Genomic DNA, 57671 nt, shown 5'->3' on the forward strand with positions numbered 1-57671 from the left:
TAAGTGGCCTGCTGCGCCACCATTCGCTCATTGATCGCAGCCAGAACCACATCGATTCCATCCAGGCTGGTACCCGACATCACCCCAATAAAGCGGCCTGATTTCATAGCAATGACCTTATCTCCCGCTGCGGGAGTACAATGACAAAAAAAAAACAACAACCCCCAATGAGGTTACTAAACCAGAATAATAAAATTAACACCATGAAAAGATGTAGTTTTTAGAGTGTATCCCGCGCTGTCTTCCCCTATATAATGCAAGGCTGGTTTTGCCAGGCAGCTCACAGAAAATGGATGATTTTTTTCTTTTTCATTTCCTGCTTTTAGAAATTTAAACCACCGTTTAATATTGATTAAGGGAATACACGTTAGGCTAGCGATCAACTAACCGACAATGTGCTTCAATACAGTGTGGTGCGATAACTACAATGTGATGCAATAACTGTTGGGGTCAGCCATACTTTTATCTATACCCGAAATTAATTGGTTTCGCGTATAGGTAGACAGGACATAGTGAACCGAATATCGGTTATGCACTTTAAACTAGGAGTTTTTATGATTAAGCCTTTCCTCGTCATTGCTATCGCTGCGGTTACTCTGACCGGTTGTGCGAACAACAGCACGCTGTCTGGTGATGTATTCAGCGCGTCACAGGCCAAGCAAGTGCAAACCGTAACCTACGGTACATTGGTTTCTGTTCGCCCGGTAACCATTCAAGGCGGTGACGGCGACAACGTAATTGGCGCTATCGGTGGTGCTGTGCTGGGTGGTTTCCTGGGTAACACCGTTGGCGGTGGTACCGGTCGTAGTCTGGCAACCGCAGCGGGTGCCGTAGCCGGTGGCGTTGCTGGTCAGGGCGTACAGGGCGCGATGAACCGTACCGATGGCGTGCAACTGGAAGTACGTAAAGACGACGGCACCACTATTCTGGTGGTTCAGAAACAAGGCCCGACTCGCTTCAGCGTTGGCCAGCGTGTGATGCTGGCAAGCAGCGGCAGCACCGTGACCGTCAGCCCACGTTAAGTTTGGCGCGGACATAAAAAAACCGGGGATCACATTGATCCCCGGTTGTTTTCTTTTGCTGTGAATAGATTATTTGAACTTTATTATTTTTACTTACTGTGTAATTGATTAATATTTTGTTCAAGTTTCATTAGCACACCTGTTAACAAAATAACCTCCGCATCCGTGATATTCGACATGACTTCGCCTCGGGTTGTTTCAATGACGTGTTCGAGTTTTTTGATGGTCGAACACGACTCTTCCGTTAATTTAATCCGCTTAGCGCGGCGGTCGTTAGCACAAGTCTGCCGTGTGATTAATCCCTTATCCTCCAGTTGGTCCAAAGTCCGAACCAACGATGGCTGCTCGATACCAATCGCTTTTGCCAGTTGAATCTGCGATTGCTCCGGTGGTAAACGACTAATGTTATGGAGCGTAACCCAGTGTGTTTGGGTCAGTTCCAACGGTTTTAATCGATGATCGATTAAAGCGCGCCAAACGCGAACTAATCGTGCTAAATCAGATCCTAATGTCGATTCCAATTGCCCCTCCTTTTAATTAGCGTGCTAGCATAACTCCCAGAGTCCAGTCTATTTTGGGTAATTAACATTAAAAATACAAATGTATATATACCGCCGATGCAGTGTTAATAGCAATAAATACGAGAAATCCTTTAGAAAAGGTGAAGATTTCTTTAATTCTAACCCCAAAGGATTAACCCAATGCAAGTAACTCCTGTACCAATGGCATCACCCTTAACGGACTGGGTACTGGGTGCCTCGATCTATTTCCCGCCTCTCTTCAAGGCGGTTATGCTAGGTTTGATATTTTGGCTATTGATCCATCATTTACTACGGAATTGGATCTACTCTGGCGAGATCTGGCATCCAATGTTAATGGATTTGTCTATTTTTGTCATTGCCGTCAGCATTTCTTTGTGGATTTTAGTCAGTTGGTAAATTGAGATGAAATATCAATCGATAAAATATTTTTCCAGCGTGATCGTTTTTGCTATCGCTATGTTCGCCGGTGGGTGGATGTGGAATTATTATATGCAATCCCCTTGGACGCGAGACGGAAAAGTCCGCGCAGAATTAGTCAACATCACTCCAGAAGTGTCCGGCAGGCTTATTCAAATTGCGATACACGACAACCAATTAGTAAAATCCGGTAGTCTGTTATTCGAGCTAGACCCGATGCCGTTCCAACTGGCGTTGGATAACGCGCAGGCCGCATTGGATAAAGCGCAGTCCGATATGGATAAGGCCAATCATGAATTGGCTCGACGTCAAAATTTACCTAAAAACCTCATATCAGGCGAAGACCTGGATATTGCCAATTTAACCGCTCAAGCAATGAAAGCGGCATATCAGGGCGCGCTGGCTAATCTGGAACAGGCTAAATGGAACCTGAGTAAAACCCATATTCATGCACCGACTGAGGGATATATAACCAATTTACAAACGCGCATCGGAAATTATGCTACCGCGGGGACTCCATTAGTGGCTTTGGTTGATATTCATTCCTTTTACGTAATGGGTTATTTCGAAGAAACCAAATTACGACATATCAAAGAAGGCAACCGGGCAAATATTGTTTTATATAATGGAAATATACCCCTTCAGGGTGTAGTAGAAAGTATCGGGCGCGCCATTTACGATCAAAGTGTCGATACAAATAGCGACTTGCTCGTCGATGTTAAGCCGAATGTCCCCTGGGTTCGTCTGGCACAGCGCGTGCCGGTACGTATCAAACTGATCGATGTTCCGCCGGACGTAACCTTAGTGGCCGGCACCACCTGCACCATTTCTCTGGCTGACTGACAAAAATGCACAGGCTACCGCTGCAGTGGAAACGCACGCCCTGGGGGAAGGCCAGCGGGGCGCAGTGGCGCTATGCCTTGCGTAATTCGCTGGCGATGTGCTTGTCACTGTGGGTTGCTTTTACTCTCAATCTGGATGAGCCTTATTGGGCGATGACTTCCGCGGCGGTTGTGAGTTTCCCCACCGTCGGCGGTGTAATCAGCAAAAGTATTGGTCGGGTGATTGGTAGTCTGATGGGTGCCGCTGCCTCGGTTATTATTGCAGGTCACTGCCTGAATGATCCTTGGCTGTTTACCTTCGCTATTGCCGCCTGGATCGGCTGGTGTACTTTCGTATCCAACCATTATCAAAATAACGTTTCCTACGCCTTTGCTCTGGCCGGTTATACCGCAGCAATCATCGCTTTTTCAACGGTCAACACTACGGATACTCAACAAATTTTCGATATCGCTCAGGCGCGAGTCTGCGAAGTGATTACCGGTATTTTGTGCGGTGGCCTGATGATGATGCTGTTGCCCAGCACCTCAGACGGCGAAGCGCTGCTGACCTCGCTGCGGCGTATGCATTCCCGCCTGCTGGAACACGCCATGCTGCTGTGGCAGACCGAAGACGATCCGCAGATTCGTACCTCACACGAGGGCGTGATCGGGCAGATTCTGACGCTCAATCTGTTGCGCATTCAGGCTTTCTGGAGCCACTACCGCTTCCGGCGACAAAACAATACGCTCAATTTTATGCTGCATAATCAATTACGAACCACCAGCGTCATCGCCAGTCTGCGACGTATGTTGCTCAACTGGCCCAATCCGCCTGGCAATCTGAAAAAGGTTTTGCAAACGCTGATTACCGAGCTTCAGCAGCCAGATTGCGATAAATATCGAGCCGCCAAAATTTTGCAACAAATTATCCCGCGAGATAAAGATGATTACCGCCACCGCGCATTCTGGCTGCGTTTACGTCATTTCTGTTGGTTGTATCTGGAATCTGGCCATTGGTTACGCCAATTGGAACAACACAGTGAACGAACTACATTGCCCCTCCCCAAGGTTGCCACGCTGGCGCGCCACACCGATACCTACGAAGCGGCTTACAACGGGTTACGCACCTTTGTCTGTATCGTTATTGGCTGCGCATTCTGGATAAACACCCAATGGAGTGCAGGCAGTTCGGCGCTGGCTTTGGCCGCCGTCAGTTGCGTACTGTATTCCGCCAGCCCGTCCCCGACGGACAGCATCATAACGTTGCTGAAAGCCATCGTGTTGTTATCCATCGGCTGCTTTATTTTAAAATTCGGCGTCATGATTCGAATCGACGACTTTTGGTTGTTTGCTGCCGTACTCTTACCGATCCTGGTTACCATGCAGATGTTTAAGCAGCAAAATCCGCCCTACGCGGCGCTGTGGGGGCAGCTTATCGTTTTTATGGGTTCTTTCCTCAGTGTGACCAATCCGCCCAGCTACGACTATCAGGGCTTCCTTAATGACAACCTCGGCAAGTTGGTGGGCGTGATGCTGGCGGGCGTGGCTTTCCAGATTTTGCGCCCCAGTTCGGATAAACGAAAAGGCCAACGAATTATTCGCGCCCTGCGGCGAGACTTTATCGACCAGCTCAGCCCTTATCCGCAACAAAGTCAGCCACGATTTGAATCGCTGATTTATCATCGCATCAGCCAGTTAAATCTCAGTCAGGATCAGGAAGCGCGCATCTGGCTGTTACGATGGGGCATGGTCTATCTGAATTGCAGTCATGTGGTATGGCAGTTACGGGACTGGCAAACCACTGCGCCGCCGCTGTCTGCGGTGCGGGATTTGTGTATTCATTGTCTGAAAGGCAGCGTAACGGAAAAAGGCGTTGAGCCTGAAGCGTTAGCGGCAACGCTGCAAGAGCTACTGCGCATCAGCGAAACTCTGGCTCATCATCCGGACTCGTCGGGGCGAGAACTGGCGGGGCTGGTTTGGCGTCTGTACTGCTCGCTGACGCAACTGCAGCTCGCCCTCACCCCGCCGGCTATTTCTTCCCCTGCCTAAGGATTAGTCAGGGGAGATCAATCATCAAGGAACGTCATAACCCAAAGCGGCGCGGCGAATGCGGAACCACTGCTGACGGCTGAGCGTTAGGGATATCGATTTCCACGCGGCGGCAACGCGCTCAATCTTGCCTGAACCAATAATCGGCAGCGGCACAGAGGGCAAACGCATCACCCAGGCATAGACCACTTGCTCGATATTCTCCGCACCGATTTCTTCCGCCACGGCCTGTAATTCATCACGTAATGGCTGGAACTCCCCATCGTTAAACAAACGCCCACCGCCTAAACATGACCAAGCCATCGGTTTAATACGCAATTGCTGACACATATCCAGCGTGCCGTCCAGAATGGTAGGCTGATGCAACGGCGATATTTCCACCTGATTGGTCACTAGCGAGAAAGGCAGGCGAGATTGCAGCAGACTGAACTGAGCCGGTGTGAAGTTAGATACGCCAAAATGCTTCACTTTGCCGCTTTTGTGCAACTGAGTGAAAGCCTCGGCAACGTCGTCAGCCTCCATCAGTGGATCAGGGCGGTGAATCAACAGCAGATCCAAATAATCCGTGTGTAAATGAGTCAATGATTGCTCGGCGCTGCGGATAATATGATCGCCATCGGTATTGTAGTGACCCAAGGCGTGCTCTGGCTTAGCCGTCGTCGCGATGCCGCATTTGCTGACGATTTCCATCTTATCTCGTAGTGATGGTTGTAAACGCATCGCTTGTCCAAAAGCCTGCTCGCACTGGTAGCCACCGTAGATATCCGCGTGATCCACCGTGGTAATCCCCATATCCAGATGCTGCTGAATAAAACCCTGTAGCTGGGCGGGCGTCATGTTCCATTCGATCAAACGCCAGTAACCGCAAATCATGCGGGAAAATTCAGGGCCTTGCGGCGATAATTGGCTACGTGTATGCATTTTGACCACCTATATATGTTGAATGACCTTCAGCATACACAAGCGACAGAAAGGATCATCATCCTGACGCAAGGAAATGGCGGTTGATCGGTATCAAAAGATGAAATTTAAAATAATGACGGTTGTTCCGGTAGCGGTTCTTCCGGTTTTTTGTTGGCACGTAGCTGACGCAACAAACGTTGACGACACAGGCGCAGAACGTCGTGTTTTTGCATGTCGGTCATTTGCATCCAGCCAAAGCGCTCTTCCCGGCTGCGGAAACAGCCACGGCAAAAACCACGGTCATCTGCTTGACAGATACCGCGACAAGGACTGGGAATATCAAAAAACTCAAGCTGCTGAGCCACACAACCTCCTCGGATTACCCTTTCATTGAAGACGGCTTAACGGCGGCTGGCAAGTACAGATTCGCGATGTCGCTGAAAATAATCCCGCAGATAACGTATCACCTGACGATTTTTTTCCGGCATCGCCCTTTCCAGCGTCAACGCATGTAACCGCAGCGGCGTTGATTGCCACTCCGGTAGCAGCGTGATTAATTCTCCGCGTTGCAGCTCATCACCAATTTCATACAAAGGCAGCACGGAAAGCCCCATCCCTTCGCGAGTAAAATCGCGGATAACCGGCATACTACCGCTAATAACCTGCCCGTGATTCAGACGCAAAACCATCGTTTCTCCCGATGTGTGATGCAAATCTAAATGAATAGCCGAGGGATTATTCACCGAGGACATCCAGCGGTGCGCCAGTAAGTCCTGCGGCGTCTCTGGCACACCGTGCTGACTGAGATAGCGCGGTGCAGCGCAAATCACCATCGGCCACTCCGCCAACGGATGGGCAATCATATTGGCGTCCGCCAGCTGTCGATTGACTCGCAGAGCGATATCAACCCGCTGTTCGATCAAATCCACCACTTCGTCATTGGCCAGAATCCGCAGGGTTAATTTGGGATGAGCGTTTAGCAAAGGGGACAACGCTTCCGCCAGCGGGCGACCACCGATACCTACGGTAGTGGCAATGCGAATTTCGCCCACCAGCGTATCTCGTAGCTCCGCCAACCGCTGCTCGGCCTCTTTCGCCTGCTGCAACATGGCTTCGCAGCCGGGATAAAAAACCTGCCCGGCTTCCGTTAACGTCAGCCTGCGGGTTGAGCGATGCAACAAGGGGACGCCGAGCGCTTTCTCTAAAGAGCGCATATGCTGACTAATAGCGGATGCGGTCATGCCCAACCGTCGCCCCGCTGCGGTTAGCGAACCTTCGGCCACTACGGTGGCAAAAATCGCCATTCGGTTGAGTTTATCCATGATTATGAAGTTTTACTTAAAGAAGAAAGCACAAATATGGCACTTATCAGCCAGTTTGTTAAGTATTAGAGTTAGCCCCGTCAACCCAACTTGAGGAATTAAACGATGAAACTGGCAATTATTGGTGCAACTGGTTTTGTAGGCCGTAAAGTCATCGACGAAGCTCTGGCTCGCGGTCATCAGGTTACGGCGATTGCCCGTCAGCCTAAAGATTTACCTAAAACTGATAACCTGACCATCGCATTAGGTGACATTGCTGATACTGACTGGTTAGCCCAACAATTGAGCGGTCAGGATGCGGTTATCAGCGCTTATAACCCTGGTTGGACCGAAGAAAATCAGTTTGAAAAATTCACGGCGGGAAGCCAAAAAATTCTGGATGCGCAGCAAAAAGCCGGCGTGAAACGCCTGTTGGTGGTCGGCGGCGCGGGCAGTCTGGAAGTCGCCCCTGGCGTGGAGTTGGTCGATACGCCAGACTTCCCGGATGCCTACAAGCAAGGCGCCTTGGGTGCCCGTGCGTTACGTAACAAGTTACGCGCTGAAAACACGCTGGATTGGACTTACCTGTCACCGGCGGCCTTGCTGGAACCAGGAAAACGCACCGGCCAGTTCCGTTTGGGTACCACTTCGTTGCTGATGAACGGCGCGGCGCCAGCCAGCATCTCCGTGGAAGATTTAGCGGTGGCTATTTTAGACGAAATCGAAAATCCGCAGTTTATTAAAGCGCAGTTTACCGCCGCATACTAAGGACGAACCCGTTTTGCATCAGCCTCGCGCATGGCAGTCAAACCTACCCTCATAGGTGTGCCGTGCGCGGGGTTTTTCTTCTTTCCGCTTGTGTCACGTCTTTCCGCTTTTGTCACGTTTTGTTTCCAAACGCTAAGGTTATCTTAAGTTTGCTACTGTATCGTGCCAATCATTAATGAATAATTGGTTCTGATTAGCAATGAATGGACGATTCAAGTTACAGTGTAACGCAATCACCTTTATCTTAAGCTGCGCGCTATTTTTCACGCTGTTTCTCAATGCTCTTTTTATACACAAAGCCTGGTCGCTGATCGCCTTCGGCAGCCTAGATAGTTATGTGTTCGCCGCCACGATTCCGCTGGTGATATTCTGCGCGTTGAATATTACTTTCAGCCTGCTGTGCGTGCCATATCTGCGGAAGCCAATCATTATCACACTGCTGCTGGGCAGCGCGGCTGCTAACTATTTTATGTTTAGCTATGGCGTGGTGATCGACGGCAATATGATGCAAAACGCCTTTGAAACCAATGCGCAAGAGGCAACCGCCCTGCTCACGCCACGCATGGGCTGGTGGTTGCTGGGGCTGGGCATATTGCCCGCCGTCGTCATTTGTTTCACCCGGATTGAGTCCACCAAGCCTTGGTGGTACATGCTGGGTCTGCGGGCGGCCAATATTCTGTTATCCATGATGATTATTCTGCTGATCGCCGCGTTATTCTATAAGGACTACGCTTCGCTGATTCGCAATAACAAAAGCATCGTTAAAATGCTCACGCCGTCCAACTACGTTAGCGGTGTGATTGAGTATGCCAAACACAAATATTTCACCAATAACCTGCCACTCATTCGTATCGGTGAAGACGCGCATAAAGGCCCGCAGATTTTGGCGCAACAGAAAAAAACGCTGATGATACTGGTGGTCGGCGAAACTGCGCGCGCAGAGAACTTCTCCCTCGGCGGTTACGAACGGGAAACCAATCCGCGTCTGAAGCAGGATCAGGTGATTTATTTTAAAAACACCGCGTCCTGCGGCACCGAAACCGCCGTGTCCGTCCCCTGCATGTTTTCTAATATGCCCCGTAAAGAATACGATGCGACCCTCGCCAGCCATCAGGAGGGTTTACTGGACATTGTGGCGCTCGCCGGGGTGAATGTGCTGTGGCGGGAAAACGACGGCGGCTGTAAAGGTGCCTGCGATCGCGTTCCTCATCAGGATGTGACGCAGTTAAATCTGACACAGTACTGCGAAGGTGATGTTTGTATGGATGACGCACTGCTGCATAATCTAGACAATTATATCAATGGGTTAAAAGGCGACAGTGTAATTGTTTTACATCAAATGGGGAGCCACGGCCCAGCCTATTATCGCCGTACCACGCCGGAATTTCGCAAATTCACGCCAACCTGCGATAGCAATCAGATTCAGGATTGCAGCCCGCAAGAGCTGGTAAATACCTATGATAATTCCTTGCTGTATACCGATGCGACGCTGGATAAAACCATCAAAATTTTGCAGCAACACAGTGATACATTTAATACGGCAATGGTTTATCTGTCCGATCACGGGGAATCTTTGGGTGAAAACGGCATGTATCTGCACGGAACGCCCTACCTGTTTGCCCCAAGCCAACAAACGCACGTGCCTATGTTGCTGTGGATGTCAGCGGATTATGAAAAGAATTTCGCCATCAATCGCAACTGTTTAAACCAAATGGCGCAGCAGGCTGAGGTTTCTCAGGATAATCTGTTCCATACCATTTTAGGGATGATGAATATTCAGACCAAAGAATATCAGCCTTCATTGGATATACTGCACTCTTGCCACTCACCTGCCTGATGGAAAGAGATTAACGCTTAAAATGATGACCGCTGATGTTCGCCATCGGCGGTTTTATCTGAATAGCGGGACAAAGACCTTTTATCAAACCTATGAATGATAAGGTGATTATTTAAAATCACCTTATTTACAGCCTCGAAAAGCTCTCGGTGTATCTTTTTTTCTTGACCTAGACCAGTCGGTCTATTACGCTAATGGTCATGAACAAGATATTGCACTCTCAAACTGATACCCGCGAACATCTGTTAGCCACCGGCGAGCACCTGAGCTTACGTCTGGGCTTTAACGGGATGGGACTCAGCCTGCTGCTGACTACCGCTGGCGTACCAAAAGGTTCGTTCTATCATTACTTTAAGTCGAAAGAAGCTTTCGGCGAAGCCATGCTGCAACGCTATTTTGATCGCTACGATACTCAAATGCATAACCTGTTTTCCAATCCGCAGGGGGATCAGCGCCAGCACCTTCTGGGCTATTTTGCTCAGGGAATTGGCAATTTTTGCAACAGTGAGTGCCACAACGCCTGTCTGGCGGTCAAACTTTCTGCTGAAGTGAGCGATTTATCTGAGCCTATGCGCCACGCACTGGATACCGGCACCGCTCGGGTCATCCGTCGCTTACAGGACGCGATTGAAAAAGGCATTGAGGAGAAATCCCTGCGGGTGGTTTTATCCGCATCCGCCACGGCAGAAACGCTCTATGCCCTATGGCTCGGCGCCTCGCTGCGCGCCAAAGTGAAACGCTCCGTCGCCCCACTGACCTGTGCGTTAGAAAGTATCGAATTGCTATTACAACCGACAGCCTGATTTAACAGCCACTCATCTCGCCTGCGAGGTAAGTGTCTTACACAAACACTAGACGACTGGTCTATTATTACAGGAATTATCATGAAGACAGCAAAATTGTTCTCTCCGCTAAAAGTTGGCGCTGTGACGCTGCCAAATCGCGTGTTTATGGCACCGCTGACCCGTTTACGCAGCATGGAACCGGGTGATGTTCCTACGCCGTTAATGGCGGAATACTACGCTCAGCGTGCCAGCGCCGGCCTGATTATTACCGAAGCGACGCAGGTGTCTTTCCAGGCCAAAGGCTATGCGGGCGCACCGGGTCTGCATACTCAGGAACAAATGGAAGCGTGGAAAGAGATTACTCAGGCGGTGCATGATAAAAAGGGTCATATCGCGGTACAACTGTGGCACGTAGGCCGCATTTCACACAGTAGCCTGCAACCGAATCAACAGGCACCGGTCGCCCCTTCGGCTATCGCTGCGGATTCTCGTACCACGGTGCGGGATGAAAACGGTGCTTGGGTGCGCGTTCCTTGCTCAACCCCGCGCGCGCTAGCCTTAGAAGAAATTCCAGGTATTGTGGATGATTTCCGTAAAACCACCGCCAATGCTCGCGAAGCTGGCTTCGATTTCATCGAAATCCACGCTGCTCACGGTTATTTGCTGCATCAATTTATGTCTCCGGCGTCCAACCAACGTACCGATGCCTACGGCGGCAGCATTGAAAATCGCACTCGCCTGACACTGGAAGTGGTAGATGCAACCGCCGCTGAATGGGGCGCGGAGCATATTGGCATCCGCATTTCACCGCTCGGCCCATTCAATGGTCTGGATAACGGGGAAGATCAGGAAGAAGCAGCGCTGTATCTGATCGATGAACTGAACAAACGTAAAATTGCCTACCTGCACATTTCCGAGCCTGACTGGGCGGGGGGTAAGCCTTATTCAGACGCCTTCCGCGACGCCGTGCGCGCTCGTTTCAACGGCGTTATTGTAGGCGCTGGCGCTTACAGCGCTGAAAAAGCTGAAGCGTTGATCGAAAAAGGCTTTATTGACGCCGTTGCCTTTGGCCGCAGTTATATTGCCAACCCGGATCTGGTACAACGTTTGCAGCAGCAAGCGCCCTTGAATACGCCGGACGGTGACACTTTCTATGGCGGCGGCGCTAAAGGTTACACCGATTATCCAACCCTATAATGCCGCGATTTAGCTAAACATCTTAATGCCGGTGAGCGTTTCTCTTACCGGCATTGCTGTATTTAACCGCCATTTGCGATTTCCTCTCGAGCAGCACGCTCATCGATTTACGCCGCGAACGCTGCGCCCCAATGTTAGAGTGTAGAGAAATTTGCCAGCGCTGTGCGGTATTCGCCTGACTGGGCTTATCGGGGTATCTGTGGCGTTCAGGTGACGAGTATCGCGCAACAGCCATGGAAGAAGCTCTGTCGCAACACATAGTATTGGTGTTTGGTTCAAAGAGTATTCAGAGTCGCGACGGACGTTTCCCCAGCCAGATTGCAGAGTGGATGAATCACCGTCTTAACAATTAAACGCCCTGCATGACGGTATGCCCATCCCTTTCCCGACCCGTGGAGTTAGCTGCTGGGGAAGTCATGGGCAAAGACGACGCTGACCGTCTGATGGGGCGCTTAGCGCCCTTTCTTCTTGCGACCGGGCTGGGCAAAACGCTTGCGGGAAGCGGTGTTATCCGCGGGTTTTTCGACGCTTTTCGGGCGGTTAACGCTCGGTTTTTTCGCGGCAGCAGGCTTGGCCTGCGCTTTTTTTGCCGGTTTCTCGTCAGAGGAGGAATTTTCAATCAGCTTGAATAATTCAATCAACTCATCGTCGGTCAAATCTCGCCACTCGCCCTGCGGCAACCCTTTCAGATTGACGTTCATGATGCGAGTACGCTCAAGTTTGGTGACTTCATAGCCAAAATGCTTACACATACGGCGAATCTGGCGGTTAAGCCCCTGCACCAGCGTAATACGGAACACAAAAGGCGCTTCTTTTTTCACTTTGCACTTTTTGGTTACCGTTCCCAACATCGGCACGCCGGCAGCTAAACCAAGAATAAATTCGTCAGTCACCGGTTTGTTAACGGTCACTACGTATTCTTTTTCGTGATCGTTCCCCGCCCGCAGGATTTTATTGACCAAATCGCCGTGATTCGTCAGGAAAATCAACCCTTGGGAATCTTTATCCAGCCGACCGATAGGGAAAACACGTTTGCTGTGATTCACAAAATCAACAATATTGTCGTGCTCGCCGTCTTCCGTAGTACAAATAATGCCAACCGGTTTGTTGAGTGCGATCAGTACCAAATCATCTTCATTACGCGGCTCAATCAGCTGACCGTTAACTTTCACCACATCCCCGACATAAACCTGATCGCCAACTGAGGCTCTCTTGCCGTTAATAAAAACATTTCCCTGTTCGACGTAACGATCGGCGTCGCGACGAGAACAGATGCCGCTCTCGCTAATGTATTTGTTAAGACGAATGGATGAGTTGGTCAGCATAGTTCTTCCGAAAAGGGCGGACTATACCTTATCCGCGCCGGGTTGCGAAGCCTGTAAAGCCCGATAATTTAAATGGTGCAGGCCCCGTCAAGTAGTGCGGTGCCATAAGAAATGTCGATAGTACATAACCAACGTCCGCCCGGTTCATGGCGAAAAACGCAAGTCGCTTATCGGGACGCTGTCACCGATCCTCCCTGTCCGTCAGGAAAATGCAACACCGTTTCGATCATCACCAATGCATCGCCCGATCCTGCAATAACCTGCATTTCGCCCTGCTCAACCACCAGCCGATCCTGAAAATAATCGGAAATAGCAATAAAAGCCCGACGAATATTGTCCGTTCCTCTAGCAATCATGCCGGGTTTCGCCACCAGCGCCGTATCTTCCGCATAGTGCTGCATCAGTGCGTCAAAATCTCGGTTAGAAATCGCCTTATCGCAGGTTTCGATGATTAAGCGTATGGGATGCGTGGTCACGGATTTCGTCCTTATAAAGGCTGAGTATTCCCTTACCTTGGCACCCTTCCGGCATCATAGCTCCGTCAACTACTCGCCTGCAGGACAGCAACATCGCCTGAACGCAAAAATACTGATTACAGCGTAGGCAAAAGAAATATCGGCTGCCCCACCAGGGTAGTGAGCAGGAAGATATTGCTATATCATTGATGACTAAGTTTGATTCATGATGACTTATTATTAATTAATTGATAAAAGAGGTATTTCTATGCGCTTACTTCATACCATGATCCGCGTCGGTGATTTGCAACGTTCCATCGATTTCTACACCAAGGTATTAGGGATGCGCTTACTGCGTACCAGTGAAAATACTGAATATAAATACTCGTTGGCTTTCGTTGGCTACAGCGATGAAAGCCAAGGTTCAGTCATTGAACTGACCTATAACTGGGGCGTAGACAGCTACGAAATGGGCACCGCATTCGGTCATTTGGCGCTGGGCGTAGACGACGTAGCGGCCACCTGTGAGCAAATCCGTCAGGCCGGTGGCAAAGTTACCCGTGAAGCCGGCCCGGTAAAAGGCGGCAACACCGTTATAGCCTTCGTTGAAGATCCCGATGGCTATAAAATCGAGCTGATCGAAAATAAAAGCGCCGGTCAGGGTTTAGGCAATTAATCGAGCTGCCCCGTGCTAAAAGCGCCCGAAAGCAATTTCGGGCCGTTGACGTGCAATAGCCGCGAATAGGAAATAGAAGGTCACTGGCGTTAAATCTGATGAGAGTTCCCGCTCGCACGTTCATACTTGCAGCTAACGCCTTTACTTCCCTGATTTTAGAGCAGGTTTTGATCGCGATCCGGCTTCAACCTTGGCGTCTCCCCCTCTTCTGATGATTCCTCCTGCATCGCGCGGAAAAGTTTGACATAATGCGCGCAATATTCGAATGAAGATAAGAAACTAATGGCAGAAAAAAGTGATGTTAACGCCCTGAGTGGCCGTTTTCGTGGGTATTACCCGGTAGTAATCGACGTCGAAACCGCCGGATTTAATGCCAAAACCGACGCATTGTTAGAAATTGCTGCGGTAACCTTACAAATGGATCAGGACGGTTGGCTAAAGCGGGATGAAACTCTGCATTTCCACGTTGAACCTTTTGAAGGCGCTAATTTGCAGCCTGAAGCGCTGGCGTTTAACGGCATCGACCCAACCAATCCGCTGCGCGGCGCCGTGCGGGAATATGATGCATTACACGCCATTTTTAAAGCCGTGCGCAAAGGGCTGAAAGATCATGGCTGTAATCGCGCTATCATCGTGGCTCACAATGCCAATTTCGATCATAGCTTTGTGATGGAAGCCGCCGAGCGTGCCAAACTGAAACGCAACCCTTTCCACCCTTTTGCCACCTTTGATACCGCCGCCCTCAGCGGTTTAGTATTAGGGCAAACCGTGTTGGCTAAAGCCTGCCTGACTGCGGGAATTCCCTTTGATAGCTCACAGGCGCATTCCGCACTGTATGACACAGAACAAACCGCAGAACTCTTCTGCGAATTGGTTAACCGCTGGAAACGCTTAGGCGGCTGGCCGCTGGCTATCGCTGACGAATCTTGAGTACAACGGCTCCTTCCCCGAGACGAACGCCCGACTAACCGTCAACTGCCTCTTTAAACGAGGCAGTTTTGCGCGGATTGATTCAATATCAAACGCTCATCGCTTTAATCAATTCGAGCCAAATTCTCTTCGCTTTTTTGTTTGCTATGACTTATCCAGATGACTCAATAGATTATCTCTATTACATTCAGTATCCATAAAAATTTTAATTTTTTCTACTCACTTTATATCCGCTACTAGAAATATTTTATTTAATCTATTAAATATCGCTTTAAAATAAATAAAACTCACATATGGAATAACAAAAAAATATCAAATTAGAACTCATAAATTAGATCAAAAAATGATGGAAATAAGAAAAGAATTAAAAGTCACCACCACAACATCACAAACAAAGATCCCTCCTAGACAACAAAATAATAGCGTGATAATTTTGGCGGGATATTATTCATTAAGATAGCAGGATGTTATTCATATAAGTTAATACAATACATCACACAGATAGCATTCTTGATATCAACTAAAACAGCTCCAACGCCAATAAAGCGCAGTACAGTGAACTCAAGCCGGTTACAACTACAGCGCAGATGCACCACAACCTGTGGAACTCCGTAGTCTTACGGTCATAAACGTTTCTTCACGAGGAGGCATACGTAAGCAGGATATATGCTGGGAAATAGTGATAATTAATCAATGAATAAATCTGTGGAAATCATACTGGCAATACCAAAACAATAATCAATTGGCGCCGAGAATAGTAAAAACACGATTACCTCAGCGTGACTCAATATCTTGAAGAAACATTAACCAATAGAATTCACCTCTACCGGGTGATTTTTATTTCCCTGATACGACACAGTTAATCTATTTAATGGATCATTTAATTCTATGGATAAAAAACATATTAAAAATCAGATTTTCTCATGCAATGAGACAACGGCAATAACCCACTCCCCTTTAGCTAAAATATCGGCGTTTATTATTCTTACCTGCGGCGTTTCTGGCAGCACCTCCGTTCTGGCCGAATACGCGGAATTGGTTAGCGGTGATCAGGTTGTTAGAACAGGAGATGTTATTGATTCAGGCGATCGGCAAGCAGTGGAAAATGGCGGTAAAAGCCAAGACGCGACAATAAATCAACGGGGCGTACAAATTGTTCGCAAACACGGTACAACATATGGAACGACTATAAATAAGGATGGAGTCCAGAGCCTGTATGGCAATGGAATCGCCGACTTCACCACCATTAATCCCGGTGGAGAACAAGAGATTGGGTTCAGAGGTCTGGCTAAAAAAACCAAAATAAACGGCGGCACACAAACAATCCATGATGCGGGATTTTCCGCATATGCGGTGATCGAGCAAGATGGAACGCAGTCTATCCAAAATGAAGGGTTAGCCTACGGTACGACCATTGAAAGCGGAAATCAGCATGTGGCAAAAGGAGGTACAGCCGCTCACAGCACGGTAAAAGGCCGCGGCAGACTGAACGTAAGCGCCGGTGGCCGGCTTACGGGTAAAACACTCATCCTTGAACAGGGAACGTTAAACTTTACAGCCGAAAGCTCAGAGGATGTTTTACGCAATGACGGGCAACTGATATTTCAACGCGATGATTACACTCTGGATTTTGGCTTAGGCGGGAGCGGCTCCAGCGCTGTGGTACAAAATAGTCCCGGCAACACATTAACCCTGACCCAACCGAGCCACTACTTCTCGGAAACAATAATCAAGCAAGGTACCGTTAAAGCCGCAGAAAAACATGTACTCAGCCCAAACTCTCAGTTTGCAATCCATTCTAATGCGACTCTGGACTTAGGCGGTTTTGATCAAAAGCTTATCGCCCTAAATAATAACGGGACAGTCAATTTCGGCCATTCAGATAAAAGGGGGACGACATTAATCGTCACCGGTGACTACAGCAGTCACTTTGGTCTGTTGCACATGAACGCGACGTTGGCAGGCGACAGCTCCCTTGGCGATAAGCTTATTGTGGAAGGTAATACGTCAGGCCATACGTACGTACAGGTGAACAATCTGGGCGGCAGTGGCGCAAAAACGCTTAATGGCATTGAGTTAATTACTGTAGCGGGCATGTCTGACGGTGTATTTGTTAAAAACAGCCGTATTGTGGCAGGCAGTTATGAATATGACTTACACAGAGGTTCGGGGGATAACCAATCGAATTGGTATCTCAGTAGCAACATGACTGATGACCATACGATAGGAGTCGACGACGTCGAAGCTGAAGAAAGTAGCCTCGATACCCCGCTGGCCCCCATTCCCACACTCACCGATGACGATGAGCTAATCGATGACAATGAGCTAACGCACGAAGAGCCAGAAACAAGCAGCCCAGACACCCCGCACGTTGTCGATCCTGAAATAAGTGTCTCTGAAATAAATGATAATGATATTGACGCATTACCTATCACAGATCCGGAAATAAACAATCCCAATACCACTCCCGTGTCAGAGATACCCAGCATTCCCGCCGGGTCTGATGCAGATCCTGATGTGGATACGAATGTCATGACCTTACGCCCGGAAGCCGCAGCCTACGGCGCCAATCTGTCTGCAGCGAATAATCTGTTTATAACGAGTCTGAATGACCGTTTAGGCGAAACACACTACACAGACGTACATACGGGAGAACGGAGAGCCACCAGCATGTGGCTGCGTAATGAAGGCGGACACCAACGCACCCGCGAATCGCAGGGGCAACTGAGCAGCCTGACTAATCGCTATGTTGTGCAACTGGGAGGCGATATTGCCCAATGGAGTGATAATGCCTGGGGGCATTTCCGGTTGGGGATTATGGCTGGTTACGGCAACAGCAAAAGTAAAACCGAATCCCGAGTCTCCGGTTATAACGCTCGTTCCTCCATCGACGGCTATAGCACCGGTTTATACAGCACTTGGTATGCCAACAGCGAAGAAAAAAGCGGTTTGTATTTAGACAGTTGGGTCCAATATAGCTGGTTTAACAACAGTATTAGCGGGCAGGAACTGGCAACCGAAAGGTACAAATCCAAAGGTCTGACCGCATCAGTGGAAAGCGGTTATACCTTCAAGCTCGCGGGAAACATGGCCAGAAATGCCGCGTACTTTATTCAGCCCAAAGCACAAATGATCTGGATGGGCGTCAAAGCCGATGAACACAAAGAGGAAAACGGCAGCTATATATCCGGTGTCGGTCAGGGGAACATCCAAACCCGTCTGGGGGTGAAAGCCTTTATGAACGGCTACAGCGATTTGGATAAAGGTAACAATAGGATTTTCCAACCTTTTATCGAAGCCACCTGGCTCCACAATACCAAAAGCTTCGGTACGACCTTGGATAGCATGACGGTACAACAGAGTGGAACAGCCAATATTGGCGAGCTGAAATTGGGCGTTGAAGGTCACATCAGTGAAAAGCTTGGCCTGTGGGGGAATGTTGGCCAGCAGATAGGTGGACAGGGATATAGCGATACCGCCGTCATTTTAGGCGTCAAATATCAATTTTGATCCATGAGTCACTCATCAACATTCTGGTAATCAAACCAATATCGGTTGTTCAGTATAGAACTCTCTAATCAGCGGCAATAAAAATGGGTGGCCTTGGCCACCCATTTTTTACGTTCTAACTTATCAGATAATCGCGCGCTTATTCAGCCGCCTGATCTTCCTGTGAACGGTATTTGTCAGCGGTTTCTTTTAATAATTGCTGCAATTCGCCACGTTGATACATTTCGATCATAATGTCGCAGCCGCCGATTAACTCACCGTCGACCCACAGCTGTGGGAAAGTTGGCCAGTTAGCGTATTTTGGCATTTCAGCGCGAATATCCGGGTTTTGCAGGATATCCACATAGGCAAAACGTTCACCACAGGCAGACAGCGCCTGTACGGCCTGAGCGGAAAAACCGCAGCTAGGCAATTTAGGCGAGCCTTTCATGTACAGCAGGATTGGGTTCTCTGCTACCTGGCGCTGAATTTTTTCAATCGTTGTCATCTCTTGCTTCCTCAAGCCATATTATGGCTAACACTGACGTCATTGCGCTTAGCCGTAATAACAATCTATTTGTTGCGTTCAGGTTATTGTAACGACTGTGGCGCCCCGAATAAAACGCCATTTTTTGCAGGGTTTTATCACATCGCGCCTATCTGAATAGGCTCCGCTACATAAATACTCATTGAGAATAACATTTTTACTTCAGCAAATTCAGGAATATCTTTTATAGCCCCCGATTCCAGGATGAAAGCTAACACTATGACAAATGGTTATTTATGACGCATTAGCTGCATAAAAAGGCGGCAATTGACAAGCCATTAACGTTTTCTCACAAAATCTATTAGAATCATATAGCTCTCCGCTTTTTTATACGGCGAGTTTCAGCAATACTGTGAGTCTTCCATCATCCATTTCAGGGTCAAGGTTGGTAGCGTTATTATGCGTTTATTCTTCACGCTCTTTGTGCTGCTGTTTACCCAGCTATTTTTAAATCTGGCACATGCTTCGCCGCAGGCGCGCGTATCTGCCGACCAGAAAAAAAGCCATGTGAGTCAGGCTAGCCCTGACGATCGCAAAAAACGGAAAGTCGATAATAAAAGCAGCAGTAAGAAAGTTAAGCCAGTGACCCAAATTAAAAAGAAAGTTACGGCTAAAACCGCGGCTAAATCGACGACGGGTAAAGTAAGCAAAACCAAAACAACCGCCAACGCGAAAACCTTAACCCAAAAGAAAAGCGTTACGGCTAAAAAAAACGTTACCCGTAAAGAAACGAAAGTGGCTTATGGGCGACATCGAAATAGCACGAGCAAAAAAGCAGCGGCAGAATTACTCGCGAATAACAAACTAAAACTCAGTCCGGCACATAAAAAGCGCTATCAGCACGCCAAACAGACGGCGATGAGTAAGCTGATGAAACAAGTTGGGAAACCCTATCGCTGGGGGGGATCTTCGCCGAATACCGGGTTTGACTGTAGCGGACTCATTTATTATGCCTACAAAGATGTGGTCAGAATAAAAATGCCGCGCACCGCGAATGAAATGTACCACCTGCGCGATGCCGCGCCGGTTAAACGCGCAGAGCTGGAAAGTGGCGATCTGGTGTTCTTCAATATTGCTAATCGCGGCGTCGCCGATCACGTTGGAGTTTATTTAGGCAACGGGAAATTTATCCAGTCTCCGCGTACCGGCGAAGAAATTCGCATCAGTATGTTAGATAACGATTACTGGCAAGGCCATTACGTTGGGGCGCGCCGCGTCGTGACCCCTAAAACTATTCGCTAAAACTATTTGCTAAACGTACTCGTTAAAATCATGCTCTCAAACTTTCGCTCCGCCGGTTTATTGGCCGTCGGAGCGTTTCTACCCGGCTCTCAGCCCCTGTGTTCCACCAATCGAATAACCCATCGCCAATCACTTTAACTCTGTGTGGTTAAACCTGGTTTTCCAGTGGGAAATTGATAATATTGATACCCATAACAACTATATGACAATTATTTATCCGCTCGTCGCCACCGGGATCGCCCTGGCGCATCCGGTGATTTGATGGGCAAACACCCTGAGTCATCCCGAAAGGAGAAAGCAATGTCTTTTGAATTACCTGCACTGCCTTATGCAAAGAACGCCCTTGAGCCTCATATCTCGGCAGAAACGCTGGATTATCACTACGGCAAGCACCACAACACCTACGTGGTAAACCTGAATAATTTGATTAAAGATACCGAGTTTGCTGGTCAATCGCTGGAAGAGATCGTAAAAACCTCCACTGGCGGTATCTTCAATAACGCCGCTCAAGTATGGAATCACACCTTCTACTGGAACTGCCTGGCGCCAAACGCCGGTGGCGAACCGAAGGGCGCAGTAGCCGAAGCGATCGCCGCATCTTTTGGGTCTTTCGCGGAGTTCAAACAACAGTTTACCGATGCTGCCGTGAAAAACTTTGGCGCGGGTTGGACCTGGCTGGTGAAAAAACCGGACGGCTCGCTGGCGATCGTGAGCACTTCTAATGCAGCAACGCCGCTAACCACTTCGGATAAACCATTGCTGACTGTCGATGTGTGGGAGCACGCTTACTATATCGATTACCGCAATGCGCGGCCGACTTATCTGGAAAACTTCTGGGCGCTGGTTAACTGGGCGTTCGTAGAGAAAAATCTGGCCTGATTAGCTGGCTAATATCAAGGGCGGATAACGGCTCCGCCCTTCTCGCTCAAAATCCGTACAGTTCTAAAACAGTCAGGGTTTAGTTCATTACCGCTGTAAAGCTAAAGATCATAATCACTGCCAACGAACCAATAGTAGTAATCAATGACATTTTCAGATCAGTATCCATATAAACTCCTCAGTCGGTTAATTTGGGTGGATAAAGGCACATAGTTAGTGTGTAAAACGATTTTCCCACAGTTCGAGAATAAAATCTTGTTATCATTACTCACTTTATAACGTTGATTAGATCTTTCACTTTTTCTTTAAATCGGCCAAAATCCGCAGTTCATTACTGCGTACCGACCAATAACGCCTAAAAACCCCTTTCAGACTAGCGCGCTGACGAAAATAACCAGCGGAACTGATGATATCTGTCTGAAAGGGTTCGAACAACGCAGGCAAACGATTAACATAATACTTACCTGCTGTAACAGGTCAGTTTAGGAGTCATTCTTTTTATGGCAACGATTAAAGATGTGGCCAAACGCGCGGGCGTTTCCACCACCACCGTTTCGCACGTCATCAATAAAACACGTTTCGTCGCCGAAGACACCAAGGCCGCCGTGTGGGCCGCCATTAAAGAGCTGCACTATTCGCCCAGTGCCGTCGCACGAAGCCTGAAAGTCAATCACACTAAATCGATTGGTTTGCTAGCCACTTCCAGCGAAGCACCCTATTTTGCGGAAGTGATCGAAGCGGTAGAAAATAGCTGCTATAGCAAAGGCTATACGCTGATTTTGTGTAACTCTCATAATAATCTGGATAAGCAGAAAGCGTATCTGGCTATGCTGGCGCAAAAACGCGTCGACGGTTTGCTGGTAATGTGTTCCGAGTATCCAGAGCAACTGTTGGGCATGCTGGAAGATTATCGCAATATTCCGATGGTAGTCATGGATTGGGGCACCGCGCGCGGCGATTTTACCGACTCCATTATTGATAATGCCTTTGAAGGCGGTTATTTGGCTGGCCGTTATCTGATTGAACGCGGTCATCGCGATATTGGAGCCATTCCGGGGCAACTGGCTCGCAATACTGGCGGTGGGCGTCATCAGGGCTTTATCAAAGCGTTGGAAGAAGCCAATATTAAACTGCGTGATGAATGGGTGGTTCAAGGGGATTTTGAACCGGAATCCGGTTATAAAGCCATGCATCAAATCCTAACGCAGAAACATCGCCCAACCGCGGTATTCTGCGGCGGCGATATTATGGCTATGGGCGCTATTTGTGCTGCCGATGAATTAGGTTTACGCGTTCCGCAGGATATTTCGGTGATCGGATATGACAATGTGCGAAATGCGCGCTATTTCTCACCGGCACTGACCACTATTCATCAGCCAAAAGAACGTTTGGGCGAAAGCGCCTTTGCAATGTTGCTGGATCGCATTGTCAGCAAACGTGAAGATCCCCAAACCATTGAAGTACATCCAAAACTGGTTGAACGCCGTTCTGTTGCTGATGGTCCTTTCCGCGATTATCGTCGTTAAAACCGCTGTGGGAAGCCGTTTAGCCCGTTGAAACGGCTTCCCGCGTGTTTTCTACACCGTCCCCCGCTCGCAGCCATTCGGCATTCAGCGTTTCCGTATCCCCAAGGTACTCCAGCAGCCACGCCATAGCGGGCGAATGGTTGTTTTGCTCCCAGCTCAGGCAGCAAGGGCTATCTGGCAAGGGCTGAGCCAGCGTAATAATCACCAGTTTCCCCTGTTTGGCCAGCGGCTCGACGCGATGCGCCGGAACCATACCAATACATAATCCGTCACACAGACAGTCAATGCCCGTTTGCCAATCCGGTGCCACCAGCCGTCGCTGGTTGTCCAGCGTCCAGGTATCGCGCTTCGGCAGATTACGGGCAGTGTCCTCAATGCAGAGCGAAGGGTAAGGCCGCAGCTGATCGTCGGTCAAAGGGCCGCTCTGAGATGCCAGCGGATGAGTGGCACTGACCACGCAGTGCCAGTTCATAAACCCCATATCACGGAAGGTAAAGCGCCCACCGACTGGCACCGCACGCGTCGCACCAATAGCCACATCGGCACGACCATCCGCCAGCGCATCCCACACGCCGTTGAATACCTCAAAATGCACCCGCAGTTCGATATCGGGGAAATGACGATAAAAATCCAGCACCAACTGACGGCTGCGTAACGGCTTCACAATAATGTCGATAGCAATATCCAGATGGCCGCGCCAACCGTTAGCGACCTGCTGACATTGACGACGCGTATCAATCATTTTTTTGATAACAGTTCGCGCTTCTTTAATAAACAGCGCTCCCGCTGCCGTCAGTTCCACATCGCGGTGTCGTCGTTCAAACAGTGGCACTGCCAGCCATGTCTCGAGTTGTCTGACCGTATAGCTGACGGCAGAAGGCACGCGATGCAGTTCTTGTGCAGCAGCGCTAAAACTACCGGTTCTGGCAACCGCATCAACCACTTCCAATGAATATTCCGACCACATTGCCTTGCCTTCAATTATTTTCACACCAGTATGCAAATATTACCGTTTCACAGGGGAATAGCCAGCCGGATAGAATGCCCCCCGCATTAATTCTCCTGCAAAGATAACCTGCTTTCGGATTGTAGCCAGGCGGCAACGCCGCGAATCCCAAGGAACCGAGCCACTAAGTGACTGGGGTGAGCGAAGGTAGCCAACACCGCTGCGGTTCGAAAGATAACGGGTATACAGATAAACGAGATAAATAACGAAAATGAAAACATCCACTAGCTTTATGTTCTACCTCGCCGGTCTGAGCATGTTGGGATACCTTGCCACGGATATGTACTTACCCGCTTTTGGCGCCATGCAACAAGATTTGCAGGCTTCGGCTGGCTCGATCAGCGCCAGTTTGAGCATTTTTCTCGCCGGATTTGCCATTGCACAATTAGTCTGGGGACCTTTATCCGATAAATTGGGGCGGAAACCTGTGTTGTTGCTCGGTTTAAGTCTGTTTGCCTTCGGCTGTTTGGGAATGGTTTGGGTGCAAACGCCGGTACAACTGTTAGCATTGCGTCTGGTTCAGGCCGTGGGAGTTTGTTCCGCTGCGGTGACCTGGCAAGCGCTGGTGATTGACCGTTATCGCGATGGCAAGGCCAATCGGGTCTTCGCCACTATTATGCCTTTGGTCGCCCTTTCTCCTGCGTTAGCACCCCTGCTTGGCGCCTGGTTACTGAACCACTTTAGCTGGCGCGCCATTTTCGTGGTGCTATTGGCGATTACTCTGCTGCTGTTGATTCCGACTGCTTTATTAAAAGAAAAGCAAAAGAATGCGCAAAGTAGTGAGAGCGAGAAAGATAATCTTAACTTCTGGCAGATTATTAAATCGCCGCTATTCAGCGGAAACGTGATGATTTTCGCTGCTTGCAGCGCTGGTTTCTTTGCCTGGCTAACCGGCTCACCCTTTATTTTGGGCGATATGGGCTATAGCCCGAATGTGATTGGCCTGAGCTACGTCCCGCAAACCCTGGCTTTCTTGCTGGGTGGTTACGGCTGTCGCAGCGCACTGAATTACATGAAAGGCAATACTCTATTACCGTGGCTTCTGGTTGGTTACGCTTTAAGCATGATCGCCCTGTATCTGGTGGCGACCCTAACAGAACCTAACCTGCTGACTTTATTAATTCCATTCTGCGTGATGGCGCTGGTCAACGGTGCCTGTTACCCGATTGTGGTGTCAAATGCATTAATTCCTTTTCCCAATAACACCGGGAAGGCCGCCGCATTGCAGAATACCCTACAGCTGGGAACCTGTTTTATTGCCAGCATGTTGGTGTCAGCCTTTATTACTCAACCGTTATTAGCCACCGTGACCGTCATGGTGTTGACGGTATTATTTGCAGCGCTGGGTTATTTCATACATTTATATGCCACAAATAAGGATGACTCTGATAATCAAAGAGAATTAATCTCAGAGAGTCATCATTCCTAAGGGAAATTATTACAGCCTTTCTAACGCGCCGAGACAGATTTATTATTGAGAAACCTTTCCGGCGCGCCTATACTCGATCCCAGTTATAAATAAAGCCGTTAGAAAAAAGTCATATTAGTTTCATATTTTGTACACGTTGATCGCGTTACATTTATCCTTAAGGATGAGTGAACCTAGTGCCAAACGCAGTAGATTTACTTCTTAATCTTCCTCTGTCCGTAGTTGGATATCAGACACCAAGGTAGCCAATACCTATTCGGTATGCGCCTGCAATTTTTTCGTTTATTGCGGGACATCAGTCAGAAGAAAGTGATGGAGAAACTATGAGTTCATCCTGTATAGAAGACCAAAGTATTCAAGAAAATCCGTGGTATCGCATTGTGAATGAAATGTTGAGCCAGGCCGATATTGAAATCAATGGTTCAAGACCTTTCGATATTCAGGTTCATAATCCTGATTTCTTTAAGCGCGCATTGCAGCAAGGCTCGCTGGGACTCGGGGAAAGTTATATGGACGGATGGTGGGACTGTGAACGACTGGACATTTTTTTCCAGCGCGTGCTACGAGCCGGTCTGGAAAAGAAACTCCCCCGCCATTTCAAAGATACCTTACGCGTCGCAACCGCCCGCCTGACTAACCTGCAATCGAAAAAACGCGCCTGGATCGTCGGCAAAGAACATTACGATCTCGGTAACGATCTGTTTAGCAGAATGCTAGACAGCCACATGCAATATTCCTGCGGATACTGGAAAGACGCCGCCAATCTGGAACAAGCGCAGGAACATAAACTGCGCATGATCTGTGAAAAACTGCGGCTGAAACCCGGCATGAAACTGCTGGATATCGGCTGTGGCTGGGGGGGATTATCCGCTTTTGCCGCCCGTCATTATGGCGTTTCCGTTCAGGGCGTCACCATTTCTGCCGAACAGCAAAAACTGGCGCAAGAGCGCTGCGCCGGACTGGATGTCACTATCCTGCTGCAAGACTATCGAGATTTGCATCAACAGTTTGACCGCATTGTTTCCGTCGGTATGTTCGAACACGTTGGGCCAAAGAACTATCCAACCTATTTTGAAGTCGTCGAACGCAATCTAAAACCCGATGGTCTGTTCTTGCTGCATACTATTGGCGCGAACCGTAGCAATCTGAGCGTTGATCCGTGGATTGACCGCTATATCTTCCCTAACGGCTGCCTGCCTTCGATTCGACAAATTGCCGACGCCAGCGAGTCGCGGCTCATTATGGAAGACTGGCACAATTTTGGCGCTGACTATGATCGCACGCTGATGGCGTGGTACGAAAAATTCCGCGCCGCGTGGCCAGTTTTGTCTGAAAAATACTCGGAACGATTTGAGAGAATGTTCAGCTATTACCTGAATGCCTGCGCCGGTGCGTTCCGCGTCAGAGATATTCAGCTATGGCAGGTATTGTTTAGCCCGCGCGGCGTTGATGGCGGTCTCCGCGTTCCTCGCTAACGTCTGATTCACGGGATCAAAAAAAGGGATACGGCCAAGGCTGTTATCCCTTTTCTTTTTTTCAGGCCGATTAAAGCAGCATTTGCTCCACAGCGCGGCGCTTGCTTCGATTCAGCGCTGTAATGTTAAGATTGCGCTTTAGCCGCCATGTCACTGGCCAAATGCGCCGCCGCGCCGGCGATATCCCGCTGAGCCAATATACGTTCTACCGTTTCGACCACCGCCTGGGTTTGCGGATCGATTTCAATATTGACGGTCTGCCCCAAACGTTTTTTGCCCAAAGTGGTGCGTTCCAGCGTTTCCGGAATCAAATGCACGCAGAAACGTTTCCCTTCTACTTCGCCAATGGTCAGGCTGATGCCGTCGATACCGATAAAGCCTTTGTGCAACACGTATTTCATCAAATCTTCACTTGGCATACGGAACCATATCTGGCGATTATTTTCAGACGTGTAGATTTTGGCAATCTCGGCGGTGCAGGTAATGTGGCCAGACATCAGGTGCCCACCAATTTCATCGCTGAATTTAGCCGCGCGCTCCAGATTCACCATATCGCCAACCTGTAGCTGACCCAAATTGGTAATGCGCAGCGTTTCTTTAATCAAATCAAAGCTGACCAAATCGCCTTCCACCTTGGTCACCGTGAGGCAGCAACCGTTGTGAGACACAGATGCGCCTAAAGCCAGCTCTGGCAACATATCCGTAGGGAATTTGATGACGTGGGTGCGAAAATTGGCCTTTTCATCGATGGCCACAACTGGCGCGGTGGCCTTAACAATACCAGTAAACATAGGCAATGCCTCTTATTCGTTATCTATAGCGAGGAAAATTATCTTGATTGACCTCAGTTTGCCCTAGAAAAACCGGAAAACCAATTCGCGAAAGGTAAAAATCTGCAAGGTTATCTACTTCGTTGATAATAAGTTACAAATGATTGCTTAAGCTTTTAGAGACGGTACAATATTTGCCCTCAAGGACGATATTTTATCATCGTAACTATTAGCCTGCTTAATCCCAACATTATTAGAAAGGTGTGTACTTGCAAAAGTATCTAACAGAAGTCCGCTGCTTATTAGCGCTGGCTATTCCGGTGGTGATCGCCTCGGTATCCCAAACTGCCATGGGGGTGGTCGATACTATTATGGCCGGCTCGGTCAGTGCCACCGACATGGCGGCCGTCGCCGTCGGTACCTCAATCTGGCTCCCCGTTATCCTGTTCGGTCACGGCCTGCTCTTGGCATTAACGCCAACCGTAGCTCAATTAAATGGCTCAGGTCGCCGTGACCAAATCGCTCATCAGATTCGCCAGGGCTTTTGGCTGGCGTCGATATTATCGGTGCTGATTATGACTCTGCTGTATCACAGCGACCATGTCATCACCCGAATGCATAACATCGATCCGGTCATGGCAGAAAAAGCCGTGGGCTTCTTGCACGCGATTCTGTGGGGCGCGCCGGGTTATCTGTTCTTCCAGGTTTTGCGTAATCAGTGTGAGGGATTATCCAAAACCAAACCGGGGATGGTGATTGGTTTTCTTGGCCTGCTGGTCAATATCCCCATCAACTACATCTTCATCTACGGTAAGTTTGGCGCACCGGCGCTGGGTGGCGTGGGCTGTGGCGTGGCGACCGCCAGCGTGTACTGGGTGATGTTCCTGATGATGCGTTGGTATGTGACCAAAGCCCGTTCACAGCAGGATATCAAGCTGGAAAAAGGCTTCGCACCACCGGATTGGCATGTAATGAAACGCCTGAGCGGCCTCGGTTTGCCGATTGCTCTGGCGCTGTTTTTTGAAGTGACGCTTTTTGCCGTCGTGGCGCTGTTGGTCTCCCCCTTGGGGATTGTGCCGGTAGCTGGACATCAGATCGCACTTAACTTCAGCTCACTAATGTTTATGTTACCCATGTCTCTCAGCGTAGCGGCAACGATTCGCGTAGGACATCGTTTGGGCGAAGGCTCTGTTGCAGCCGCGCAGGTTTCGGCTTATACCGCCATCGCCGTCGGCCTGTGTCTGGCGATGATGACGGCGATATCGACCGTGATATTCCGCGAACAAATCGCCCTGCTCTACAACAAATCGCCGGAAGTGGTGATTATGGCGTCTCATCTGATGCTACTGGCGGCAATTTATCAGCTGTCTGACGCGGTACAAGTGATCGGCAGCGGCGTACTTCGCGGCTATAAAGATACCCGTTCTATCTTCTTTATCACCTTTACATCTTATTGGGTGTTAGGTTTGCCGAGCGGCTATATTCTGGCCCTGACCGATTATGTGGTCCCGGCGATGGGGCCAAGCGGTTTCTGGACCGGTTTCATTATCGGTCTGACCGCTGCGGCGATTCTGATGACATTGCGAATTCGTTGGCTGCAAAGGCAACCCGCCGAGTTTATTTTGCAGCGTGCCGCACATTAAACTCGTCGCAGTTATGATTCGGGAAATAAAGTTCTAAAAAAACCTGCGCCGGGTTATTCCGCCCGGTGCAGGAAAATCCGAATCAAAGCTGGAGAAAAAAACGTCGCAATGAGCGAAAGCTCAGCAATCGCGTGAAATTACGAATAAAATTGCGTTTTTCTCCTTGCCAGAGGACGGGCTGCCCGTTAATATTCGTCCCCGCCGTCACCTTTGATGGCCGGTAATAATCGATGCGTCCGTAGCTCAGTTGGTTAGAGCACCACCTTGACATGGTGGGGGTCGGTGGTTCGAGTCCACTCGGACGCACCAACATTATTATCAAGCATTGGCAGTAGATTGAATGATATGCGTCCGTAGCTCAGTTGGTTAGAGCACCACCTTGACATGGTGGGGGTCGGTGGTTCGAGTCCACTCGGACGCACCAAATTATCAAGCATTGGCAGTAGATTGAATGATATGCGTCCGTAGCTCAGTTGGTTAGAGCACCACCTTGACATGGTGGGGGTCGGTGGTTCGAGTCCACTCGGACGCACCAAATCTTGATTCTTACCGCGCTTTCTCATTCATTCTTCTCATTCTCAACCGCTATTCTCATGACCCGCAAAATGCTTCAATTCGTTTTTCCAAGTTCCTGACGATCCAGCGCATTCACCTCGATTTTATTCGCTGTATAGCCCCTAATGTCACATAAAATTTACACTCTGTATGCTTAATCACTGACTGTTGCGCAACAAATCGCGCCGAGCGCCTCAGTTTGCGCTACATTTGCGTGATTTTTATCAAAACTGGTGATGAGAATTTGATTTTCATTTCATTTCCGGTCACTTACGCCGTATAATACGAACCGTCGTTTCAGTTGAATGGTTTCAGCATCTTGATCTATAGATACGCTAAAAAAATACAACTCCTCAATTGGCTGTCGCAGACAGGCCCAGCGCGAAGTCCTGCGCAAAAGTTTTCCGCTCGATCTCTTCAACTGTCACCTATTCTTAGTATTGTTTCATTACACCAGACACGCCCCACATTCCGTTCCGTCAGCCTAGCTGGCGGATTCTTTCGCTTTTTATCCATCACAACTTGTAGAAAAATCCGTCATGAAAAAGACTAAAATTGTTTGTACTATCGGGCCAAAAACCGAGTCTGAAGAAATGTTGACCAACCTGCTGAAAGCAGGAATGAACGTCATGCGTTTGAACTTCTCCCACGGTGACTATGCTGAGCACGGTCAACGTATCAAAAATATCCGTGCGGTTATGGAGAAAACCGGTCTGAAAGCGGGCATCCTGCTGGACACCAAAGGCCCGGAAATCCGCACCATGAAACTGGAAGGCGGTAAAGACGTGGCGCTGGTTGCTGGCCAGACCTTCACCTTCACCACTGACCAGAGCGTGATTGGTAACAACCAAACTGTCGCCGTTACCTACGCTGGCTTCGCCGCTGACCTGAAAATCGGTAACACCGTGCTGGTTGATGACGGTTTGATCGGTATGGAAGTGATTGAAGTCACTGAAAGCACTGTCGTTTGTAAAGTACTGAACAACGGCGATCTGGGCGAAAACAAAGGCGTTAACCTGCCGGGCGTTTCCATCCAACTGCCTGCACTGGCTGAAAAAGACAAAGGCGACCTGATCTTTGGTTGTGAGCAAGGCGTTGACTTCGTTGCGGCTTCCTTTATTCGTAAACGTTCTGACGTGCTGGAAATCCGTGAGCACCTGAAAGCCCACGGCGGCGAACACATTCAGATCATCTCCAAAATTGAAAACCAGGAAGGCCTGAATAACTTCGACGAAATTCTGGAAGCGTCTGACGGTATCATGGTTGCTCGTGGCGACCTGGGCGTTGAAATCCCGGTTGAAGAAGTTATCTTCGCGCAGAAGATGATGATCGAGAAATGTAACCGCGCGCGTAAAGTGGTCATCACCGCCACCCAAATGCTCGATTCCATGATCAAAAACCCGCGCCCTACCCGCGCAGAAGCCGGCGACGTAGCTAACGCCATTCTGGACGGTACCGACGCAGTGATGCTGTCCGGTGAAAGCGCCAAGGGTAAATACCCGCTGGAGTCCGTGAGCATCATGGCGACCATCTGTGAGCGTACAGATCGCGTTATGCCTAGCCGCATCGAATCACTGAACGACAACCGCAAAATGCGTATCACCGAAGCCGTTTGCCGTGGTGCAGTTGAAACCGCAGAGAAACTGGGTGCTCCGTTGATCGTCGTTGCAACCGGCGGCGGCAAGTCAGCCAAGTCGGTACGTAAATACTTCCCAACCGCGACTATTCTGGCGCTGACCACCAATGAAGTGACTGCGCGTCAGTTAATTCTGACCAAAGGCGTTATCCCTTCCGTCGTGAAAGAAATTGCTTCTACCGATGATTTCTACCGTATTGGTAAAGAAGCGGCATTGGCAAGCGGTCTGGCGCAGAAAGGTGACGTAGTCGTGATGGTTTCTGGTGCACTGGTACCAAGCGGCACGACCAATACTTCTTCAGTACACGTTCTTTAATCCAACTCGGGTTGTTCTGCTGAATATATTTAAACGCCGCTTATTACAGCGGCGTTTTTCTTTTATCTTTTTGTTCCCGTCCTTTCTCAAAAAACATTTAATCCCACCCCGGTTACAGGCTGTTTTATAAATAAGACTTGTCCCATGGAGTACATTGGTTTTGTTTTTATTTTTTAACGATTTTTTAAAACCAGACGCTTCTTTGAGCGAACGATCAAAATAAAGCTCATTAACATAAAAAATTTATTCTCTTTCGAAAAAAGTTTGTGTAATACTTGTATCGCTACATGGAGATTAACTTAATCTAGAGGGTGTTAATAATGAATCGTACTAAACTTGTACTGGGCGCGGTAATTCTGGCTTCTACTATGCTGGCTGGTTGTTCAAGCAATGCTAAAATTGATCAACTGTCTTCAGACGTTCAGACTCTGAACGCTAAAGTTGACCAACTGAGCAACGACGTGAACGCAATCCGTTCTGACGTTCAAGCAGCTAAAGACGATGCAGCACGTGCTAACCAACGTCTGGACAACCAAGCTCACGCTTACAAGAAGTAATATTACTTCAATGAAAAATGGCGCACATTGTGCGCCATTTTTTTTACCCCGAACAATCCCCTCACCTTCGTCATTTGCACTTTATCCTTATCCGGTAAGTCGATTTATTTATCTGCTGGAACAATGAAAGCATCCTTGCTTTCATCTTGTCCCGCAACGTCGAGGCGTTTATTTGCGGTGATTAGTGGGACTCAGAATAGATTGGGCCTGGCTGAGTAAGCTTAGGGATAGTCTGTTCTTCAGCCTGTGACGCTTCCAGAGGGGCTACAGCAGCCGGAGCGGCATCAGAGGCTACCATTCCTTTGCTGGCTAATACTGGCATCCCAGAACGGCGTACAATCGCACTTTCAACCACTGCGGTATCTGTCTCGCCATCGGCCATAAAGGCTTTCACACCGGCACTCAGCGCGATTGGCATGGTTTGCGGATCGTCATTGTCTGTACGGGACAGCGGCTGGTGAACTTCTACGTAGCGTTTACCGTCCGGTTCAACAGAATATTTGATCGGCTCATTGATAATCTGTACGCGGGTGCCTTTAGGTACCGAGTTGAACAGCGCCTGAATATCGTCAGGACGCAGACGGATACAGCCAGAGCTAACGCGCATGCCGATACCGAAGTTAGCGTTGGTACCGTGAATCAGGTACTCACCGGCACCGGCAGACAGACGCATCGCAAACAGACCCATAGGATTTTCCGGACCGGCAGGAACAACGGCCGGTAAAGTCACGCCTTGCGCCAGATAGTGCTTACGAATATTCGCCGTTGGCGTCCAGGTTGGATTCGGGATTTTCTGACTGACGGAGGTCGTCATAATTGGGGTGTTACGCCCTAACTGGCCGATACCGATTGGATAAACGATGACTTTATCCTGACCTTTTGGATAGTAGTACAGACGCAGTTCTGCCAGGTTAATCACAATGCCTTCACGCGGGGTGTCTGGCAGTATCATTTGCGTTGGAATGGTTAACACTGAACCCGGCTTAGGTAAGTACGGATCGGTGCCTGGGTTGGCTTCCAGCATACCCAATAGACCGATTTTATAATCGGCAGCAATAGCCTCCAGCGGACGGCCATCGTTTGGAACGGTAAAGGTAGTATTTTCACCAATAAGACGACTATTGGCCGGTGGCAGAGGATATTCAGTTGCATTGGCCGCAGTGATACTGCCTGCCATACAGGTGGCGAATAACATACCTATCAAAGTTAATGCACGTTTCATGCTTAGTTCCTACATCACTTCTTCAAATTCGGTTTATACGGCGAGCTAGTTCGTGTGATTTTCATAGCCAATAATTGGCAAAACTATACTAACAGTAATGATTCTAAAGGCAATTTATTTCTCTAAAAATCAAGGTGTTAGAAATTAATTTTTCTTTGCCTTTTTCGCCCCCCAGACAAGATTTAACCTGCTGAAATATCACCGTTTTAACACTGTGACTGACTTCGCAAAAATATTTTTATAACAATTATGGGTGAATAGATTAATAAATGATTAAGAAGGTTCTGAGAGGCAGACACGCTGCCTCGGAAGAAAGGTCACTCAGACTAATAATGATGCTTTATTACGAATTGCGCGAATCATTGCTTCCAATCCCTGGGATCGAGATGGCGTTAAATGCTGGCTTAGAGCCAAATCGGCAAAATAAGGGCGAACGTCCAGATCGATAATTTGCTGCGGAGTTAACCCCTGATACAGAATAAAGACGACCGCAACTAACCCTTTTACGATGGTCGCATCGCTGTCACCGGCAAAATGAATAGTGCCCTGCTCGGTCAAGGTCATGCTGATCCACACCTGGCTCTGGCAGCCGCTAATCAGGTTTTCTGGCTGGCGCTCGGTGTCGCTCAACGGCGGCAACATAGCGCCCAATTCGATCACGTACAGGTATTTTTCTTCCCAATTATGGCAGCGGGAAAAATTGCGAATCAATTTTTGCTTATCTGGCAACGTGGCCATGGAGAGGCTTCCTAATACGGTAAAAAATAAAGCTGACCAAGACGCTAGCCAGCTTTGATAACGGCAACGCTCTGACCAACAGGCGCTGCGGAGTTTGGCTTTACTTAGCCTAGCAAACGCTTGACCCGTTGTAACCCCGCCACCAGCCGGTTGATATCCTCTCGGCTGGTATAAACCGCCAGAGAAGCGCGGCACATGCTCGGCACGCCGTAGTGCTGCATCAATGGCATCGCACAGTGATGGCCGGTACGAATGGCAATCCCGTACTGATCGAGAAAACTTCCTACGTCAAAGGCATGATGTTGCCCCAGATTAAAGGCAATGACTCCCGCCCGTGACGCTGGACCGTACATGATTACCCCTTCAACCTGCTGCAGTGCTTCGACGGCGTAGGCCATCAGCTCATGCTCGTAGCGCTGTATGTTATCCAGCCCCAGTTCGCTCAGGTAGCTCATTGCCGCGCCTAACCCCATCATACCCGCGGTGTTCGGCGATCCGGCCTCAAAGCGCCCCGGCGCATCAGCGTAGGTGGTTCCTTCGGTCAGGCTGACGGTTTTAATCATCGCCCCACCGCCTTCCCACGGCGGCATTTGCTGCAACAGTTCGCTTTTTCCGTACAGAATACCAATACCGGTCGGTCCATACAGTTTGTGGCCGGAGAAAGCATAAAAATCACAGCCCAGTTTCTGTACGTCCACCGCCTGATGCATCACCGCCTGAGCGCCGTCCACCAGCACCAGCAAACCGGCGGCCTTGGCCGTTGCCACGATTTGCTCAATCGGGTTAACCGTACCCAATACGTTGGAAACGTGAGTCATGGCCAGCAAACGAGTCGTATCATCGATCAGGTGCGGTAGAACGCTCAGATCCAATTCGCCGCTCGCGGTAATCGGCCAGACGCGAATTTCAATGCCGCGCTCCTGAGCCAGCATCTGCCAGGGAACGATATTCGCGTGATGCTCCATTTCGGTGATGATAATACTGTCACCAGCTTTGAGGAAATGTCGCCCGTAGCTGTTCGCCACCAGATTAATAGCTTCGGTGGTACCTTTCACAAAAACGATTTCATCCGGCGAGTTGGCATGGATAAATTCTGCCGCATGGCAGCGGACTTGTTCCATCGCCTGAGTCGCCTCAGCGCTGAGGGTGTGAATTCCCCGATGCACCGCCGCATAGCCGCTGCGGTAAAACTCTAGCTCGCGCTCAATCACCGCATTGGGTTTCTGCGCGCTAGCCGCGCTGTCCAGATAGGCCAGCGGCTGGCCGTTGACTTCCCGGGCAAGCAATGGAAAATCGGCGCGAATGCGTTCCAGCGGGTAACTCATAGTTGTTCTCTCATCATTATTCTCCCGCCAGACGCTCGGCAATCCGCTCCATCACCAGTTTACGGATGGTTTCGTTGCTCATCGCTTCGGTCAATTCCGCAGCGAAAGCAAAGATAATCATTTGCTGAGCATCGGCCTGACTGATACCGCGGGACTGTAGATAGAACAGCTGTTCGGCGTCAATCCGCCCGACGGTCGCACCGTGGCTGCACTTCACGTCATCGGCGTAAATTTCCAGCTGCGGTTTGGTGTCCACCTCTGCCAGTTTGCTCAACAACAGGTTGTTATTGGTCATCTGACCGTCGGTTTTCAGCGCGTGCTGTGCCACCTTGATCATGCCGTTAAACACGGCCTTGCCCCGCTCCCGCACCACGGTTTTATGTAGCTGACGGCTTTCGCAATAGCCTTTATTGTGTTCCAGATAGGTTCGGGTATCACAAACTTCGCGGCCAATAGGTAACAGCAGGCTGTTCATCGATAAACTTGCGCCCTCGCCGTTAAGCTGGGCGCTGGTGTTATGGCGAGTCAGACCGGCACCCAGCAAGAAACTGTAGCTTCTGGCGCGAGCGTCACGTCCCATCACCACGTCATTATGAGCAAAGTGATAGCTTTGCGGCGTTTCAAAGGCCAGCTTGCAGTGGCTCAGTTGGGCATTGTCGCCGACAGAAATGGTCAGCCGCGCGCCGGTAAAGTGAGGCAAATCATTCAGGCTGACATAATGCTCGACAATATCAGCCTGAGTATTCGCTTCCAGCATCACATGGTGGCGATAGTGGCTGGTATTCACCAGCTCAGTATCTGCACCAGAGCTGATATGCAGCAGATATAGCGGTTTTTCCGCCTGTTTTCCCGCTGGCAGACGAATCACTGTGCCCTCCTGCGCCAGACTTTCCGTCAGATGCAGGAATACCTCAGATTGCACCGGGGCAGGCAATTCGGAGGCAGCAGTCAGTGGGCTAACCAGATAAACACCGAATTCGGTATCGCTCAGGCTGGCGTCGAAACGGCCGTCCACAAAGACCAGACGATAGGCGTCTAGCGGCAGCGCCAGCGCGGTTAACTGCTGTGAGCTAACCTGTGTCTGAGCAAAGCCAAAACGTTGTTCTAGCAAGTGGTTAATCGGCGTATATTTCCAGTCTTCATGCTTTGCGGTTGGGAAACCCAACCTCTGAGCCTGCTGCCAATGGCTATCGGCACGCCCACCGCGAGCGCCTTGCTGTACCAATTGACTCAGTTGCTGCAGTACCGTAGCACTGTTCTGATGCGGGTTATTACTGTTGGTCGGTAAGCCAGCCATAGCCTTGCTCCTCCAACTGTTTGACTAGCGAGAAGTCACCGGACTTGATAATTTTGCCCTGATACAGCACGTGTACGAAGTCGGGCTTCACGTAATCCAGAATACGTTGATAGTGGGTTACGATGATGAAAGCACGTTTTTCATTGCGTAGAGAGTTCACCCCGTTCGCCACGATTTTTAACGCATCGATGTCCAGACCGGAGTCGGTTTCATCCAGAATGCACAGATCTGGCTCCAACGCCGCCATTTGCAGGATGTCATTACGTTTTTTCTCACCGCCGGAGAAACCAACGTTCACCGAACGAGTCAGCAAATCTTCCGGCATCTTCAACAGTTCAATTTTTTCTTCAATGAAATCGGAAAAATCGAAGCGATCTAAAGGTTCTTCTTCACGGTATTTACGTACCGCATTCACGGCCGTTTGCAGGAAGAAATGGTTACTGACACCGGGAATTTCTACCGGATACTGGAACGCCAGGAAAACCCCTTCACCGGCGCGTTCTTCCGGATCCAGCGCCAACAGATCCTTATCTTTAAAGATCACTTCGCCTGCGGTGACTTCATATTCTTCACGGCCGGCCAGCGTGGCGGACAAGGTACTTTTACCCGAGCCGTTCGGCCCCATGATGGCATGAACTTCACCGGGTTTGATTTCCAGATTCAGGCCTTTGAGGATCTCGTTGCCTTCTACGCTGACTTTTAAATTCTTGATGCTTAACATGCTGTTTCCTTTGTGCGCCGTGGCGCAACGCTGTGCGGTGCAAATGCCACGGGATTAACCCACGCTGTGTTCCAGGCTAATGGCGAGCAATTTCTGCGCTTCGACGGCAAATTCCAGCGGTAATTCCGAGAAGACATCTTTACAGAATCCGTTGACGATCATCGAGATAGCGTCATCTTCGCTGATGCCCCGCTGCAGACAATAGAACAGTTGGTCATCGCCAATCTTGGAGGTGGTGGCTTCGTGTTCCAACTGAGCGCTGTTGTTGCGCACTTCCACATACGGGAAGGTGTGCGCGCCGGAATCCGGCCCAATCAACATCGAGTCGCACTGGGTAAAGTTACGGGCATTTTCCGCACTCGGTAGGATTTTCACCAGACCACGATAGGTATTCTGGCTATGGCCGGCGGAAATCCCCTTGGCGATAATGGTGGATTTAGTATTTTTGCCAATGTGGATCATCTTGGTGCCGGTATCGGCCTGCTGATAACCGTTGGTCAACGCCACGGAGAAGAATTCGCCGATGGAGTTATCACCCTGCAAAATCACGCTCGGGTATTTCCAAGTAATGGCCGAGCCGGTTTCCGACTGAGTCCACGACATTTTTGAACCTTCCCCTTCACACAGAGCGCGCTTGGTAACAAAGTTGAGAATGCCGCCGGTGCTGGCCGTACCGGCAAACCAGTTTTGCACCGTGGAATATTTCACTTCGGCATTTTTGTGCAGAATCACTTCCACCACCGCCGCATGCAACTGATAGGTATCACGCACCGGCGCAGAACAGCCTTCGATATAGCTTACGTAGCTGTCTTCATCGGCAATCAGAATGGTGCGTTCGAACTGGCCGGTTTTCGCCGCGTTAATCCGGAAGTAGGTAGAAAGCTCCATCGGGCAACGCACGCCTTTCGGCACGTATACGAAGGTGCCGTCCGAAGCCACGGCGGCGTTCAATGCGGCAAAGAAGTTATCTTTGGCGGGCACTACACTGCCGAGGTATTTGCGAACCAGATCCGGGAATTCCTGAATTGCTTCACCAAAAGAGCAGAAAATAATCCCGTGGCCAGCCAGTTTTTCACGATAAGTGGTGGCGACCGAAACCGAATCAAAAATCGCATCTACCGCCACTTCCGCCCCTTCACGAACCGGAACCCCTAACTGGGCAAAGGCGTTTTCCACTTCTGCGGTGAGATAATCATTGGCGGCGGTGCCGAGATCTTCGCCGTCGGTCGGCTGCTGCACTGCGCCGGGTTGGGAACCGCAGTTGTCATCGCAGCTACCGCAAGATGGTGCCGAGTAATAGCTGTAATCCTGATAATCCAGGCTTTGATAGTGGGCTTTCAGCCAATGCGGTTCTTCCATCTCCAGCCAGCTTCGATAAGCACCGAGACGGAATTCCAGCATCCACTCAGGTTCGTTACGTTTGGCCGAAATCGCTCGCACCACATCTTCGTTGATGCCTTTGGCCAACTCATCGGTGGCTAAATGGGTAAAGAAGCCTTCTTTGTAACGACCATCACTGACCCAAGCCTGCACATCATCTGGAACTTCTACATTGCTTCGTGTCATTTCGTTTACATCACTCAAACGCCAAAACTCTCGCCACAACCGCAGGCATGCTGAGCTTTAGGATTATTAAATTTAAAGATCTGATTCAGCCCTTCGCGGACATAATCTACTTCCGTGCCATCAATAAAAGGCATCGCTTTTAACGGTACAAAAATTTTGGCTTCGCCATGCTCGAAAACCAGATCGTCATTGGCAGGGTTTTTTGCCATGTCCATCACGTAGGCAAACCCGGCGCAGCCGGATTGTTTAACGCCCAGATGCAGCCCTTTCACTTCGGGATCTTGCTGCATTAAGCGGGCAATCTGCGCGGCGGCACTGTCAGTAATGGTGACGCCCTGCCAATCATTGTCGTCGAGTGAAAATGTACCAACTGTATCCTGTTGCATATGACCTACCTTATCTATCTCAACAACCTTATTAGTTGTTATTATGCTGGTTGAACCTCACTCGGCGTCAACACAGATTGTTCACAATGGTAGTGATAATAATTATCACTTCAACCGTTTGTTTTGCAGGGATATTAAGAAAAGTGCCTTTTTAACCCCGGGTGAGGCGGCAACCTATAAGGAACGCTGCGATGGCCAGAAAAAACGGAAGAGAGTCGCACAATATTATCATTATGAAATCACACAATATATTTCATAATAATAACTGAAAACCCTGCATTATTAGAGGCCAATTTCCCTTTACTTCTAATAATTTTAAACATTCATAGGAAATACCTATTTCTACGCTAACTTTAGCCGAAAATCCCCCTCGGAGGAAACCTCTACGGCAAAAAGTGACCGATTTGATCGTGAAAAAATAAGCCGTTCGCGGGTAAGGGATTGAATGAAAGGAAACTGTGTCTGACAAGGATTAAGAAATATTCAGAACCGGCGCTGTCCGGTTCTGAAAATACCGCTTCAGATTAGGCAAAATGAAGACAGACGCTAGCTGCCTAAAATTGCCGTAGTGAGACGTGATGTACAGCAAAGCCGATCCTGCTGATCGAAAATCTCGATCTGCCAAACCTGATGAGTACGGCCAGCGTGAACCGCCCGACACACGCCGCGAACCACCCCTTCCCGCACCGCTCTCAGGTGGTTGGCATTAATTTCCAACCCTACCACCTGTTGATCACATTCGGTGGATAGATAACCCGCCATTGAGCCCAGCGATTCCGCCAACACCACAGACGCCCCGCCGTGCAGTAGGCCAAAAGGCTGGCGCGTGCGGTGATCCACCGGCATTGTCCCTTCGATTTCATTGTCCCCGATGCGGGTAATTTCGATGCCCAAATGGGACACCATGCAACCTTCACCCACTTGATTCAAGTCTGCCAGCGTAGCTGCTCGTTTCCAAAGCATTAAACTATCTCCAATAGAGCCTGTAACGGATGCCTGAGGCTATTTCCTTCCATTCGTTTTACCTGGCTACGGCATGAATAACCCGTTGCCAGACAGCGTTTTTCCGGCAATTTCTGCAATGCCTGCTGCCATGATAGTTCATAAATTCCGATCGAGTTATGGAGATTCTTCGATTCGTGACCGTAGGTGCCCGCCATACCGCAACAGCCAACGCTGACGTTTTCCAGCCGCGCGCCGTAGCGTGAAAATATCCCCGCCCACTGCTGCCCGCTGGCCGGTAGCGCGGTGCTTTCAGTACAGTGGCCAAACAAATACCAAGGTTCATCGTTCAATGGCTGCGCTGGGCTATCCGGCAATGTCGTCTGTAACCATTCATGTACCAGTTGCACCTTAAAGTGACCGCGACGCTCTCCAAGCATTTCCTGATATTCATCGCGATAGCACAGTACCAAGGCCGGATCGACGCCCACCAGCGGCATGCCTAATAAGGAAATTCGATTAAGGAACTCGGCGGTTTTAGTCGCAGTTTTAGCGAATCGCTGTAAAAAACCTTTGATATGTTGGGCTTTACCATTAGGCGAAAACGGCAGCAAGACCGGATTAAAACCGAGTTTTTCTACCAATCGAACAAAATCAGCCACCACCTGTGCATCGTAATAACTGGTAAAAGGATCCTGTACAATTAGCACATGATGGCTACGTTCTTCATCACTCAGTTTTTCCAACTGTTCCAACGTCATCGTGCTGGCATAGTGGCCGGAAAGCGCCTGTTTCAGGGTCGGCGTCGAGAGCAGCGGTAAATCCACCATCCCAATACTCCGGCGACTCAGTTCGCTCACCCACGGCTGTTTCAGGAAGAAATTGAACAGGTTGGGCGCCTTGGCCATCAGCGGCGTATAGCTTTCCACGCCAGCGACCACGTAATCACGCAACGGACGGTGATAACGGGTGTGATACAGCTGCAGGAAGCGCGAACGGAACCCCGGCACGTCAATTTTAATCGGGCATTGAGTCGAACAGGCTTTGCAGGCCAGACAGCCTGACATCGCCTCCTTCACTTCGTGGGAGAAATCGTAGTCCCCTCGATTGGCGCGCCAGCTATGTCTGGTTTTTTCGATCAGTCCACGCAGGCTAGGCCGGCGATTAGCCAGGCCGTTTTCCAGTACCAGAGGATCGACGCCCTGTTCGCTCAGCAAACGCAGCCATTCCCGCACCAATGTGGCGCGACCTTTCGGGGAATGAATGCGGTTGCCGCTGATTTTCATTGAAGGACACATCGGGCTGCGAGCATCGAAATTAAAGCATAATCCGTTGCCGTTACATTCCATTGCGCCGCGGAATGACGTGCGCACCGTAAGCGGAATTTGTCGATCCTTTATGCCGCGTTTTGCCGAGGTATCGACTTTCATCATCGGCGCATCACTGTCTAACGGAGAACAGATTTTCCCCGGATTCAGGCGATTGAGCGGATCGAAAGCAGACTTAATGCGCCGCAGCTCGTGATACAGTTTTTCACCGAAGAAACCCGGGCTATATTCAGCGCGGAAACCTTTTCCGTGTTCTCCCCACAGTAAGCCCCCGTAACGCGCAGTCAGCTCGACTATCCGATCGGAAAGCTGTTTCATCAGCATTTCCTGCTGCGGATCGCACATGTCCAAAGCCGGACGCACATGCAGCACGCCGGCGTCTACGTGACCAAACATGCCATAACTCAGGTTATGGCTATCCAGCAACTGACGGAATTCGACGATATAGTCCGCCAGATTTTGCGGCGGAACGCAGGTATCTTCGGCAAAAGGAATGGGTTTAGCCTGACCCTTACTGTTTCCGAGCAATCCTACGGCTTTTTTACGCATACCGTAGATGCGCTCAATACCGGCCAGATCGTCACAAATCTGATAGCCAATCACACCGCCCTGCTGCGTAGACATCAATTCATCTAACCGCTGACACAACGAGGCCATTTGCTCGTCGATAAGTTCCCGATCATCTCCGGCGAATTCGACAATATTCAGTCCCAATAGCGTCTTATCTGGCACATCGGTGATCAATTCTTTAACTGAATGCCACACAATGTCTTCTCTGGCCAGATTCAGCACCTTAGAATCCACCGTTTCCACCGACAGCGCCTTGGCTTCCACCATGAAAGGCGCATTGCGCAAGGCCGAATCGAAGGAATCATATTTAACGTTCACCAACCGCCGCACTTTCGGCAGACGGGTAATGTCCAGCTTGGCTTCGGTAATAAAGGCCAGCGTGCCTTCCGCCCCGCATAGAATACGTGTTAAATCAAAATATTGCAGATCATCACTCAAAACATGGCGCAGATCGTAACCGGTCAGGAAACGGTTCAGTTTGGGGAATTTTTCCAGAATCAGCGCGCGGTTATCCCGACAACTCTCCAGCACGCTACGATAAATACGCCCAATTACCGACTCCTCGGCGGCGATCGCTTCGGCCTGAGCAGTTGGCAGCGCGCGAGTATCCAGCAGTTCGCCCCCCAAAAGCACCGCTCGCAGACCTAAAACATGATCGGACGTTTTGCCATACACCAACGAGCCTTGCCCGGAAGCATCGGTATTAATCATGCCGCCTAACGTGGCGCGGTTGCTGGTAGAGAGTTCGGGAGAGAAGAAATAGCCGTGCGGACGCAAATATTGATTAAGTTGATCTTTAATCACACCGGCTTCAACTCGCACCCAGCCTTGCTCAGTGTTGATTTCCAGAATGCGATTCATATGGCGGGACATATCCACCACAATACCGGTATTCAGTGCTTGACCGTTGGTGCCTGTGCCGCCGCCACGTGGGGCAAAGGTCAAAGATTGAAACGTCGATTCTCCGGCCAAACGACCAATCAGGGTGACATCGGCGGTGGATCGCGGGAATACCACCGCATCGGGCAGCAATTGGTAGATACTGTTGTCCGTTGCCATCGTCAGGCGGTCGGCGTAATCGGTGGCGGTGTCGCCGGTAAAACCGTGTTGCTTCAATGCCTTCAAAAAGTCCAGCACCAGCGGTAAGACGCCAGGGGCCTGAGAAATCCGTGGGATCATTATGGTTGACCCTATCTATGTTGTTTTCACACACGCCATCCGCCGCGCATCACCCTGTCACATCAGCGAATATACGTACTCCAGTGGCAGAAAGGTTAGCCGCTTGTTAATGCTCTTGTCGAATCATTTATGACAATTCAGAATGATGAGAAAGGCTTGGCTCATTGCAGGGAGGAATAGAATAATCATTGATTAACGATCAACATTTTATATTGCCCTGCCAACGAACAGATCAACTCGCATAGAGTGTAAAAAAGCCCACGTCAGAAACTTTCAGGCAGCAAACGTCGCGGTAAAACCGGCGTTGTAAAACACGAATACGGGGTTGGCATACGGGGTTGGCATAAGAAGATGTAAACCATTCCGCGCCGCTGGTGCCATTAGCGTCGAGTCTAGCTCTGCGGCATTCTCTCTCTATAACGCGATACCTCTGTGATATTTCTCTCAATAGAACGACATCGCTGTAACACCGGCTATTCCCCGAACCAAATGATTCGCGAATGAATCTACCTCACAAAATAAGCGTGCTTTTATTACTCAGCTCCGTCAGTAAAAATGCTATGAATCTGTTAAATTACGCAAAAATACACCATGATTAGACAGTCAGTCCGAATACGGCGACCTTGCCCTACTTATCGAAACGAGAACTCACCGATGAATTACCCGCAACAACATCGTTACGACTTACCCAAACTCATATTTGGCGTGATATTCATTTTGATAATGATCATTGCCAGCTTCTGGGTGGTTCAACCCTTTATTTTGGGGTTCGCCTGGGCGGGAATGGTGGTTATTGCTACCTGGCCTTTATTGATTCGTTTGCAGGGGTTACTTTGGGGACGGCGCTCATTAGCCGTTGTCATTATGACACTGCTGTTAATTCTGCTGTTCGTTATCCCAATTGCGCTGTTGGTCAGTAGCGTTTTGGAAAATAGCGCTCCGTTAATTAAATGGGCCAGCAGTCCGGCGAATTTACAGATACCGGAAATGGCATGGCTAAAATCTGTTCCGATGCTCGGTAACAAACTCTACAGCAGCTGGCATACCCTGATAGCCGGCGGCGGCAATGCGCTAATGGCGAAAGTTCAGCCTTACGTGGGGGAAACCGCCACCTGGTTTGTGGCTCAGGCCGCTCACGTTGGCCGCTTCCTGCTGCATCTGACTCTAATGGTGTTATTCAGTATCCTGCTGTATTTCCACGGTGAAAACGTCGCACTGGGGATTCGCCATTTTGCCGTTCGTCTGGCAGATAAACGCGGCGATGCTGCCGTCATACTGGCGGCGCAAGCCATTCGGGCCGTAGCGTTGGGCGTGGTTGTTACCGCGCTGGTGCAAGGGATTCTGGGCGGAATTGGACTGGCTATCGCCGGCATCCCCTACGCGATGTTATTGACGGTAGTGATGTTTGTTTGCTGCGTCGCGCAACTTGGCCCCTTACTCGTACTGGTTCCGGCGGTTATCTGGCTGTACTGGAGCGGGGACAATACTTTTGGCACTCTGCTATTGGTCTGGAGCTGCGTAGTCGGAACGCTAGACGGCGTGCTGCGGCCAGTGCTGATCCGTATGGGCGCAGACCTGCCTATGATCCTGATTCTGTCTGGCGTTATCGGCGGTTTGCTCTCCTTCGGCATGATTGGCCTGTTTATTGGCCCGGTGGTTCTGGCCGTCTCATATCGCCTGGTGAGCGCCTGGATTCATGAAGCGCCTGAGCCGGTAGAAGATGTCGCCGAAGTCGCTAAACACTTAGATGAACTCTAATAGCACAATGGCTCGTTGGTAATACTGGCGAGCCATTATTTTCTCATTCCCTCCTTGCCCAAATAATAGATAAAGCTTTAGGTTCAACACTCTCCATTCTTTTTTCACGTTAAGAAACTCAAGTTTATTAAAACAGCATTGTTATTCACTATAAAACCGCCCACACTCTTTCATTTAGTCACTGATAAACAACCGTTTTTATTAGGATGATTCTTAATGACTATCTAACTTATTTTATTTAAGATTATTATTAATCGACAACTCATTTGAGATGTTTAAATAAATCAGTAGATTATTGCTTCATCGCAATATCAGCACCGAATACCCTAATTGCTGTGTGTAGTCTTTGCCTATCTCCTATGATGGGCTTTTTTTTGTCTTCCGCGCCAAATAATGAATTATTGCCTATCACCCTTATATTCCCAATCAAAAACAGTTTCTAAAGGTTATAAAATTCCAGAAAAAAATCCGCAGCCTAAGCTACGGATCTTCAAAGAATGACGTACCTTAGATATTAATGGGTTACAGGTTTAACCTGCCCCAAATCCATCCAGGTTTGCACTACGGTATCCGGGTTCAGAGACAGACTATCAATGCCCTGCTCCATCAGCCACAGAGCAAAATCGGCGTGATCTGACGGGCCCTGCCCACAAATCCCGACGTATTTACCCTGCCGTTTTGCCGCCTGAATCGCCATCGACAGCAAGGCTTTCACCGCCTCGTTGCGCTCATCAAACAGCTCAGATACCACGCCGGAATCACGATCCAGCCCCAACGTCAGCTGCGTCATATCGTTCGAACCAATGGAGAATCCGTCGAAATGTTGGAGGAATTGATCGGCCAATAATGCGTTCGAGGGGATTTCACACATCATAATGACTTTCAGGCCATTCTCACCACGTTTCAGCCCTTGCTTAGCCAGTTCGGCTACCACCGCCTCCGCCTGCGCCACGGTACGCACGAATGGCACCATGATTTCAACGTTGGTTAACCCCATTTCGTTACGCACACGTTTGACAGCTTCACATTCCAAGGCGAAACAATCACGGAAGCTATCGGCCACGTAACGACCGGCACCGCGGAAGCCCAGCATCGGGTTCTCTTCATGAGGTTCGTAGGCCGCGCCGCCCACCAGATTGGCGTATTCGTTGGATTTGAAGTCAGACAGACGCACGATCACGCGTTTTGGCCAGAAAGCCGCACCCAACGTCGAAATGCCTTCGGTCAGGCGGCCGACGTAAAACTCAACCGGATCGTCGTAGCCGTGCATCAGCGCTTTAATTTCAGCCTGCAACGCCGGTTCCTGCTTATCAAATTCCAGCAGCGCCCTTGGGTGCACGCCTATCATGCGGTTGATAATAAACTCCAGACGCGCCAGACCAACCCCTTCGTTTGGCAAACGGGCGAAGTCAAAAGCACGATCAGGATTACCGACGTTCATCATGATTTTTAACGGTAACTCAGGCAGTTCGGTCACTTCGGAGCTTTGCACTGAAAAGTCCAGTAGATCCTGATAGACAAAGCCGGTATCCCCTTCGGCGCAGGATACGGTCACCTTCTGGCCTTCACGCAGACGATCGGTGGCATCCCCACAACCCACAACCGCAGGAATCCCCAGTTCACGGGCAATAATCGCTGCATGACAAGTTCGCCCCCCGCGGTTGGTGACAATGGCCGACGCCTTTTTCATGATAGGTTCCCAATCAGGATCGGTCATATCTGTCACCAGAACATCACCGGGCTGAATGCGATCCATCTCGCTAATATCATGAATGACTTTGACCGGACCTGAACCGATTCGGTGACCGATAGCTCGCCCTTCAACCAGCACTTCGCTCTGGTTGTTCAACAGGTAGCGTTCCATCACTTGTTCATTGGAACGAACGGTTTCCGGACGCGCCTGTACGATAAACAGCTTGCCGGTGTGACCGTCTTTGGCCCACTCGATATCCATCGGGCGACCATAATGCTGCTCAATCAGTAAAGCCTGATGAGCCAAGGATTCGACTTCTTTATCGGTCAAAGCGAAACGATTGCGCAGATCTTCTGGTACATCTTCAATACACACCTGTTTGCCGTGTTCTTGGCTATCGGCATACACCATACGAATTTTTTTCGAACCCATATTGCGACGAACAATGGCCGGTTTGCCATTACGCAGCGTAGGTTTGTGAACGTAGAATTCATCAGGATTAACCGCGCCCTGCACCACCATCTCACCCAAACCGTGGGCGGCGGTGATAAATACCACCTGATCAAAACCGGATTCGGTATCGATGGTGAACATCACGCCGGACGAGGCCAGATCGGAGCGCACCATCCGCTGAACGCCGGCAGACAGCGCCACGCCGCGATGATCGTAACCCTGATGCACCCGGTAGGAGATGGCGCGGTCATTAAACAGGGAGGCAAACACATGTTTAATCGCCACCATCACCGCATCGATACCCTGAACGTTGAGGAAGGTTTCTTGTTGACCCGCAAAGGACGCATCGGGCATGTCTTCCGCCGTCGCCGAGGAGCGCACGGCAAAGGAGGCTTCCGGCTCGCCGTCGGCAAGCTGTTGATAAGCTTCATGAATAGCTTGTTCAAACTCAGGATGGAACGGCGTATCAATCACCCATTGACGAATCTGGGCACCGGCGTTAGCCAACTGCGCGATATCATCAACGTCGGTGTTATCCAGCAGCTCATAAATACGTTGGTTAACGCCACTTTGCTCGAGAAAGTCGTTAAACGCCTCGGCCGTGGTGGCAAATCCGTTGGGAACAGAAACGCCCAGTTCAGAAAGATTGGTTATCATTTCACCCAGGGAGGCATTCTTACCGCCCACACGGTCAACATCGTGCATACCAAGCTGGTTGTACCAAAGCACATTACGCAGGGTTCGGCCATTGTTCGACATCTAAACAATCCTTTTACATTCAGTAGGGTACGAATAAAAGTTATCTTTGCTGTTAAACAGCAGGGATCAGACTAGCACAATGCTCCGTTAGCTATGGACAGGTGAATCGATCAACCCAACACAAAAAAATTTTTTAAGGGCAATTCTGCGGCAAAAGCTTTACCCAAAACGGGAATAAGGCACACTATCAGACAGATCACAGATGATTATTCGGGCAGTGGCTTAAAGGAGTCAGGGTGGAAAGAAGCGTTTTTTATATTTCAGACGGTACCGCCATTACGGCGGAAGTCTTGGGGCACGCCGTGCTATCGCAGTTTCCGGTTGATGCCACGACCTTTACCTTACCTTTTGTCGAAAGCGCCGCCCGTGCTGAAGCGGTTTGCCAGCAGATAAATGAGATTTATCAGTCTACCGGCGTCCGCCCGCTGGTGTTCTATTCGATTATTTCGTCGGAAGTCCGCGAGATAATCCAACGCAGTGAGGGATTCTGTCAGGACATCGTCCAGTCGCTGGTTGCGCCACTCCAGGACGAACTGGGCGTTGCGCCTCAGCCGGTGCTCAACCGCACCCACGGCCTGACCGAAAGCAATTTGGGAAAATACGACGCCCGTATCGCCGCTATCGATTATGCGCTGGCTCATGATGACGGCATTTCGTTGCGCAATCTGGATCAGGCGCAGGTGATTTTGCTGGGCGTATCTCGTTGCGGTAAAACGCCCACCAGTCTGTATCTGGCGATGCAATTTGGCATTCGTGCCGCCAACTACCCTTTTATTGCCGATGATATGGATAATCTGCAGTTACCTGCGGCGCTTAAACCCTTTCAGCACAAACTGTTCGGTTTAACCATAAACCCCGAGCGGCTGGCAGCAATTCGTGAAGAGCGGCGGGAAAACAGTCGTTATGCCTCTTTACGACAGTGTCGTATGGAAGTCGGCGAAGTCGAGGCGCTGTTTCGCAAGAATCAAATCCGCTATCTAAATTCCACCAATTATTCCGTTGAAGAGATATCGACCAAAATCCTGGATATTTTAGGAATGAGTCGCCGGATGTTTTAAGGCTGCATTCATATAAATGATTGAATATACCGAATTCGATATAAATTCTATTAATCTCCTCTGCGGCGGTTGAATTCGTCTGGTTTTGGTTTATTGTGATCGCCATCACTTCCCGGTATTCCTGCCGCAGAGAAGAACATTTTTAGAGAATATCCATGCATAAAACAGATGAACTGCGGACCGCGCGCATCGATAGCCTGATCACGCCACAACAGTTGGCGGATAAGTTGCCTATCTCTTCCGGCGTAGCCAATAACGTGACCGCGTCACGTAAGCGCATTGAAAAAATCCTGACCGGTGAAGATCCTCGTCTATTAGTGGTGGTCGGCCCCTGCTCTATTCACGATCTGGATGCTGCCATTGATTATGCTACTCGCCTGAATGTGCTGCGGGAACGCTATGCAGATCGACTGGAAATCGTGATGCGTACCTATTTCGAAAAACCTCGCACCGTGGTGGGCTGGAAAGGTTTGATCTCCGATCCGACGCTAGATGGCTCCTGTCAGGTCAATCTTGGCATAGAATTGGCACGTAAGCTGTTGCTGAGCGTGAATGAACTGGGATTACCAACGGCCACCGAGTTTCTGGATATGGTGACCGGGCAATATATTGCCGATTTAATTAGCTGGGGTGCCATCGGCGCTCGCACCACGGAAAGTCAGATCCACCGTGAAATGGCGTCGGCGTTGTCCTGTCCGGTTGGCTTTAAAAACGGCACCGATGGCAACACCCGTATCGCTATTGACGCCATTCGTGCGGCTCGGGCCGGTCATATGTTCCTGTCGCCGGATAAAACCGGCCAGATGACCATCTACCAAACCAGCGGTAACCCTTACGGCCACATTATTATGCGCGGCGGTAAACAACCTAATTATGGCGCTACGGACATTGCCGCTGCCTGTGATAGCCTGCGTGAATTCGATTTACCCGAGCATTTGGTGGTCGATTTCAGCCACGGTAATTGCCAGAAAATGCATCGTCGCCAGTTGGAAGTCGCCGAAGACATCGGTCAGCAAATTCGCGCCGGTTCTACGGCAATCGTGGGTGTGATGGCGGAGAGTTTCCTGGTCGAGGGCACGCAAAAAATCGTGGCCGGACAGCCGTTAACCTACGGCCAATCCATCACCGATCCTTGCCTGAACTGGGTCGATACCGAACATTTATTAGCAATTCTGAATGACGCCGTGAATACCCGTTTCTAACCTGCCCCAACCGACAATCCGCGTTAATCATTAATGCTTCAAATTTAGCCAGCTCAGATGTCATCAGGCATCTGAACTGGTTGATTTTTTCTGAATTCCCTCAGGCTTCAGCGCTGACTTTTACATGAAATAATAACCCCAATTGTTAAATAAATTGGGCTATTCGGCTGTCGCCTCGTCTTTTGCATCAGAAGCGTTATTTTGTATATAATTTTTTCTTTTTGTAATTAATGAGATAGACCAGAGACAGCAGGAAATCAAAAAAGTTGTCCAAGGCAATATTTTGCTTGATGTAACCTCCCATTCACATGATAATGATTATCAAATTGATAACCATTTCCGTTTGCATCTAATGAATAACCCTACTTACAGCGATTTGTACCCTGCAACGGCTAGCGGAGCAGAAGATTCTCTCCCGCTGGTGGAGCAACCTGCTTGCATCAATAGCGAGCAACTGCTTGGTAGACATGGACTCGTCATCATCAACCATCAAGGACAATTTTATCAGCTGCGGCAGACCAAATCCGGCAAGCTGATATTGACCAAATAATAACTGCTCCTTGAGATACTTTTTCGCGAGCCACCCAGATCGTTCGATCGAGGCAGCCAGCAATCTAATGATTATGTTTAACTACATATGGAGAATTGCCAGATGTCTCGTGCTTCATCTACGTTGTTCCGTGCGTCATCGCTGAGTTTGGCTATCGCCTGCGCCATTCCTTCGCTGGCCTACGCCGCGCCTACCGCACCGAGCGAATCCGCTGCCACAACAGAAACAGCCAAGAAAAAAGCGGTCCATTCCAGTGAAACCATGACCGTTGTCGCCACGGGTAACCCGCGCAGTAGCTTTGACGCACCGATGATGGTGACGGTTATCGAAGGGGATTCGCCGCTCAGCCAGACGGCCAGCACCTCAGCCGATATGCTGCGTCGCGTGCCAGGCATCCTGATTTCAGGCACGGGACGTACTAACGGTCAGGACGTCAGCCTGCGCGGCTATAACCGTAACGGCGTATTGACACTGGTCGACGGCATCCGTCAAGGCACCGACACCGGCCATATCAATAGCACCTTCCTCGATCCTATGCTGGTCAAACAGATTGAAATCGTGCGTGGCCCAGCGGCCATGCTATACGGCAGCGGCGCATTGGGTGGCGTAATCTCCTATCAAACCGTTGATGCCGCCGATCTGCTGGAGCCGGGTCACAGTAGCGGTTACCGCGTATTTGGCTTAGGTGCCACCGGTGATCACAGCTTGGGCATGGGGGCTTCTGCCTTCGGTAAAACCGATGATTTGGACGGTTTGATTTCCTTTGGCACTCGCGACGTAGGTAATCTTCGCCAAAGTAATGGTTTCAGCGCGCCCAATGACGAAGCGATTAGTAACGTTCTGGCAAAAGGCACCTGGATCATCGATGATAACCAGTCTCTGAGCACCAACCTGCGCTATTACAATAACCGCGCCCGGGAGCCAAAGAATCCCCAAACGCCCGCCGCTTCCGCCGGTAACCTGATGACCGACCGCTCGACCATTCAGCGCGATGCACAGTTGAGCTATAAGCTGCATCCGCAGGGTCAGAATTGGCTGGACGCCACGGCAACGGCCTACTACTCCGATGTCAATATTGATACCACCACCAGGGGCACCGGCTTTGAAGGCCGCGAGCAGAAAACCCACGGCGCGAAACTGGAAAATCGCACTCGCCTGTTCGCTGACAGCGCTGCATCGCACCTGTTGACCTACGGCACCGAAGCCTATCGTCAGGAACAAACGCCTAGCGGCGTCACCACCAGCTTCCCGCAGGCTAAAATCAACTTTGCTTCCGGCTGGGCGCAGGACGAAATTACTCTACGCGATCTGCCGGTGACCGTGCTGGCGGGTACGCGTTTCGACAGCTACAGTGCCAGCAGCCAAAGCAATGCCGATGTTGACGCAGATAAATGGTCGTCGCGCGGTGCTGTCACCGTAAACCCAACCGACTGGCTGATGGTTTTCGGCTCTTATGCCCAAGCCTTTCGCGCTCCTACAATGGGCGAAATATATAATGATTCCAAACACTTCTCGATGGGGCCATTTAATAACTATTGGAAACCCAATCCGAATCTGCGCCCCGAAAGCAATGCTACGCAGGAGTTCGGTTTTGGCCTGAACTTTGATGGCGTATTAGCCGAGAACGACAGCCTGAAATTCAAGGCCAGCTATTTTGATACGCAGGCCAAAGATAAAATTGAGATGAAAGTCGATAACCTCACGACCACCTCTATTAATATTCACCGCGCCAAAATATGGGGTTGGGATGCCACTATGGATTACCAAACCGATTGGTTTAACTGGAATCTGGCCTATAACCGTACCCGTGGCAAAAATATGGATACCGGCGGATTCCTCGACAGCACCAATCCAGACACCGTCACCAGCGCATTGGATATCCCGATTGCCTCGACAGGCTTCTCTGCGGGTTGGGTCGCCACTATGGTTGAACGTAACAATATCGTGACCCGCAACACCAAACAGCAAGCCGGTTACGGCGTCAATGATTTCTACATTAGCTATAAAGGCCGCGATCAGTTCAAAGGGGTGACGACCACCGCCGTGCTGGGTAACGCCTTCGATAAAGAGTATTACTCACCACAAGGTATTCCGCAGGATGGCCGCAACGCCAAACTGTTCGTTAGCTATCAATGGTAATTCATACCCAGGTATGAATTACCCCGTCTAAATTACCTGAGCCAGACTCGATTCTGGCTCAGGTATTTCTCAACAGGAGAGAATGAATGTCAGCAATACTGTTTACCCAATATGAGCAAGCTAAACTCGACAATCCAGGCAAATTTGCACGCGATCTGGCAGAGATCCTTGGTATCAGCGAAGCGGAATTGACCCACGCTCGCGTAGGCCACGGTGCAGAGCGCCTGAAGGTGGATGCTCGGACTCTGCTGACCGAACTGGAAGCGGTTGGCGTGACCAAATCTATTACTCGCAATAGCTACGCGGTACACGAGCAAATGGGTCGTTACCAGAATCAGAGCCTGAACGGCCACGCCGGTTTGATCCTGAATCCGCGTGAGCTGGATCTGCGTCTGTTCCTCGGCCAATGGGATACCGTTTTCGCTCTGCGTGAAGCGACGAAGCACGGCGAACGCTTTAGCTTCCAGTTCTTTGATCTGCAAGGTAATGCGGTTCATAAAGTGTATAACACTGATGAGACCGACATGGCTGCATGGCATGCTTTGGTCGAGAAATACGGCACCGCTAACAACCCGGAGATCGTTATTCAGCCTAAGGCTGACTCCGCTGAAGTGACACCGAATGACAATCATCAGCAAATCGATCAGGAATGGCGGGCAATGACCGACATTCACCAGTTCTTCCAGTTGCTGAAACGTAACAACCTGACGCGCCAGCAGGCTTTCCGCGCCGTCGGCGACGATTTGGCTTATCAGGTAGATAACAGTGCGCTGGAGCAAATCCTGAACGCGGCTAAAGAACAACAAAATGAAATCATGATCTTTGTCGGCAACGGCGGCTGCGTGCAGATCTTCACCGGTCAGATTGAACGTGTCATGCCACACATTGAGAAAGAAGCGCCTTTCCAAGAATGGATTAACGTTTACAACCGTCGCTTCACCCTGCATTTGATTGCCAGCACTATTGCCGAAAGCTGGGTAACGCGAAAACCGACTAAAGACGGTTTCGTTACCAGTCTTGAACTGTTCGCCGTAGATGGCACCCAAATTGCGCAATTATTTGGTCAGCGCAGCGAAGGTCAGCCAGAGCAGAACCAATGGCGCGAGCAGATTGCCGCAGTGGCAACCAAGGACATCGCCGCATGAAAAACTGGCTTCTGACATTAACATTGGCGCTGCCACTGACCAGTGTCGCGGCCGACCGCATCGTTACCATCGGTGGCGATGTCTCTGAAATTACCTACGCCTTGGGCGTAGGTTCAAAAATGGTCGCCCGCGACAGTACCAGCCTGACCCCAGTAGCCATTCGCAGCCTACCGGACGTAGGTTATATGCGCCAACTCAATGCCGAAGGGATTCTGGCGATGCAGCCAACGCTGGTGCTTGCCAGCGAACTGGCTGAACCCTCTCTGGTGCTTAAACAGTTGACCGACAGCGGCGTGAAAGTGGTCACCATTCCCGGTGATACCACGCCAGAAGCCGTACCGGAAAAAATTGCCCTGATCGCCACTGCGGTCAATCAGGCAGATAAAGGCCAGCAGCTTAGCCAAACTTATCTGCAAAAACTGGCCTCGGTTAACACTACCGCCCTGCCGGTCAAAATGCTGTTTGTGATGAGCCACGGTGGCGTTGCGCCTATGGCCGCTGGCCAGCAGACCGCTGCGGACGCGATGATTCGCGCTGCGGGTGCGCAAAATGCCATGCAGGGTTTTAACCGCTATCGCCCGCTGTCGCAGGAAGGCGTGATCGCCAGCGCACCGGATTTACTATTACTGACCACCGATGGCGTGAAATCCCTCGGCGGCCTCGATAAAGTCTGGCGGCTTCCCGGCCTGTCCTTAACGCCTGCCGGTAAACACAAGCGTGTGTTGATTCTAGATGATATGGCGCTGCTGGGCTTTGGCCTGGAAACGCCTAATGTGCTGCTCAAGATACGCGCGGCGGCGGAGCAGAGTAAATGAGACGATACTTGCCACCCGGTTATGCGCTGGGCGGCCTGCTGACGCTATTGGTTCTACTGGCTCTGGGTTCCGCCAATATGGGGGCTTTAACGCTGTCGTTTCACACGCTGTGGAACAGCTCGCTGGACGACGCCTCTTGGCAGATTTGGCTGAATATTCGCTTGCCTCGCGTACTGTTGGCTATCGTGGTGGGTTGTGCGCTGGCAACCTCAGGCGCAGTGATGCAAGGTTTGTTCCGCAACCCGCTGGCCGATCCCGGGTTACTGGGCATCAGCAGCGGCGCGGCGTTGTTCGTCGCTATGGTTATCGTTCTGCCTTTCAGTATTCCCAGCGTACTGGCTTTTTACGGGCATATTATCGCCGCGTTTATCGGCAGTGTGCTAATTTCGCTGCTGATTTTCTCCCTCAGCCGCTTTGGCCACGGCAATCTGTCCCGATTGCTGTTGGCCGGTATCGCCATTAACGCGTTGTGCATGGCGGCAATTGGGGTTCTCAGCTATCTCAGCAGCGATCAACAGTTGCGTCAATTTACCCTATGGATGATGGGCAGCCTGAGTCAGGTTCAATGGCCAACCTTGCTGATCGCCGCTTCGTTAGTGCTGCCAGCCTGCGCTGCCACGCTATTCCAGGCGCGCAAACTCAATTTGCTGCAATTAGGTGACGAAGAGGCGCATTATCTTGGCGTTAACGTTAATCGCACTAAGCTATTGCTGTTACTCCTCAGCGCATTACTGGTAGGCGCCGCCGTGGCTTTGAGCGGCGTAATTGGCTTTATCGGTCTGGTGATCCCTCATCTGATTCGGATGCGTTTAGGTGCCGATCATCGCTGGCTGCTTCCCGGTGCGGCCTTGGGCGGAGCCTGTCTGCTGCTGACCGCCGATACTATCGCCCGCACTCTGGTTGCGCCTGCGGAAATGCCGGTAGGGTTGATTACCAGCCTGATCGGCGGCCCTTACTTCTTGTGGCTGGTATTACGTCAACCGGAGCGCGCCCGTGGATAATTCAGCGTACTCATCTCATTCGAATCAACCGCTATTACTGGATGCGCAAAGTCTGTGTTTCTCTTTAGGTGGACGTCAGCTCATTCAAGACGTGTCATTACAGATTCGCAGCGGCGAAATGGTCGCCATTATCGGCCCTAACGGGGCGGGCAAGTCCACGCTGATGCGATTGCTCACCGGCTATTTACCCGCCAGCAGCGGCGATTGCCATATGTTAGGCAAATCGCTGGCCAGTTGGCCACAGCAGCAATTGGCTAAAACCCGGGCAGTGATGCGCCAATACAGCGACCTGAAATTCCCGTTTAGCGTAGAAGAAGTGGTGACGATGGGGCGGACGCCCCACGGAAAACTACAGGAGCACGAGGCAGTACAACAGGTTATGGAACAAACCGGCTGTACCAGCCTGGCTAAACGCGATTATCGCCAGCTTTCCGGCGGTGAACAGCAGCGCGTTCAGCTAGCGCGCGTGCTGGCCCAGCTCTGGCAACGCGCGCCATCACCCCGCTGTTTGTTCCTCGATGAACCTACCTCGGCGCTGGATTTACACCACCAGCAACACAGTTTGCGTTTGTTGCGGCAGCTCACGCAGGAACAACCGTTGTCGGTATGTTGTGTCCTGCATGATCTCAATTTGGCTGCGCTGTATGCCGATCGAATTTTGCTGCTGCATCAAGGCCGATTGGTCGCCGCAGGTACGCCGCAGGACGTCCTGCATACTGACATACTAACCCGTTGGTATCAGGCGGATTTAGGCGTGTACAGTCATCCTGAAAATCAGTTGCCACAGGTTTATTTGCGACAGTAATCCCCTTCCCGTTATCTAACCTGCGCATATGATTTTCAGAAACTCATACTGCGCAGGTTAGCTTAGATATTCGCAAGCCAACACCATTCCCCGTATGTGTTCAGATGATTTTTACCACACGTTCAAGGGGTAACGAATTAAAACTTAACGGTTAAAACCAAACGGGTAACGGTGTAACCGCCGCGTTGCAGATAAACAGGCATAAAAAAACGGAGGCTAAGCGCTGCCACTTTGTCCTCCGTTCGACTCTCAACCGGCCATATTTGAAATATCCATATTCGCGGTTCTTCTAGCTGGAGCAGGATATCTCCAGATGCTTTCCCCAATCTGGCGGCAAAGCGGCCAGATCGTCATATTCGGCATTATCAGCAAATGGCTGTTGCAACGCCAAATGCAGCCTGTGCAACGCGCTGATATCGTCATTTTCTGCCAGCTCAATCGCTTGCTGAGCCAGATAATTACGTAAGATCAGCTTAGGATTCACTGACTTCATCGCCTGCTGCCGTTGAGCGTCATCAATAGTTTCTTGCTGTAGCCGCGTCCGATATTGCGAATACCATTTATCAAAGGCATCCCGATCGACAAAGTCATCCCGCAGTGGCGAATGAGCGGAAGATTGCTCCGTTTCACTGAGGCGACGGAACGTACGGGTGTAATCCTGTTTTTCTTTCATCATCAGACTCAATAAACCAGTCAACAAATCGTTATCCTGTTTATCGGTAGTGAAAAAACCCAGTTTGGCGCGCATTTGCTGCCCGTAGGCCGCCATCAACGCCGGTTCGTAGGCATCCAACGCCTGCTGTAGCTCTTCCGCCATCAGTAATCCGGATAGAGACTGCCCCAAACGATGTAAATTCCAGTAGGCCACCGCCGGTTGGTTATCAAAAGCATAGCGTCCCTGATGGTCGGTATGATTACAAA

The 57671-nt window shown here is 50.0% G+C and carries 49 protein-coding genes, 3 tRNA genes, 1 other RNA gene and 1 pseudogene (2 of these 54 cut by a window edge); 32 read left to right on the top strand and 22 right to left on the bottom strand.

Annotated elements, in window-relative coordinates:
- Positions 1-107 carry the start of an anhydro-N-acetylmuramic acid kinase gene (gene anmK, locus DBA33_RS03375; protein ID WP_064513936.1) on the bottom strand. It extends 1012 nt beyond the left edge of the window, so 107 of the gene's 1119 nt are visible here — the first part of the coding sequence; the start codon lies at positions 105-107; its stop codon lies beyond the left edge, outside the window.
- 447 nt (positions 108-554) lie between these two features.
- Between anmK and DBA33_RS03380 the strand changes: the two genes are divergently transcribed.
- On the top strand, positions 555-1022 hold the full coding sequence (locus tag DBA33_RS03380; protein ID WP_064513938.1) for a glycine zipper 2TM domain-containing protein: 468 nt from the start codon (positions 555-557) through the stop codon (positions 1020-1022).
- An 89-nt stretch (positions 1023-1111) separates the two neighbouring features.
- Here DBA33_RS03380 and slyA read toward each other — a convergent pair whose 3' ends face one another.
- Positions 1112-1543, bottom strand: a complete 432-nt coding sequence (slyA, locus tag DBA33_RS03385) for a transcriptional regulator SlyA (protein ID WP_064513940.1) — start codon at positions 1541-1543, stop codon at positions 1112-1114.
- A gap of 180 nt (positions 1544-1723) precedes the next feature.
- Between slyA and DBA33_RS03390 the strand changes: the two genes are divergently transcribed.
- From DBA33_RS03390 to DBA33_RS03400, 3 genes are read left to right on the top strand one after another with little or no spacing between them, the layout of a single operon-like run.
- Positions 1724-1960, top strand: coding sequence for a DUF1656 domain-containing protein (locus DBA33_RS03390; RefSeq protein WP_064513942.1), 237 nt, complete (start codon positions 1724-1726; stop codon positions 1958-1960).
- A 6-nt stretch (positions 1961-1966) separates the two neighbouring features.
- The gene (locus DBA33_RS03395; RefSeq protein ID WP_064513944.1) at positions 1967-2824 is read left to right on the top strand and encodes an HlyD family secretion protein; all 858 of its coding nucleotides are present in this window, start codon (positions 1967-1969) and stop codon (positions 2822-2824) included.
- Between the two features lie 5 nt (positions 2825-2829).
- Positions 2830-4851: an FUSC family protein gene (locus DBA33_RS03400; protein ID WP_120805545.1), complete on the top strand. Its 2022-nt coding sequence runs from the start codon at positions 2830-2832 to the stop codon at positions 4849-4851.
- Positions 4852-4875: 24 nt separating this feature from the next.
- On the opposite strand, the gene DBA33_RS03405 is transcribed toward DBA33_RS03400, so the two are convergent.
- From DBA33_RS03405 to DBA33_RS03415, 3 genes are all read right to left on the bottom strand, one after another.
- Positions 4876-5772, bottom strand: coding sequence for an aldo/keto reductase family oxidoreductase (locus DBA33_RS03405; RefSeq protein ID WP_064513948.1), 897 nt, complete (start codon positions 5770-5772; stop codon positions 4876-4878).
- A gap of 107 nt (positions 5773-5879) precedes the next feature.
- The gene (locus DBA33_RS03410; RefSeq protein WP_049600166.1) at positions 5880-6119 is read right to left on the bottom strand and encodes a DUF1289 domain-containing protein; all 240 of its coding nucleotides are present in this window, start codon (positions 6117-6119) and stop codon (positions 5880-5882) included.
- 36 nt (positions 6120-6155) lie between these two features.
- The gene (locus tag DBA33_RS03415; RefSeq protein ID WP_064513950.1) at positions 6156-7076 is read right to left on the bottom strand and encodes a LysR substrate-binding domain-containing protein; all 921 of its coding nucleotides are present in this window, start codon (positions 7074-7076) and stop codon (positions 6156-6158) included.
- A 105-nt stretch (positions 7077-7181) separates the two neighbouring features.
- Here DBA33_RS03415 and DBA33_RS03420 point away from each other — a divergent pair, with 105 nt between their 5' ends.
- The 4 genes from DBA33_RS03420 (at position 7182) to DBA33_RS03435 (ending at position 11642) form a co-directional block, all read left to right on the top strand.
- A complete protein-coding gene (locus DBA33_RS03420; RefSeq protein ID WP_120805547.1) occupies positions 7182-7823 on the top strand; it encodes an NAD(P)-dependent oxidoreductase in 642 nt (213 codons plus the stop codon).
- A gap of 199 nt (positions 7824-8022) precedes the next feature.
- Positions 8023-9660, top strand: coding sequence for a phosphoethanolamine transferase EptA (gene eptA / locus DBA33_RS03425; protein WP_120805549.1), 1638 nt, complete (start codon positions 8023-8025; stop codon positions 9658-9660).
- Between the two features lie 200 nt (positions 9661-9860).
- A complete protein-coding gene (locus DBA33_RS03430; RefSeq protein WP_064518278.1) occupies positions 9861-10463 on the top strand; it encodes a TetR/AcrR family transcriptional regulator in 603 nt (200 codons plus the stop codon).
- An 81-nt stretch (positions 10464-10544) separates the two neighbouring features.
- Positions 10545-11642, top strand: a complete 1098-nt coding sequence (locus DBA33_RS03435; protein ID WP_064513955.1) for an alkene reductase — start codon at positions 10545-10547, stop codon at positions 11640-11642.
- A gap of 452 nt (positions 11643-12094) precedes the next feature.
- Here DBA33_RS03435 and rluF read toward each other — a convergent pair whose 3' ends face one another.
- Together rluF and DBA33_RS03445 are read right to left on the bottom strand one after the other, a co-directional pair.
- A complete protein-coding gene (rluF, locus tag DBA33_RS03440) occupies positions 12095-12967 on the bottom strand; it encodes a 23S rRNA pseudouridine(2604) synthase RluF (protein WP_120805551.1) in 873 nt (290 codons plus the stop codon).
- 68 nt (positions 12968-13035) lie between these two features.
- Positions 13036-13443, bottom strand: a pseudogene (locus DBA33_RS03445) (nuclear transport factor 2 family protein).
- 247 nt (positions 13444-13690) lie between these two features.
- Here DBA33_RS03445 and gloA point away from each other — a divergent pair.
- The 3 genes from gloA to DBA33_RS03460 all read left to right on the top strand — a co-directional run bounded on the left by gloA (position 13691) and on the right by DBA33_RS03460 (position 18538).
- The gene (gene gloA, locus DBA33_RS03450) at positions 13691-14098 is read left to right on the top strand and encodes a lactoylglutathione lyase (protein WP_064513957.1); all 408 of its coding nucleotides are present in this window, start codon (positions 13691-13693) and stop codon (positions 14096-14098) included.
- Between the two features lie 282 nt (positions 14099-14380).
- Positions 14381-15028, top strand: coding sequence for a ribonuclease T (gene rnt, locus DBA33_RS03455; protein ID WP_064513959.1), 648 nt, complete (start codon positions 14381-14383; stop codon positions 15026-15028).
- 888 nt (positions 15029-15916) lie between these two features.
- Complete coding sequence (locus DBA33_RS03460; RefSeq protein ID WP_120805553.1) at positions 15917-18538, top strand: autotransporter outer membrane beta-barrel domain-containing protein; 2622 nt, start codon at positions 15917-15919, stop codon at positions 18536-18538.
- Positions 18539-18677: 139 nt separating this feature from the next.
- Here DBA33_RS03460 and DBA33_RS03465 read toward each other — a convergent pair whose 3' ends face one another.
- A complete protein-coding gene (locus DBA33_RS03465) occupies positions 18678-19025 on the bottom strand; it encodes a Grx4 family monothiol glutaredoxin (protein ID WP_049600144.1) in 348 nt (115 codons plus the stop codon).
- 438 nt (positions 19026-19463) lie between these two features.
- Between DBA33_RS03465 and DBA33_RS03470 the strand changes: the two genes are divergently transcribed.
- Both DBA33_RS03470 and sodB read left to right on the top strand, forming a co-directional pair.
- Positions 19464-20306: a C40 family peptidase gene (locus DBA33_RS03470; RefSeq protein WP_064513966.1), complete on the top strand. Its 843-nt coding sequence runs from the start codon at positions 19464-19466 to the stop codon at positions 20304-20306.
- Between the two features lie 300 nt (positions 20307-20606).
- Positions 20607-21185 (top strand): superoxide dismutase [Fe], encoded by a 579-nt coding sequence (gene sodB, locus DBA33_RS03475; protein WP_064513968.1) that lies wholly within the window; start codon positions 20607-20609, stop codon positions 21183-21185.
- A 79-nt stretch (positions 21186-21264) separates the two neighbouring features.
- On the opposite strand, the gene DBA33_RS03480 is transcribed toward sodB, so the two are convergent.
- Positions 21265-21354 (bottom strand): YnhF family membrane protein, encoded by a 90-nt coding sequence (locus DBA33_RS03480; protein WP_120805555.1) that lies wholly within the window; start codon positions 21352-21354, stop codon positions 21265-21267.
- Positions 21355-21685: 331 nt separating this feature from the next.
- On the opposite strand from DBA33_RS03480, the gene purR reads away from it, so the two are divergent.
- Positions 21686-22711: an HTH-type transcriptional repressor PurR gene (gene purR / locus DBA33_RS03485; protein ID WP_049600138.1), complete on the top strand. Its 1026-nt coding sequence runs from the start codon at positions 21686-21688 to the stop codon at positions 22709-22711.
- 19 nt (positions 22712-22730) lie between these two features.
- Here purR and punR read toward each other — a convergent pair whose 3' ends face one another.
- A complete protein-coding gene (gene punR, locus DBA33_RS03490; protein WP_064513970.1) occupies positions 22731-23678 on the bottom strand; it encodes a DNA-binding transcriptional activator PunR in 948 nt (315 codons plus the stop codon).
- A gap of 250 nt (positions 23679-23928) precedes the next feature.
- Here punR and punC point away from each other — a divergent pair, with 250 nt between their 5' ends.
- Both punC and cfa read left to right on the top strand, forming a co-directional pair.
- Entirely contained in the window at positions 23929-25146 is a 1218-nt protein-coding gene (punC, locus tag DBA33_RS03495; protein WP_064513972.1) for a purine nucleoside transporter PunC, read from the top strand.
- A gap of 323 nt (positions 25147-25469) precedes the next feature.
- Complete coding sequence (gene cfa / locus DBA33_RS03500; RefSeq protein WP_064513974.1) at positions 25470-26621, top strand: cyclopropane fatty acyl phospholipid synthase; 1152 nt, start codon at positions 25470-25472, stop codon at positions 26619-26621.
- Positions 26622-26746: 125 nt separating this feature from the next.
- Here cfa and DBA33_RS03505 read toward each other — a convergent pair whose 3' ends face one another.
- Positions 26747-27412, bottom strand: a complete 666-nt coding sequence (locus tag DBA33_RS03505) for a riboflavin synthase (RefSeq protein WP_064513976.1) — start codon at positions 27410-27412, stop codon at positions 26747-26749.
- Positions 27413-27660: 248 nt separating this feature from the next.
- Here DBA33_RS03505 and DBA33_RS03510 point away from each other — a divergent pair, with 248 nt between their 5' ends.
- The 6 genes from DBA33_RS03510 (at position 27661) to DBA33_RS03535 (ending at position 32098) form a co-directional block, all read left to right on the top strand.
- The gene (locus tag DBA33_RS03510) at positions 27661-29034 is read left to right on the top strand and encodes an MATE family efflux transporter (protein ID WP_064513978.1); all 1374 of its coding nucleotides are present in this window, start codon (positions 27661-27663) and stop codon (positions 29032-29034) included.
- 232 nt (positions 29035-29266) lie between these two features.
- A tRNA-Val gene (locus tag DBA33_RS03515) sits at positions 29267-29343 on the top strand.
- A 38-nt stretch (positions 29344-29381) separates the two neighbouring features.
- Positions 29382-29458 (top strand) — tRNA-Val (locus tag DBA33_RS03520).
- A gap of 34 nt (positions 29459-29492) precedes the next feature.
- Positions 29493-29569, top strand: a tRNA-Val gene (locus tag DBA33_RS03525).
- Positions 29570-30128: 559 nt separating this feature from the next.
- Positions 30129-31541, top strand: a complete 1413-nt coding sequence (gene pykF / locus DBA33_RS03530) for a pyruvate kinase PykF (protein ID WP_049600123.1) — start codon at positions 30129-30131, stop codon at positions 31539-31541.
- Between the two features lie 320 nt (positions 31542-31861).
- Positions 31862-32098, top strand: a complete 237-nt coding sequence (locus DBA33_RS03535) for a major outer membrane lipoprotein (protein WP_005165631.1) — start codon at positions 31862-31864, stop codon at positions 32096-32098.
- A gap of 181 nt (positions 32099-32279) precedes the next feature.
- Here the strand turns inward: DBA33_RS03535 and DBA33_RS03540 are convergent, their stop codons facing one another.
- The 9 genes from DBA33_RS03540 to DBA33_RS03580 all read right to left on the bottom strand — a co-directional run bounded on the left by DBA33_RS03540 (position 32280) and on the right by DBA33_RS03580 (position 43372).
- The gene (locus tag DBA33_RS03540) at positions 32280-33320 is read right to left on the bottom strand and encodes a L,D-transpeptidase family protein (protein ID WP_064513980.1); all 1041 of its coding nucleotides are present in this window, start codon (positions 33318-33320) and stop codon (positions 32280-32282) included.
- Positions 33321-33641: 321 nt separating this feature from the next.
- Positions 33642-34058 carry a cysteine desulfuration protein SufE gene (gene sufE / locus DBA33_RS03545; RefSeq protein ID WP_120805557.1) on the bottom strand — a complete coding sequence of 139 codons (417 nt, stop codon included), beginning with the start codon at positions 34056-34058 and terminating at the stop codon, positions 33642-33644.
- 104 nt (positions 34059-34162) lie between these two features.
- Positions 34163-35383 carry a cysteine desulfurase SufS gene (sufS, locus tag DBA33_RS03550; protein WP_120805559.1) on the bottom strand — a complete coding sequence of 407 codons (1221 nt, stop codon included), beginning with the start codon at positions 35381-35383 and terminating at the stop codon, positions 34163-34165.
- A gap of 16 nt (positions 35384-35399) precedes the next feature.
- The gene (gene sufD / locus DBA33_RS03555; protein ID WP_064513985.1) at positions 35400-36680 is read right to left on the bottom strand and encodes a Fe-S cluster assembly protein SufD; all 1281 of its coding nucleotides are present in this window, start codon (positions 36678-36680) and stop codon (positions 35400-35402) included.
- Entirely contained in the window at positions 36655-37401 is a 747-nt protein-coding gene (sufC, locus tag DBA33_RS03560; protein WP_120805561.1) for a Fe-S cluster assembly ATPase SufC, read from the bottom strand. The genes sufD and sufC overlap by 26 nt, the downstream gene beginning before the upstream one ends.
- A 54-nt stretch (positions 37402-37455) precedes the next feature.
- Complete coding sequence (gene sufB / locus DBA33_RS03565) at positions 37456-38967, bottom strand: Fe-S cluster assembly protein SufB (RefSeq protein ID WP_064513990.1); 1512 nt, start codon at positions 38965-38967, stop codon at positions 37456-37458.
- Positions 38968-38981: 14 nt separating this feature from the next.
- Positions 38982-39353 (bottom strand): Fe-S cluster assembly scaffold SufA, encoded by a 372-nt coding sequence (gene sufA, locus DBA33_RS03570; protein WP_064513991.1) that lies wholly within the window; start codon positions 39351-39353, stop codon positions 38982-38984.
- Between the two features lie 546 nt (positions 39354-39899).
- Complete coding sequence (locus tag DBA33_RS03575; RefSeq protein WP_064513993.1) at positions 39900-40316, bottom strand: hotdog fold thioesterase; 417 nt, start codon at positions 40314-40316, stop codon at positions 39900-39902.
- Positions 40316-43372 carry an FAD-binding and (Fe-S)-binding domain-containing protein gene (locus DBA33_RS03580; RefSeq protein ID WP_120805563.1) on the bottom strand — a complete coding sequence of 1019 codons (3057 nt, stop codon included), beginning with the start codon at positions 43370-43372 and terminating at the stop codon, positions 40316-40318. Before DBA33_RS03580 ends, DBA33_RS03575 begins: the two co-directional genes overlap by 1 nt.
- Before the next feature lie 654 nt (positions 43373-44026).
- On the opposite strand from DBA33_RS03580, the gene ydiK reads away from it, so the two are divergent.
- Entirely contained in the window at positions 44027-45130 is a 1104-nt protein-coding gene (gene ydiK, locus DBA33_RS03585; protein WP_064513996.1) for an AI-2E family transporter YdiK, read from the top strand.
- A gap of 273 nt (positions 45131-45403) precedes the next feature.
- Positions 45404-45508: antisense sRNA RprA (gene rprA / locus DBA33_RS03590), an RNA gene on the top strand.
- A 136-nt stretch (positions 45509-45644) separates the two neighbouring features.
- On the opposite strand, the gene ppsA is transcribed toward rprA, so the two are convergent.
- Positions 45645-48035 (bottom strand): phosphoenolpyruvate synthase, encoded by a 2391-nt coding sequence (gene ppsA, locus DBA33_RS03595; protein ID WP_064513998.1) that lies wholly within the window; start codon positions 48033-48035, stop codon positions 45645-45647.
- Positions 48036-48271: 236 nt separating this feature from the next.
- Between ppsA and DBA33_RS03600 the strand changes: the two genes are divergently transcribed.
- The 8 genes from DBA33_RS03600 to DBA33_RS03635 all read left to right on the top strand — a co-directional run bounded on the left by DBA33_RS03600 (position 48272) and on the right by DBA33_RS03635 (position 56750).
- Positions 48272-49093: a pyruvate, water dikinase regulatory protein gene (locus tag DBA33_RS03600; protein ID WP_064514000.1), complete on the top strand. Its 822-nt coding sequence runs from the start codon at positions 48272-48274 to the stop codon at positions 49091-49093.
- 155 nt (positions 49094-49248) lie between these two features.
- Positions 49249-50295, top strand: a complete 1047-nt coding sequence (locus DBA33_RS03605; protein ID WP_064514002.1) for a 3-deoxy-7-phosphoheptulonate synthase — start codon at positions 49249-49251, stop codon at positions 50293-50295.
- A gap of 352 nt (positions 50296-50647) precedes the next feature.
- Positions 50648-50845 carry a hemin uptake protein HemP gene (locus tag DBA33_RS03610; protein ID WP_120805601.1) on the top strand — a complete coding sequence of 66 codons (198 nt, stop codon included), beginning with the start codon at positions 50648-50650 and terminating at the stop codon, positions 50843-50845.
- A gap of 102 nt (positions 50846-50947) precedes the next feature.
- Positions 50948-52984: a TonB-dependent hemoglobin/transferrin/lactoferrin family receptor gene (locus DBA33_RS03615; RefSeq protein WP_064514004.1), complete on the top strand. Its 2037-nt coding sequence runs from the start codon at positions 50948-50950 to the stop codon at positions 52982-52984.
- Positions 52985-53070: 86 nt separating this feature from the next.
- Entirely contained in the window at positions 53071-54129 is a 1059-nt protein-coding gene (locus tag DBA33_RS03620; RefSeq protein WP_120805566.1) for a ChuX/HutX family heme-like substrate-binding protein, read from the top strand.
- Positions 54126-54944 (top strand): ABC transporter substrate-binding protein, encoded by an 819-nt coding sequence (locus tag DBA33_RS03625; RefSeq protein ID WP_064514008.1) that lies wholly within the window; start codon positions 54126-54128, stop codon positions 54942-54944. Before DBA33_RS03620 ends, DBA33_RS03625 begins: the two co-directional genes overlap by 4 nt.
- A complete protein-coding gene (locus tag DBA33_RS03630) occupies positions 54941-55945 on the top strand; it encodes an iron ABC transporter permease (RefSeq protein ID WP_064514010.1) in 1005 nt (334 codons plus the stop codon). Before DBA33_RS03625 ends, DBA33_RS03630 begins: the two co-directional genes overlap by 4 nt.
- The gene (locus DBA33_RS03635) at positions 55938-56750 is read left to right on the top strand and encodes a heme ABC transporter ATP-binding protein (protein ID WP_179207941.1); all 813 of its coding nucleotides are present in this window, start codon (positions 55938-55940) and stop codon (positions 56748-56750) included. The genes DBA33_RS03630 and DBA33_RS03635 overlap by 8 nt, the downstream gene beginning before the upstream one ends.
- 289 nt (positions 56751-57039) lie before the next feature.
- On the opposite strand, the gene DBA33_RS03640 is transcribed toward DBA33_RS03635, so the two are convergent.
- Positions 57040-57671, bottom strand: partial view of a protein adenylyltransferase SelO gene (locus DBA33_RS03640; RefSeq protein ID WP_120805567.1) — the 3' end only. Its footprint extends 811 nt past the window's final position; the window shows 632 of its 1443 coding nt (coding positions 812-1443); its start codon lies off the right edge, out of view; the stop codon is at positions 57040-57042.

Origin of the sequence: Yersinia sp. IP36721 (genome assembly GCF_003634395.1) — a bacterium.
Classification (GTDB): Bacteria; Pseudomonadota; Gammaproteobacteria; order Enterobacterales; family Enterobacteriaceae; genus Yersinia; species Yersinia entomophaga.

Excerpts from the sequence above, each read along its gene's own strand:
- DBA33_RS03380 (WP_064513938.1), top strand. The coding sequence starts at position 555 with ATGATTAAGCCTTTCCTCGTCATTGCTATCGCTGCGGTTACTCTGACC.
- DBA33_RS03390 (WP_064513942.1), top strand. The coding sequence starts at position 1,724 with ATGCAAGTAACTCCTGTACCAATGGCATCACCCTTAACGGACTGGGTA.
- DBA33_RS03395 (WP_064513944.1), top strand. The coding sequence starts at position 1,967 with ATGAAATATCAATCGATAAAATATTTTTCCAGCGTGATCGTTTTTGCT.
- DBA33_RS03400 (WP_120805545.1), top strand. The coding sequence starts at position 2,830 with ATGCACAGGCTACCGCTGCAGTGGAAACGCACGCCCTGGGGGAAGGCC.
- DBA33_RS03405 (WP_064513948.1), bottom strand. The coding sequence starts at position 5,772 with ATGCATACACGTAGCCAATTATCGCCGCAAGGCCCTGAATTTTCCCGC.
- DBA33_RS03415 (WP_064513950.1), bottom strand. The coding sequence starts at position 7,076 with ATGGATAAACTCAACCGAATGGCGATTTTTGCCACCGTAGTGGCCGAA.
- DBA33_RS03420 (WP_120805547.1), top strand. The coding sequence starts at position 7,182 with ATGAAACTGGCAATTATTGGTGCAACTGGTTTTGTAGGCCGTAAAGTC.
- eptA (WP_120805549.1), top strand. The coding sequence starts at position 8,023 with ATGAATGGACGATTCAAGTTACAGTGTAACGCAATCACCTTTATCTTA.
- DBA33_RS03430 (WP_064518278.1), top strand. The coding sequence starts at position 9,861 with ATGAACAAGATATTGCACTCTCAAACTGATACCCGCGAACATCTGTTA.
- DBA33_RS03435 (WP_064513955.1), top strand. The coding sequence starts at position 10,545 with ATGAAGACAGCAAAATTGTTCTCTCCGCTAAAAGTTGGCGCTGTGACG.
- rluF (WP_120805551.1), bottom strand. The coding sequence starts at position 12,967 with ATGCTGACCAACTCATCCATTCGTCTTAACAAATACATTAGCGAGAGC.
- gloA (WP_064513957.1), top strand. The coding sequence starts at position 13,691 with ATGCGCTTACTTCATACCATGATCCGCGTCGGTGATTTGCAACGTTCC.
- rnt (WP_064513959.1), top strand. The coding sequence starts at position 14,381 with ATGGCAGAAAAAAGTGATGTTAACGCCCTGAGTGGCCGTTTTCGTGGG.
- DBA33_RS03460 (WP_120805553.1), top strand. The coding sequence starts at position 15,917 with ATGGATAAAAAACATATTAAAAATCAGATTTTCTCATGCAATGAGACA.
- DBA33_RS03465 (WP_049600144.1), bottom strand. The coding sequence starts at position 19,025 with ATGACAACGATTGAAAAAATTCAGCGCCAGGTAGCAGAGAACCCAATC.
- DBA33_RS03470 (WP_064513966.1), top strand. The coding sequence starts at position 19,464 with ATGCGTTTATTCTTCACGCTCTTTGTGCTGCTGTTTACCCAGCTATTT.
- sodB (WP_064513968.1), top strand. The coding sequence starts at position 20,607 with ATGTCTTTTGAATTACCTGCACTGCCTTATGCAAAGAACGCCCTTGAG.
- DBA33_RS03480 (WP_120805555.1), bottom strand. The coding sequence starts at position 21,354 with ATGGATACTGATCTGAAAATGTCATTGATTACTACTATTGGTTCGTTG.
- purR (WP_049600138.1), top strand. The coding sequence starts at position 21,686 with ATGGCAACGATTAAAGATGTGGCCAAACGCGCGGGCGTTTCCACCACC.
- punR (WP_064513970.1), bottom strand. The coding sequence starts at position 23,678 with ATGTGGTCGGAATATTCATTGGAAGTGGTTGATGCGGTTGCCAGAACC.
- punC (WP_064513972.1), top strand. The coding sequence starts at position 23,929 with ATGAAAACATCCACTAGCTTTATGTTCTACCTCGCCGGTCTGAGCATG.
- cfa (WP_064513974.1), top strand. The coding sequence starts at position 25,470 with ATGAGTTCATCCTGTATAGAAGACCAAAGTATTCAAGAAAATCCGTGG.
- DBA33_RS03505 (WP_064513976.1), bottom strand. The coding sequence starts at position 27,412 with ATGTTTACTGGTATTGTTAAGGCCACCGCGCCAGTTGTGGCCATCGAT.
- pykF (WP_049600123.1), top strand. The coding sequence starts at position 30,129 with ATGAAAAAGACTAAAATTGTTTGTACTATCGGGCCAAAAACCGAGTCT.
- DBA33_RS03535 (WP_005165631.1), top strand. The coding sequence starts at position 31,862 with ATGAATCGTACTAAACTTGTACTGGGCGCGGTAATTCTGGCTTCTACT.
- DBA33_RS03540 (WP_064513980.1), bottom strand. The coding sequence starts at position 33,320 with ATGAAACGTGCATTAACTTTGATAGGTATGTTATTCGCCACCTGTATG.
- sufE (WP_120805557.1), bottom strand. The coding sequence starts at position 34,058 with ATGGCCACGTTGCCAGATAAGCAAAAATTGATTCGCAATTTTTCCCGC.
- sufS (WP_120805559.1), bottom strand. The coding sequence starts at position 35,383 with ATGAGTTACCCGCTGGAACGCATTCGCGCCGATTTTCCATTGCTTGCC.
- sufD (WP_064513985.1), bottom strand. The coding sequence starts at position 36,680 with ATGGCTGGCTTACCGACCAACAGTAATAACCCGCATCAGAACAGTGCT.
- sufC (WP_120805561.1), bottom strand. The coding sequence starts at position 37,401 with ATGTTAAGCATCAAGAATTTAAAAGTCAGCGTAGAAGGCAACGAGATC.
- sufB (WP_064513990.1), bottom strand. The coding sequence starts at position 38,967 with ATGACACGAAGCAATGTAGAAGTTCCAGATGATGTGCAGGCTTGGGTC.
- sufA (WP_064513991.1), bottom strand. The coding sequence starts at position 39,353 with ATGCAACAGGATACAGTTGGTACATTTTCACTCGACGACAATGATTGG.
- DBA33_RS03575 (WP_064513993.1), bottom strand. The coding sequence starts at position 40,316 with ATGCTTTGGAAACGAGCAGCTACGCTGGCAGACTTGAATCAAGTGGGT.
- DBA33_RS03580 (WP_120805563.1), bottom strand. The coding sequence starts at position 43,372 with ATGATCCCACGGATTTCTCAGGCCCCTGGCGTCTTACCGCTGGTGCTG.
- ydiK (WP_064513996.1), top strand. The coding sequence starts at position 44,027 with ATGAATTACCCGCAACAACATCGTTACGACTTACCCAAACTCATATTT.
- ppsA (WP_064513998.1), bottom strand. The coding sequence starts at position 48,035 with ATGTCGAACAATGGCCGAACCCTGCGTAATGTGCTTTGGTACAACCAG.
- DBA33_RS03605 (WP_064514002.1), top strand. The coding sequence starts at position 49,249 with ATGCATAAAACAGATGAACTGCGGACCGCGCGCATCGATAGCCTGATC.
- DBA33_RS03610 (WP_120805601.1), top strand. The coding sequence starts at position 50,648 with ATGAATAACCCTACTTACAGCGATTTGTACCCTGCAACGGCTAGCGGA.
- DBA33_RS03615 (WP_064514004.1), top strand. The coding sequence starts at position 50,948 with ATGTCTCGTGCTTCATCTACGTTGTTCCGTGCGTCATCGCTGAGTTTG.
- DBA33_RS03620 (WP_120805566.1), top strand. The coding sequence starts at position 53,071 with ATGTCAGCAATACTGTTTACCCAATATGAGCAAGCTAAACTCGACAAT.
- DBA33_RS03625 (WP_064514008.1), top strand. The coding sequence starts at position 54,126 with ATGAAAAACTGGCTTCTGACATTAACATTGGCGCTGCCACTGACCAGT.
- DBA33_RS03630 (WP_064514010.1), top strand. The coding sequence starts at position 54,941 with ATGAGACGATACTTGCCACCCGGTTATGCGCTGGGCGGCCTGCTGACG.